Origin of the sequence: Xanthomonas euvesicatoria (assembly GCF_013112235.1) — a bacterium.
Classification (GTDB): domain Bacteria; phylum Pseudomonadota; class Gammaproteobacteria; order Xanthomonadales; family Xanthomonadaceae; genus Xanthomonas; species Xanthomonas euvesicatoria.
Map to the genome: position 1 here is coordinate 1,776,523 of NZ_JABFFS010000001.1, position 56,314 is coordinate 1,832,836.

The 56,314-nt window shown below is 61.9% G+C and carries 51 protein-coding genes and 7 pseudogenes (2 of these 58 running past the window's edge); 33 read left to right on the forward strand and 25 right to left on the reverse strand.

Going from position 1 to position 56,314, the window contains the following annotated elements:
• On the forward strand, window positions 1-659 hold the 3' portion of the coding sequence (locus tag HLH45_RS07530) for a histidine-type phosphatase (protein WP_033479319.1). 613 nt of this gene lie to the left of the window's left edge; 659 of the gene's 1,272 nt are visible here — the last part of the coding sequence; the start codon falls outside the window, past its left edge; the stop codon is at window positions 657-659.
• An 82-nt stretch (window positions 660-741) separates the two neighbouring features.
• Here HLH45_RS07530 and HLH45_RS07535 read toward each other — a convergent pair whose 3' ends face one another.
• Together HLH45_RS07535 and HLH45_RS07540 are read right to left on the reverse strand one after the other, a co-directional pair.
• Window positions 742-1,536, reverse strand: coding sequence for a siderophore-interacting protein (locus HLH45_RS07535; protein ID WP_014089241.1), 795 nt, complete (start codon window positions 1,534-1,536; stop codon window positions 742-744).
• Window positions 1,537-1,846: 310 nt separating this feature from the next.
• Window positions 1,847-2,383, reverse strand: coding sequence for a PadR family transcriptional regulator (locus HLH45_RS07540; RefSeq protein ID WP_011346229.1), 537 nt, complete (start codon window positions 2,381-2,383; stop codon window positions 1,847-1,849).
• 186 nt (window positions 2,384-2,569) lie between these two features.
• On the opposite strand from HLH45_RS07540, the gene mdcA reads away from it, so the two are divergent.
• The 9 genes from mdcA (at window position 2,570) to HLH45_RS07585 (ending at window position 11,160) form a co-directional block, all read left to right on the forward strand.
• Window positions 2,570-4,216, forward strand: a complete 1,647-nt coding sequence (gene mdcA / locus HLH45_RS07545; RefSeq protein ID WP_008577473.1) for a malonate decarboxylase subunit alpha — start codon at window positions 2,570-2,572, stop codon at window positions 4,214-4,216.
• Window positions 4,217-4,225: 9 nt separating this feature from the next.
• Entirely contained in the window at window positions 4,226-4,543 is a 318-nt protein-coding gene (gene mdcC, locus HLH45_RS07550; RefSeq protein WP_008577475.1) for a malonate decarboxylase acyl carrier protein, read from the forward strand.
• Window positions 4,544-4,664: 121 nt separating this feature from the next.
• Entirely contained in the window at window positions 4,665-5,567 is a 903-nt protein-coding gene (locus HLH45_RS07555) for a biotin-independent malonate decarboxylase subunit beta (RefSeq protein WP_029818539.1), read from the forward strand.
• Complete coding sequence (mdcE, locus tag HLH45_RS07560; RefSeq protein ID WP_008577480.1) at window positions 5,558-6,262, forward strand: biotin-independent malonate decarboxylase subunit gamma; 705 nt, start codon at window positions 5,558-5,560, stop codon at window positions 6,260-6,262. The genes HLH45_RS07555 and mdcE overlap by 10 nt, the downstream gene beginning before the upstream one ends.
• 2 nt (window positions 6,263-6,264) lie before the next feature.
• Window positions 6,265-6,906, forward strand: coding sequence for a malonate decarboxylase holo-[acyl-carrier-protein] synthase (mdcG, locus tag HLH45_RS07565; RefSeq protein ID WP_046932224.1), 642 nt, complete (start codon window positions 6,265-6,267; stop codon window positions 6,904-6,906).
• Window positions 6,903-7,772 (forward strand): triphosphoribosyl-dephospho-CoA synthase MdcB, encoded by an 870-nt coding sequence (gene mdcB / locus HLH45_RS07570; RefSeq protein ID WP_008576603.1) that lies wholly within the window; start codon window positions 6,903-6,905, stop codon window positions 7,770-7,772. Before mdcG ends, mdcB begins: the two co-directional genes overlap by 4 nt.
• Window positions 7,773-7,998: 226 nt before the next feature.
• Window positions 7,999-8,919 carry a malonate decarboxylase subunit epsilon gene (gene mdcH, locus HLH45_RS07575; protein WP_008576605.1) on the forward strand — a complete coding sequence of 307 codons (921 nt, stop codon included), beginning with the start codon at window positions 7,999-8,001 and terminating at the stop codon, window positions 8,917-8,919.
• A gap of 87 nt (window positions 8,920-9,006) precedes the next feature.
• The gene (locus HLH45_RS07580) at window positions 9,007-10,362 is read left to right on the forward strand and encodes an SLC13 family permease (RefSeq protein ID WP_008576606.1); all 1,356 of its coding nucleotides are present in this window, start codon (window positions 9,007-9,009) and stop codon (window positions 10,360-10,362) included.
• A 78-nt stretch (window positions 10,363-10,440) separates the two neighbouring features.
• Window positions 10,441-11,160, forward strand: a complete 720-nt coding sequence (locus HLH45_RS07585) for a GntR family transcriptional regulator (protein ID WP_008576608.1) — start codon at window positions 10,441-10,443, stop codon at window positions 11,158-11,160.
• A 147-nt stretch (window positions 11,161-11,307) separates the two neighbouring features.
• Here HLH45_RS07585 and HLH45_RS07590 read toward each other — a convergent pair whose 3' ends face one another.
• The 4 genes from HLH45_RS07590 to HLH45_RS07605 form a co-directional block, all read right to left on the reverse strand.
• Entirely contained in the window at window positions 11,308-11,931 is a 624-nt protein-coding gene (locus tag HLH45_RS07590; protein WP_008576610.1) for an HAD hydrolase-like protein, read from the reverse strand.
• Window positions 11,932-12,152: 221 nt separating this feature from the next.
• On the reverse strand, window positions 12,153-12,572 hold the full coding sequence (locus HLH45_RS07595; RefSeq protein ID WP_008576612.1) for an STAS domain-containing protein: 420 nt from the start codon (window positions 12,570-12,572) through the stop codon (window positions 12,153-12,155).
• On the reverse strand, window positions 12,569-13,000 hold the full coding sequence (locus HLH45_RS07600) for an ATP-binding protein (RefSeq protein ID WP_007969522.1): 432 nt from the start codon (window positions 12,998-13,000) through the stop codon (window positions 12,569-12,571). Before HLH45_RS07600 ends, HLH45_RS07595 begins: the two co-directional genes overlap by 4 nt.
• Complete coding sequence (locus HLH45_RS07605; protein ID WP_033479142.1) at window positions 12,997-15,105, reverse strand: SpoIIE family protein phosphatase; 2,109 nt, start codon at window positions 15,103-15,105, stop codon at window positions 12,997-12,999. Before HLH45_RS07605 ends, HLH45_RS07600 begins: the two co-directional genes overlap by 4 nt.
• Before the next feature lie 137 nt (window positions 15,106-15,242).
• On the opposite strand from HLH45_RS07605, the gene HLH45_RS07610 reads away from it, so the two are divergent.
• The 8 genes and pseudogenes from HLH45_RS07610 to HLH45_RS21625 all read left to right on the forward strand — a co-directional run bounded on the left by HLH45_RS07610 (window position 15,243) and on the right by HLH45_RS21625 (window position 25,010).
• On the forward strand, window positions 15,243-15,842 hold the full coding sequence (locus tag HLH45_RS07610; RefSeq protein ID WP_033479144.1) for a hypothetical protein: 600 nt from the start codon (window positions 15,243-15,245) through the stop codon (window positions 15,840-15,842).
• Complete coding sequence (locus tag HLH45_RS07615) at window positions 15,839-17,164, forward strand: XVIPCD domain-containing protein (RefSeq protein ID WP_008576618.1); 1,326 nt, start codon at window positions 15,839-15,841, stop codon at window positions 17,162-17,164. Before HLH45_RS07610 ends, HLH45_RS07615 begins: the two co-directional genes overlap by 4 nt.
• Window positions 17,165-17,574: 410 nt before the next feature.
• A pseudogene (locus tag HLH45_RS07620) lies at window positions 17,575-18,574 on the forward strand (arabinogalactan endo-1,4-beta-galactosidase).
• A gap of 402 nt (window positions 18,575-18,976) precedes the next feature.
• Window positions 18,977-21,664 carry a pyruvate dehydrogenase (acetyl-transferring), homodimeric type gene (gene aceE / locus HLH45_RS07625; protein ID WP_008576621.1) on the forward strand — a complete coding sequence of 896 codons (2,688 nt, stop codon included), beginning with the start codon at window positions 18,977-18,979 and terminating at the stop codon, window positions 21,662-21,664.
• 76 nt (window positions 21,665-21,740) lie between these two features.
• Entirely contained in the window at window positions 21,741-22,592 is an 852-nt protein-coding gene (locus HLH45_RS07630; RefSeq protein ID WP_127170428.1) for a sce7726 family protein, read from the forward strand.
• 18 nt (window positions 22,593-22,610) lie between these two features.
• Window positions 22,611-23,543, forward strand: coding sequence for a sce7725 family protein (locus HLH45_RS07635; RefSeq protein WP_074053250.1), 933 nt, complete (start codon window positions 22,611-22,613; stop codon window positions 23,541-23,543).
• A 64-nt stretch (window positions 23,544-23,607) separates the two neighbouring features.
• Window positions 23,608-24,201: an SIR2 family protein gene (locus tag HLH45_RS21620; RefSeq protein ID WP_128698080.1), complete on the forward strand. Its 594-nt coding sequence runs from the start codon at window positions 23,608-23,610 to the stop codon at window positions 24,199-24,201.
• Complete coding sequence (locus HLH45_RS21625; RefSeq protein WP_008576634.1) at window positions 24,198-25,010, forward strand: SIR2 family protein; 813 nt, start codon at window positions 24,198-24,200, stop codon at window positions 25,008-25,010. The genes HLH45_RS21620 and HLH45_RS21625 overlap by 4 nt, the downstream gene beginning before the upstream one ends.
• A 451-nt stretch (window positions 25,011-25,461) precedes the next feature.
• Here HLH45_RS21625 and HLH45_RS07645 read toward each other — a convergent pair whose 3' ends face one another.
• From HLH45_RS07645 to HLH45_RS07670, 5 genes are all read right to left on the reverse strand, one after another.
• Window positions 25,462-25,980 carry a transposase gene (locus HLH45_RS07645; protein WP_229017154.1) on the reverse strand — a complete coding sequence of 173 codons (519 nt, stop codon included), beginning with the start codon at window positions 25,978-25,980 and terminating at the stop codon, window positions 25,462-25,464.
• 89 nt (window positions 25,981-26,069) lie between these two features.
• Window positions 26,070-26,309, reverse strand: a complete 240-nt coding sequence (locus HLH45_RS07650) for a hypothetical protein (RefSeq protein WP_074053249.1) — start codon at window positions 26,307-26,309, stop codon at window positions 26,070-26,072.
• Window positions 26,310-26,792: 483 nt separating this feature from the next.
• Window positions 26,793-27,907, reverse strand: a protein-coding gene (locus HLH45_RS07660) for an IS3 family transposase (protein ID WP_409350108.1) whose coding sequence is annotated in 2 segments (ribosomal slippage) — window positions 26,793-27,650 and window positions 27,653-27,907 — 1,113 coding nt in all. Because the reading frame shifts where the segments join, the coding sequence is not laid out codon by codon here.
• Between the two features lie 260 nt (window positions 27,908-28,167).
• A complete protein-coding gene (locus HLH45_RS07665) occupies window positions 28,168-28,848 on the reverse strand; it encodes a hypothetical protein (protein ID WP_228996783.1) in 681 nt (226 codons plus the stop codon).
• 29 nt (window positions 28,849-28,877) lie between these two features.
• Window positions 28,878-29,255, reverse strand: coding sequence for a transposase (locus HLH45_RS07670; RefSeq protein WP_074053248.1), 378 nt, complete (start codon window positions 29,253-29,255; stop codon window positions 28,878-28,880).
• A 390-nt stretch (window positions 29,256-29,645) separates the two neighbouring features.
• On the opposite strand from HLH45_RS07670, the gene HLH45_RS07675 reads away from it, so the two are divergent.
• Window positions 29,646-30,599, forward strand: coding sequence for a trypsin-like serine protease (locus HLH45_RS07675; RefSeq protein WP_046932882.1), 954 nt, complete (start codon window positions 29,646-29,648; stop codon window positions 30,597-30,599).
• A gap of 479 nt (window positions 30,600-31,078) precedes the next feature.
• Here HLH45_RS07675 and HLH45_RS07685 read toward each other — a convergent pair whose 3' ends face one another.
• From HLH45_RS07685 to HLH45_RS07705, 5 genes are all read right to left on the reverse strand, one after another.
• Window positions 31,079-31,777, reverse strand: a complete 699-nt coding sequence (locus tag HLH45_RS07685) for a transposase (protein ID WP_046932880.1) — start codon at window positions 31,775-31,777, stop codon at window positions 31,079-31,081.
• Window positions 31,778-32,524: 747 nt separating this feature from the next.
• The gene (locus HLH45_RS07690) at window positions 32,525-32,917 is read right to left on the reverse strand and encodes a hypothetical protein (RefSeq protein ID WP_228735347.1); all 393 of its coding nucleotides are present in this window, start codon (window positions 32,915-32,917) and stop codon (window positions 32,525-32,527) included.
• Between the two features lie 156 nt (window positions 32,918-33,073).
• Window positions 33,074-34,261, reverse strand: coding sequence for an XVIPCD domain-containing protein (locus tag HLH45_RS07695; protein WP_008576638.1), 1,188 nt, complete (start codon window positions 34,259-34,261; stop codon window positions 33,074-33,076).
• Between the two features lie 3 nt (window positions 34,262-34,264).
• Window positions 34,265-34,681: a hypothetical protein gene (locus tag HLH45_RS07700; RefSeq protein ID WP_108702759.1), complete on the reverse strand. Its 417-nt coding sequence runs from the start codon at window positions 34,679-34,681 to the stop codon at window positions 34,265-34,267.
• 130 nt (window positions 34,682-34,811) lie between these two features.
• On the reverse strand, window positions 34,812-35,510 hold the full coding sequence (locus tag HLH45_RS07705; protein ID WP_223866300.1) for a hypothetical protein: 699 nt from the start codon (window positions 35,508-35,510) through the stop codon (window positions 34,812-34,814).
• Between the two features lie 285 nt (window positions 35,511-35,795).
• Between HLH45_RS07705 and HLH45_RS21985 the strand changes: the two are divergent.
• Window positions 35,796-36,065, forward strand: a pseudogene (locus HLH45_RS21985) (hypothetical protein); the annotation flags it as partial.
• A gap of 18 nt (window positions 36,066-36,083) precedes the next feature.
• On the opposite strand, the gene HLH45_RS07710 reads toward HLH45_RS21985, so the two are convergent.
• A protein-coding gene (locus HLH45_RS07710; RefSeq protein ID WP_087944180.1) for an IS3-like element ISXca2 family transposase occupies window positions 36,084-37,192 on the reverse strand; the annotation gives its coding sequence in 2 pieces (ribosomal slippage) (window positions 36,084-36,940 and window positions 36,940-37,192; 1,110 coding nt in all).
• 246 nt (window positions 37,193-37,438) lie between these two features.
• On the opposite strand from HLH45_RS07710, the gene HLH45_RS07715 reads away from it, so the two are divergent.
• The 4 genes and pseudogenes from HLH45_RS07715 to xopAF all read left to right on the forward strand — a co-directional run bounded on the left by HLH45_RS07715 (window position 37,439) and on the right by xopAF (window position 40,757).
• Window positions 37,439-37,834 (forward strand): SymE family type I addiction module toxin, encoded by a 396-nt coding sequence (locus tag HLH45_RS07715; protein WP_029818555.1) that lies wholly within the window; start codon window positions 37,439-37,441, stop codon window positions 37,832-37,834.
• 856 nt (window positions 37,835-38,690) lie between these two features.
• A pseudogene (locus HLH45_RS21755) lies at window positions 38,691-38,933 on the forward strand (XVIPCD domain-containing protein); the annotation flags it as partial.
• Window positions 38,934-39,250: 317 nt separating this feature from the next.
• A pseudogene (locus HLH45_RS21760) lies at window positions 39,251-39,454 on the forward strand (XVIPCD domain-containing protein); the annotation flags it as partial.
• Between the two features lie 646 nt (window positions 39,455-40,100).
• Window positions 40,101-40,757, forward strand: a complete 657-nt coding sequence (gene xopAF / locus HLH45_RS21765; protein WP_008577605.1) for a XopAF/AvrXv3 family type III secretion system effector — start codon at window positions 40,101-40,103, stop codon at window positions 40,755-40,757.
• A 484-nt stretch (window positions 40,758-41,241) separates the two neighbouring features.
• On the opposite strand, the pseudogene HLH45_RS07735 reads toward xopAF, so the two are convergent.
• Window positions 41,242-41,400, reverse strand: a pseudogene (locus HLH45_RS07735) (oxidoreductase); the annotation flags it as partial.
• 366 nt (window positions 41,401-41,766) lie between these two features.
• Between HLH45_RS07735 and HLH45_RS07745 the strand changes: the two are divergent.
• Window positions 41,767-42,534: a DJ-1/PfpI family protein gene (locus HLH45_RS07745; RefSeq protein WP_031420893.1), complete on the forward strand. Its 768-nt coding sequence runs from the start codon at window positions 41,767-41,769 to the stop codon at window positions 42,532-42,534.
• 164 nt (window positions 42,535-42,698) lie between these two features.
• The gene (locus tag HLH45_RS07750) at window positions 42,699-43,112 is read left to right on the forward strand and encodes a hypothetical protein (protein ID WP_008577597.1); all 414 of its coding nucleotides are present in this window, start codon (window positions 42,699-42,701) and stop codon (window positions 43,110-43,112) included.
• Window positions 43,113-43,170: 58 nt separating this feature from the next.
• Here HLH45_RS07750 and HLH45_RS07755 read toward each other — a convergent pair whose 3' ends face one another.
• Both HLH45_RS07755 and HLH45_RS07760 read right to left on the reverse strand, forming a co-directional pair.
• Window positions 43,171-43,515 (reverse strand): hypothetical protein, encoded by a 345-nt coding sequence (locus HLH45_RS07755; RefSeq protein ID WP_033479349.1) that lies wholly within the window; start codon window positions 43,513-43,515, stop codon window positions 43,171-43,173.
• Window positions 43,516-43,557: 42 nt separating this feature from the next.
• A pseudogene (locus HLH45_RS07760) lies at window positions 43,558-44,667 on the reverse strand (hypothetical protein); the annotation flags it as partial.
• 302 nt (window positions 44,668-44,969) lie between these two features.
• On the opposite strand from HLH45_RS07760, the gene HLH45_RS07765 reads away from it, so the two are divergent.
• Together HLH45_RS07765 and HLH45_RS07770 are read left to right on the forward strand one after the other, a co-directional pair.
• Window positions 44,970-45,281, forward strand: a complete 312-nt coding sequence (locus HLH45_RS07765; RefSeq protein WP_008577593.1) for a hypothetical protein — start codon at window positions 44,970-44,972, stop codon at window positions 45,279-45,281.
• Between the two features lie 428 nt (window positions 45,282-45,709).
• The gene (locus HLH45_RS07770) at window positions 45,710-46,297 is read left to right on the forward strand and encodes a hypothetical protein (protein ID WP_031420895.1); all 588 of its coding nucleotides are present in this window, start codon (window positions 45,710-45,712) and stop codon (window positions 46,295-46,297) included.
• Window positions 46,298-46,634: 337 nt separating this feature from the next.
• On the opposite strand, the gene HLH45_RS07775 is transcribed toward HLH45_RS07770, so the two are convergent.
• On the reverse strand, window positions 46,635-48,221 hold the full coding sequence (locus tag HLH45_RS07775) for an SDR family NAD(P)-dependent oxidoreductase (RefSeq protein WP_033479339.1): 1,587 nt from the start codon (window positions 48,219-48,221) through the stop codon (window positions 46,635-46,637).
• 360 nt (window positions 48,222-48,581) lie between these two features.
• On the opposite strand from HLH45_RS07775, the gene HLH45_RS07780 reads away from it, so the two are divergent.
• From HLH45_RS07780 to HLH45_RS07790, 3 genes are all read left to right on the forward strand, one after another.
• Window positions 48,582-49,361 carry an SPFH domain-containing protein gene (locus HLH45_RS07780; protein ID WP_014089266.1) on the forward strand — a complete coding sequence of 260 codons (780 nt, stop codon included), beginning with the start codon at window positions 48,582-48,584 and terminating at the stop codon, window positions 49,359-49,361.
• A gap of 162 nt (window positions 49,362-49,523) precedes the next feature.
• Window positions 49,524-50,498: a glutathione S-transferase family protein gene (locus tag HLH45_RS07785; protein ID WP_008577584.1), complete on the forward strand. Its 975-nt coding sequence runs from the start codon at window positions 49,524-49,526 to the stop codon at window positions 50,496-50,498.
• 72 nt (window positions 50,499-50,570) lie between these two features.
• On the forward strand, window positions 50,571-50,966 hold the full coding sequence (locus tag HLH45_RS07790) for a VOC family protein (protein WP_008577582.1): 396 nt from the start codon (window positions 50,571-50,573) through the stop codon (window positions 50,964-50,966).
• Window positions 50,967-51,098: 132 nt separating this feature from the next.
• On the opposite strand, the gene HLH45_RS07795 is transcribed toward HLH45_RS07790, so the two are convergent.
• The 3 genes from HLH45_RS07795 to HLH45_RS07805 all read right to left on the reverse strand — a co-directional run bounded on the left by HLH45_RS07795 (window position 51,099) and on the right by HLH45_RS07805 (window position 53,460).
• A complete protein-coding gene (locus HLH45_RS07795; RefSeq protein ID WP_008577580.1) occupies window positions 51,099-51,560 on the reverse strand; it encodes a membrane protein in 462 nt (153 codons plus the stop codon).
• A gap of 255 nt (window positions 51,561-51,815) precedes the next feature.
• The gene (locus tag HLH45_RS07800) at window positions 51,816-52,754 is read right to left on the reverse strand and encodes an alpha/beta hydrolase (protein ID WP_033479343.1); all 939 of its coding nucleotides are present in this window, start codon (window positions 52,752-52,754) and stop codon (window positions 51,816-51,818) included.
• A gap of 85 nt (window positions 52,755-52,839) precedes the next feature.
• Window positions 52,840-53,460 carry a YiiX/YebB-like N1pC/P60 family cysteine hydrolase gene (locus HLH45_RS07805; protein ID WP_014089271.1) on the reverse strand — a complete coding sequence of 207 codons (621 nt, stop codon included), beginning with the start codon at window positions 53,458-53,460 and terminating at the stop codon, window positions 52,840-52,842.
• 228 nt (window positions 53,461-53,688) lie between these two features.
• Between HLH45_RS07805 and HLH45_RS07810 the strand changes: the two genes are divergently transcribed.
• Both HLH45_RS07810 and HLH45_RS07815 read left to right on the forward strand, forming a co-directional pair.
• A complete protein-coding gene (locus HLH45_RS07810; protein WP_008577573.1) occupies window positions 53,689-54,024 on the forward strand; it encodes a DUF3817 domain-containing protein in 336 nt (111 codons plus the stop codon).
• A gap of 38 nt (window positions 54,025-54,062) precedes the next feature.
• Window positions 54,063-54,367, forward strand: a pseudogene (locus tag HLH45_RS07815) (alpha/beta hydrolase family protein).
• A 46-nt stretch (window positions 54,368-54,413) separates the two neighbouring features.
• Here the strand turns inward: HLH45_RS07815 and HLH45_RS07820 are convergent.
• Window positions 54,414-56,314, reverse strand: partial view of a S9 family peptidase gene (locus HLH45_RS07820; protein WP_008577571.1) — the 3' portion only. 427 nt of this gene lie beyond the right edge of the window; 1,901 of the gene's 2,328 nt are visible here — the last part of the coding sequence; the start codon falls outside the window, past its right edge; its stop codon occupies window positions 54,414-54,416.

Consider the following 56,314-nt stretch of genomic DNA (forward strand, 5'->3'; position numbering starts at 1 on the left):
GCGATGGCTCGCCGGCCGCGGCCAGCACCCTGAAGCTGGCCGGCGGACTGGCCGAGAACCTGATGCTGGAAGACATCGAAGGCTTCGATGCGGCGCAGCTGGGCTGGGGCCGGGTGGATCGCGCCGCAGTGGCGCAATTGATTGCCCTGCACAACACCTCGTTCGCCCAGAGCAAGCGTCCGTTGCCGGTTGCCACGGCGGCGGCATCCAACCTGCTCGCGCATCTTCTGGCCACCGTGCAGGCCGCGGTCGGGCAGACGCCGTCGGTAGCGGCATTGGCGCCGCCTTCCACGCGGCTGCTGGTGCTGGTGGGACACGACACTACCTTGGCCACGCTCGGTGGACTGCTCGGCGTGCAGTGGCATCGCAGCGATCGTCCCGACGACTATCCGCCCGGCGGTGCGCTGGTGCTGGATGTGTTCGAACGCGACGGCATGCCGTTGCTGCGCGTGCGGACCTTGATGCCCAGCCTGGCGGCGTTGCGCAGCGGGCGCTTCGACGGCGATGCGCTGGCCTCGTCCACCCTGGTATTGCCCGGTTGCCACGGTCAGGCCTTGTGTCCATTGCCGGTTGCGTTGGCCTGGCTGCGCACGCGCATCGATCCGGCCCAGGTGCAAGTGGCGTTGCCGGCCATGCAGTCCTGGCCGGCGTCACCGTAGCGCATGTCATGCACGGCGAGTGCGCAAGAAGCGGCTTAGTGACGCGTTGAGAGCCGACGCGCCTTGCGTGCACGCAGGGCAATCACTCCTCGCCGTGCTCGCCGCGCGCCTTCCAATAGCCTTTTGCGCGCACCCATTCCTTGTCCACACCCAGGTGGTCTTCGAGGAATTTGCGCATGGCGCGCGCGCGCATCGATTCGGCGCCGATCCAGTAGAACGTGTCGCCATCCTCTGGCTCGTAGTCGCGCAGGCTGTCTTCCAGCAGGGTGCTGCTGACGGCATCGAAGCCATTGCGCTCCAGCCAGTTCACCCGCACCTCGGCCGCGCTGAGCAGTTCCTGCCGCTCGGCGGCATCGGCGATCTCGATGAATACTTGCGCGTGCATGTCGGCGGGCATCGCTTCGAGCCAGCGGCCGATCGCCGGCAGCGCGGTTTCGTCGCCGATCAACACGTAGTGGTCGTAGTCATCGGCAACCAGGAACGAGCCGCGCGGGCCGCCCAGTTTCAGTGGATCGCCGGGCTGTGCGCGCGCGGCCCAACCGGACGCCACGCCCTCGCCGTGCAACACGAAGTCGATGCTCAACTCGCCGCTCTGCGGATCGAAATCGCGCGGCGTGTAGTCGCGCGCCGGCGAAGGCAGCGCGCCTTCTTCGTAGCGCGGGCCTTCCGGCGTCATGGTCGGCAGGACGAAGGCGCCGTCGGCGTTGGGAAAGAACAGTTTGACGTGATCGTCCGGCGCATCGCTTTGAAAGCCGGCCAGGTCGCTGCCGCCGAACACGATACGGCGCATGTGCGGGGTGATCGCTTCGCAACGCAGCACCTGCACGGAACGCAGGCGTGGGTCGCGACGGAGTTGGGTATTGGTGTGTGCAGCCATGGGATGCAATTCCTGGAGTGCCGCACGGATGCGCGGCGGTGCGGGGGAAGAGGGAGCGTTACGAAATCAATGCGTGATCAGTCAATGACGTGGTGAGTGGCGATCGGCCATGCTGGTGTGCTGTCATCCAGCGCAACGGCGTGGTCTTCAGCTCTGCAGGAGAAGTGCCCGCAGGGGCAGATGAGGGGGCGTGTGAAGCTGCATGCAATTGCATCGCTTCACCTCGAATCGGGGCAGCGGGGGCGTTGTATCGCCCTGCGCGGTTCGCAGATCGCTGTCGGGCCGAGCCCAGGCGTTACCGCACACCCGCTCAGTCGTCGTCGCGCTCCATGCCGTCGGCGGCGGCGTTGAGTAATGCAGCAATTCGCGCGGTTTCTGTCTCGCTCCATTGCCCATGGCGCGCGAACAAGCCATGTTTGATGCGATGAATCGCCTCGCGAATCGGGGCCGGCGTTTGCGACTTGATCAGCTCACGCGCGCGTCGATGGGTGCGGGCCAGTGCGGCATCGAGCGCATCGCGTTGCTGTGCAACGTAGTCGCTGCCAGCGGCAGTGACCTGATAGCGCTTGCGGCCGGCATCCAGATCGGTGTGCACCCAGCCGGCGGCCTCCAGCTGCGCCAGCGCCGGATAAATCGCCCCGGCGCTGGGCGTGTACAGCCCTTTGAAGAGGGCGGCGATCTGCCGCATCAGCTCATAGCCATGGCACGGGCGCTCGGCAATCAGCGCCAGCAGCAGCAGGCGCAGATCGCCGTGCTCCAGCGGGCGCACACGTGCGCCGGCACCGCGCGTGCGGGCAGGTGCCGCATCGAGATCGGCCGTTGGCCTGACGGGCGGGCGCTGTTTCATTCGATATATCGAATCATGGAGAAACGATATATCGAAGTGTGTTGACGCGCAAGCGCTCGGCTTGCTGGCGGCTGACGCCTGCCCAGTGGCAAACCCGGATGCTGCAACGCGTCTAGACACCCGTAAATTTCATAATTACGATGTAATTACTTTGACATTACGGGCTCGCCCCGGCGAGGCAGAGGCATGAGTCGACAGTGGGACACCCAGGCCGAAAGCCGGCGTCAGCGTCTGCAGCGGGCCGCCGCGCTGGCGCCGCAGGGTCGCGTGGTGGCTGCCGAGGATGTCGTGGCGTTGCTGGAAGCGGTCATCGAGCCCGGCGACCGTGTGTGCCTGGAGGGCAACAACCAGAAGCAGGCCGATTTCCTGGCGCGGTGCCTTACCGAGGTGGATCCGGCGCGCGTGCATGACCTGCACATGGTGCAATCGGTGTTGTCGCTTGCCGCGCATCTGGACGTATTCGAACGCGGCATCGCCAAGCGCCTGGATTTTTCGTTCTCCGGCCCGCAGGCCGCGCGTCTGGCCGGGCTGGTGAGCGAAGGTCGCATCGAGATCGGCGCCATCCACACCTATCTGGAATTGTTCGGCCGCTACTTCATCGACCTGACCCCGCGCATCGCACTGGTCACCGCGCAGGCGGCCGATCGTCACGGCAATCTCTATACCGGCCCGAATACCGAAGACACGCCGGTGCTCGTGGAGGCCACCGCGTTCAAGGGCGGCATCGTGATTGCGCAGGTCAACGAAATTCTCGACACCCTGCCGCGCGTGGATATTCCCGCCGATTGGGTGGATTTCGTGACCCAGGCGCCCAAGCCCAATTACATCGAACCGTTGTTCACCCGCGACCCGGCGCAGATTTCCGAGATCCAGGTGTTGATGGCGATGATGGCCATCAAGGGCATCTATGCCGAATACGGTGTGGACCGGCTCAATCACGGCATCGGTTTCGACACCGCCGCGATCGAACTGTTGCTGCCCACCTACGCCCAATCGCTGGGGCTGAAGGGCAAGATCTGCCGCCATTGGGCGCTCAATCCGCATCCGGCGCTGATCCCGGCCATCGAATCGGGCTTCGTGCAATCGGTGCATTCGTTCGGCTCCGAGCTGGGCATGGAGAACTACATCGCCGCGCGTCCGGATATCTTCTTTACCGGCGCCGACGGCAGCATGCGCTCCAACCGCGCGCTGTCGCAGACCGCCGGGCTGTATGCCTGCGACATGTTCATCGGCTCCACCTTGCAGATCGATCTGCAGGGCAACAGCTCCACCGCCACGCGTGATCGCATCGCCGGTTTCGGCGGCGCGCCCAACATGGGCTCGGATGCGCGCGGTCGCCGGCATGCCAGTGCTGCCTGGCTCAAGGCCGGGCGCGAAGCGGCAACGCCGGGCGAGATGCCGCGCGGGCGCAAGCTGGTGGTGCAGATGGTGGAGACCTTCCGCGAACACATGGCGCCGGCATTCGTCGACAAACTCGACGCCTGGGAACTGGCCGAGCGCGCCAACATGCCGCTGCCGCCGGTGATGATCTACGGCGACGATGTCAGCCACGTATTGACCGAAGAAGGCATCGCCAACCTGCTGTTGTGTCGCACGCCGGAAGAACGCGAACAGGCAATCCGCGGCGTGTCCGGCTATACCGCGGTGGGCCTGGGGCGCGACAAGCGCATGGTCGAAAACCTGCGCGACCGCGGCGTCATCAAGCGGCCGGACGATTTGGGCATTCGCCCGCGCGATGCCACGCGCGACCTGCTTGCAGCGCGCACGGTCAAGGACCTGGTGCGCTGGTCCGGCGGCTTGTACGACCCGCCGAAACGTTTTCGCAATTGGTGAGGGCACAGCATGGAAACCCTGCGATATCGCTTTGATGGACAGCGCGGTGCACGCGCCGGGCTGGAACACGCGCTGGTCGGTGTCGTGGCCTCCGGCAATCTGGAAGTGCTGGTCGAGCGCGTGCCGCTCGAGGGCGCCATGGAGATCGAGATCCTCACCGCCGCACGCGGCTTTGGCGCAATCTGGCAGGCAGTGCTAGACGATTTCGCTGCACGCCATCCACTGCGCGATGTACGCATCAGCATCAACGACGTGGGCGCCACGCCGGCGGTGGTGAGCCTGCGCCTGGAACAAGCGCTGGAAGTGCTGCAGGGAGCTGACGCATGAGCCGCCCCCTCCACTGCGTAGGAGCGCACCCGGGCGCGACGGGCATTGCCGGTAATACCCCGGTCGCGCCCAGGTGCGCTCCTACGCAAGTCATCGGGAGTCGCACATGAGCACCGTTCCCATGGCCCAGCGCAGCTACTACGAAGCCGATGCCCGCGAACGTATCGAGGGTCTGCTGGATGCCGGCAGCTTTCGCGAATTCGTTGGTCCGCGGCGTCGCTTGATCAGCCCGCACCTGGCGCAACTGGACACACCCGGCGCCTTCGACGACGGCATCGTGGTGGGCGAAGGCACCTTGCGCGGCCGCAACGTGTTGATCGCGGCGCAGCAAGGCGCCTTCATGGGCGGCGGCGTGGGCGAAGTGCATGGCGCCAAGCTCACCGGCCTGCTGGAGCGCGCCGCAACCATGCAGCCGGCAGCGGTGCTATTGCTGCTGGACACCGGCGGCGTGCGTCTGCACGAAGCCAATGCAGGGCTCATCGCCATTTCCGAAATCATGCGTGCCACCTTGAGCGCGCGTGCCGCCGGTGTGCCGGTGCTGGCCTTGATCGGCAGCGGCAACGGTGCGTTCGGCGGCATGGGCATCGTGGCGCGCTGCTGCAGCGCGGTGATCATGTCCGAAGAAGGCCGCCTGTCGTTGTCCGGCCCGGACGTGATCGAAACCGTGCGCGGGGTGGAAGAGTTCGACGCGCGCGACCGTGCGCTGGTGTGGCGCATCACCGGCGGCAAACACCGCTACCTGCTTGGCGAAGCCCACACGTTGGTGGCCGATCGCATCGATGCCTTCGCCGATGCAGCGCTGGCCACGCTCGATGCGCTTACCGAAGCGACGGGTGAGGCCGCATTGCAGGCGCTGGAGCATGCGCAGCAGCAGTTGACAGCGCGCATCGAAGCCTACGGCGATTGCCGCGACGGGCTGGAGATCTGGAAGCGCCAAGGCATCGTCGATGCGCAGCGCCTGCCGCTGCTCGATACCGAGGCCTTTCTTGCCGCGACCGCAGACCGGAGCCTTCCATGGACCTGAGTCACTTGCTCGATCAGCTGTTTCCGCTCGGTCACGCCATCGCGCGCAACGACGATGTGCTGACCGGCAGCGCAACCACCGCCGCCGGCGATGTCACCGTGATCGGTACCGCCAACAAGCTCGAAGTCGGTGTCGATCACGCCTTGGCCCTGGCTGCCACTGTCTTGGCGAGTACCCGCGCATACCCGCAGCGCCCGATCGTGATGCTGGCCGACACCGCTGGGCAGCGGCTGGCACGGCGCGACGAACTGCTCGGCATCAACGGGTATTTCGCGCACCTGGCGCGTGCGCTGGAGTTGGCACGTACGCGCGGTGCGCGGCTGGTCACGCTGGTTTATGGCGAATCGGTCAGCGGTGGATTCCTGTCGTTCGGGCTGATGGCCGACCATATCCATGCATTGCCCGATGCGCAGATCCGGGTCATGGATCTGCGTGCGATGGCACGCGTGACCAAGCAATCGGTCGACACCTTGCAGGCATTGAGCAAGAGCTCGCCGGTGTTTGCGCCGGGCGTGGAAAATTACGTGCGCATGGGCGCGGTGGAATCGCTGTGGGAAGGCGATCTGGCGCAGGCGCTGCTCGACGCACTGGCCGCGCCGGTCGACGGCGACCAGCGCCGTGCACGCGGCGCGCAACGTGGGGGCCGCACGCTGGCGCGCGATGTCGCCAGCGCCGTGGCTGCGGGCGAGGCCTGAGCATGGCCGGCCGCCACGCTCTGGTGTGGTTGCGCGAAGATGCGCAGTGGCAGGCCGTCACGCCTGGCGCGCAGCCACGGCTGCGGCAGTGGTTCGCGGCGGGCCTGCCAGCGGTGGTGGCGCGTGGCGACGGCAGTCAGGCACCCGGCAGCGTTCGGCTCGGCGTGCCACTGCCGCCCAGCGAAGGCAAGCAGCGTCTGGCCCTGCAGGCGCACGTGGCCGATATCGCACGCTGCACTGCCCCGCTGACACTGGATGCGGTGACGCCACAGGCGCCTGTCACGGTGCAGCCGGCACTGCAGGCCCTGCTCGCTCAAGCGCACGCGCATGCGTTGCACCCGCACGTCTTCGGCAGCTTTGCCTGGCAAGCCCTGACCGGCCTGACGTATGTGCACGCGCAATCGGATCTGGATCTGCTGTGGCCCATCGAAACGCCAGAGCAAGCGTGCGCGCTGGTCACGCTGCTGCAGCGCTGGGAGCAGCAGCACGGGCTGCGTGCCGATGGCGAACTGCTGTTGCCCGAAGACAACGCGGTGAACTGGCGCGAGTACGCCGGTACTGCGCAACAGGTGTTGGTGAAATCCAACCAGGACTGCCGGTTGTTGCCGCGTGCTGCGCTGTTTCCGATCCGGAGTGCGGCATGAGCGCACAGCTGCAGCAAACCTGGGCTGCCGGTGCGCCTGCACCGCCGCGCGATGCTGCCTACCAGCTCGCACGTCTGGCGGTTGGCGCCCTGCATGCAGAGCTGGCCTGCGCGCCCAAGCCGGGCTTGGTGACGCCGTTCGACAGCGGCAGCCACACCGACATGGATGCCGCCACCTTCATGCGTAGCCTGTTCGCCTTGCGTGGCTATTTTGTCGCCATTGCCCAGGCCGGCATCGACCATGCGCCATTCGAGCGGCTCCGCGACCTGGGTATCGGGGCCGAGTCCGCGATGTTGCGCGCCACCTGTGGCATCAATACGCATCGCGGCGCGGTTTTCAGCCTTGGCCTGCTCACTGCGCAGGCTGCACGCCTGTGGGTTGCGCAGCGGCGGCGACCCACTGCAGAACAGGTCTGCAATGGCGTACGCGCCTGGCGCGATGCATTGCAGGCTGCACCGTTGGATCCGCACAGCCACGGCCAACGGGTGCGTGCGCAGTACCGCATCAGTGGCGTGCGCGAACACGCCGCGGCAGGGTATCCGGTGCTGCGCGAGATCGCCCTGCCTGCGTTGCGTACTGCGCTTGCGGGGGGCGCCACGCGTGAAGCGGCGCTGGCGCAGACCTTGATGCAGCTCATCGCCCAGGTGGACGATCTCAATCTTTTGCATCGTGGCGGGGCGGAGGGCCTGGCATTCGCCAAGGCGCAGGCGGCAGCCTTCCTTGCCGACGGCGGCGTTGCGCACCCGCAGTGGCGCGTGCAGTTGCATGCCATCGGCCAGCAGTTTGTCGCGCGTCGCCTGAGCCCTGGCGGCAGCGCGGATCTGCTGGCCTGTGCATGGTTCCTGCATCGGCAGGAGCTGGCATGAGCCGCGTTTGCTCGCTGGCTGCAGAACATGTGGTGCATGCGCAGGCGCACTGCCGCGGCGTTCTGCTCAGCGGCGCAACGCCGGCTGGCCTGCCCGCCGTCGCAACACACCTCGCACATTGCTCCTCAGTCGACCTTCGCATCCAGGTGTCTCGCCACATTGCTTGCAATACGGAACACGGCAGCGTGCGCGCAAGGCATTTCTGCGAACACGGTCAGGCTACCGCATGAGCCTGGCCGTGCTCTGCCCGGGCCAAGGCGGCCAACATGCCGAGATGTTCGCGCGTGTGGGCGATGCGCCTGCGGCAGCCGCCGTCCTCGCCAGCGCACAGCGCGTGCTTGGCGCCGCACCACGAACACTGGCCGCAGATCCGGGCCGCTACGCCAATGCCATCGCACAGCCACTGGTCTGCGCCGGTACGCTGGCGCACTGGCAGGTGCTGCATGCGCAACTTCCCACGCCGCTGATGGTGCTCGGCTATAGCGTTGGCGAGCTTGCCGCCCATGCGGTGGCCGGCAGCATGTCCATCGACACCTGCCTGCAGCTGGCAGCGACGCGCGCCCGGTTGATGGATGCGGCCAGCCCGCAGCAGGCAGGGCTGATGGCGGTAGTCGGTGTGCCCTTGCGCGGCCTGGAAACGCTGTGTCAGACGCACGGCGCAGCGCTCGCCATCATCAACGGCGACGATCATGCCGTACTCGGCGGCCCGCGCACTGCATTGCAGGCGCTTGGCGAGGCTGCCAGCGCACAAGGTGCGCGCGTCACGCTGCTGCCGGTCAGCGTGCCGGCGCACACGCCGTGGTTGAGCGCGGCTGCCGAAGGCTTTGCCATTGAACTGGCAACCGCAGACCTCGTCGCGCCCAAGTTGCGCGTCTTGGCAGGCATCGATGCGCGTGCGGTCGGTACGCACGCCCTGGTGATCGACACGCTGTCCAGGCAGATCGCGCAGACCGTGCGTTGGTACGACGTGCTGGTGCAAGCCGCCGAGCGCGGCGCACGCGTGTTTCTCGAACTCGGCCCCGGCAGCGCATTGGCGCGGATGGCGCGCGAGGTGCTGCCGGCATGCGAAGCGCGCTCGGTGGACGAATTCCACAGCACTCAGGGTGTTCTCGAATGGGTCACGGCTGCGTGCGAGCGCGCGGCATGACGGTCCGGCAGGTGCTGCACACGGTGTGACCCCAGGGTGGCGGGCGGCCATCCGTGTTGTACGCGTATCAGGTGTCTGGGAGGGCGCATGACCCCGCAAATTGCAACGATTCTTGGCTTGGTGATCATGTTCATCATCGCCACCGCATTGCCCATCAACATGGGGGCGGTGGCGTTCGCGCTGGCCTTCATCATTGGCGGCGTGTGGGTGGGGCTGGAGGGCAAGGAAGTGCTGGCCGGCTTTCCCGGCGACCTGTTCCTGACCCTGGTGGGCATTACCTATCTGTTCGCCATCGCGCAGAAAAACGGCACCATCGATTTGCTGGTGCACTGGGCAGTGCGCGCGGTGCGGGGGCGCATCGTCGCCATCCCCTGGGTGATGTTCGTCATCACCGGGCTGCTGACCGCATTCGGTGCGCTGGGGCCGGCAGCGGTGGCCATCATCGGGCCGGTGGCGCTGCGCTTCGCCAAGCAGTACCGCATCAACCCGTTGATGATGGGCCTGCTGGTGATCCACGGTGCACAGGGCGGCGGCTTCTCGCCGATCAGCGTGTATGGCGGCATCACCAACAAGGTGGTCGAAAAGGCCGGGCTGGACGTCAGCGAGATGGCGGTGTTCCTCACCAGCCTGGGCTTCAACCTGATGATGGCGATCATCTGCTTCTGCGCCTTCGGTGGGTTGAAGCTGATGCGCCGGCAGGAGCTGTCGCTGGCCGATGCGCAGTACGTGGCGGTTGCCGGCGACCAGGCATCGCACCGCGGCTTCGCGATCGAAGGGCATGGCGCGCTGGTGGCGCCGGGCGGCGGCACCCTGTCCACCGACCCGCTGGCATTGGAGGCGGTGTTCATCACCCGCGACCGCGTGATCACCTTGATCGGCCTGCTGGGCCTGGGCGTTGCTGCGCTGATCTACAACCTCAACGTCGGCCTGGTCTCGATCACGGTGGCGGTGGCCCTGGCGCTGATCTCGCCCAACGCACAGAAGGGCGCGGTGGACGGCATCAGTTGGTCGACGGTGCTGCTGATCAGCGGCGTGGTGACCTATATCGCCGTGCTGGAAAAATCCGGTGCGGTGGACTACATCGGCACCGGCGTGTCGCACATCGGCATGCCGCTGCTGGGCGCACTGCTGGTCTGCTACGTCGGCGGTATCGTCTCGGCATTCGCCTCCTCGGCAGCGGTGCTGGGCGCCACCATTCCGTTGGCGGTGCCATTCCTGATGCAGGGCCAGTTGGGCGCGGCCGGGGTGATTTGCGCGCTGGCCGTGTCCTCCACCATCGTCGACGTCAGCCCGTTTTCCACCAACGGCGCGCTGGTGGTGGCCTCGGCGGCCAAGGAAGAGCGCGACGGCCTGTTCCGCCGCTTCCTGATCTACAGCGGCCTGGTGGTGTTGCTGGGGCCGCTGGCGGCGTGGCTGGTCTTCGTGGTGCCGGGCTGGCTGTGATGCGGTCCGCGCGCCACAGCGCAGCGGGGCGCCCACGTAGAATGGGTGCCCCGACCCGATGCCGACAGCCTGCCCGCCATGACCCTCGCTCCTGATTCGCGCGCCTCCAAGAAGCGCGTGCCGCTGTACGAGGAAGTGGCCGAGCGCCTGCGTCAGAAGATCTACGATTACGCGCTGCCGCCGGGCGAGTGGATCGACGAGCCGGCCCTGGCCGAAGAGCTGGGCATCAGCCGCACGCCGCTGCGCGAAAGTCTCAAGCTGCTCGCGGCCGAAGGCCTGGTGCAACTGGATGCCGGCCGCGGCAGCCGGGTCACCCGGCTGACGCTGGAAGACCTCAACCAGTTGTTTCCGGTGATGGCGATGCTGGAAGGCCGCTGCGCGCACGATGCGGTCAAGCGCATCGATGCGGCCGGCGTGCAGCGCCTGGAAGAGCTGCACGCGGCAATGGAAGCCGCATCGGCGGCCGGCGATGTGGCCGAGTATTACCGCAACAATTACCTGATCCACGAAACCGTGCAGCAGTACGCCGGCAATCCGTGGTTGATCCGGGTGACGCACGATCTGCACCGCATCTTGAAGATGCACCGCGGCCGTCAGTTGCTCACGCCCGGGCGCATGGCCCAATCGCTGGCGGAACATCGCCAACTGATGGACTGCGTGCGACGTGGCGATGCCGAAGGCGCCGAGCGCACCATGCACGGGCACCTGTTGAGCCAGGGGCAGGCCCTGGCAGCGTATGTCGCGGCCGGTGGCATGCTGAACGTACCGGCGCCGTTGCCGCGGGTAGGTGGGGTGTAGAGATTGGCACGGTCCGGGCGCAGCGCCAGGCGCCCCGAGATCCCGCCTTCCTTCCTCCCATCGCAAGAAGGTGCCCGACGGGCGGATGAGGGTATCGACACGCATCACCGGCAATGCCCAGCGCTTGCCAATGCGCAGTTCCGCCGCCTAATCCCCGCTCAACGCAAGCAAGTCTTCCACGCGTTCGATCAACCGCGTTCCGGCCAACCCGGCGAACACGTCCGGATGCGCATAGCCCCAGGCCACTGCGGCAAACGGCAGACCCACGAGCTGTGCGGCTTCCCAGTCGGCGACCTGGTCGCCCACGTAGACCGCTTGCGACGCAGTGTGCCCGGTGGCACGCAGCACACGACGCAAGGCGCGTTGTTTGCCCAGCAGATGCGCGCCGCCTTCGATGACGGCAAATGTGGCGCTCAGCTCTGCGCCTAGCGCGCGTTGCACGTTCTCCACGGAGTTGGACGACACCACGGCCAGCCGGCTGCCGCCGGCATGCAACGCGCCCACGGTGTGGGCAATGCCGGGAAACAACGCCACCGGTGGCGCGGCGCGCATGAGCCGGATGAAGTCGGCCGCCACCCATGGCACGCGCCACGCGCTCAGGCCCGATGCCTTGAGCAATTCGCGCGTGCTTAGGCGACGTGCATCGTCGACTTCATGCGCTTGCGCGGCGCGAAAGCCATGCCGTTCGGCCAGCAGCCGCTGGGTGCTCAGGAAAAAACCAAACGAATCGGCAAGCGTGCCGTCGAAATCGAAGATGATCAGTGCGGGCATGGCAACGCGCAGGGCAGGGCGTCATAGCCTAACCAAGGTGGTGCCGGCACCCACGCGCACAGGTCCCCACATGTGCGCGCAGGCGACGTCGGCGGCGACATCGATGTGGCGCGCAGTCGTCAGCCCCGATGGAAAGCCCGCAGCGACCGCACGGCGCGCGTACAAGCCGCAACGTGCCTTGCCGCGCCCGGCGGTGGGCCCCGTCGGTAGTACAGCTGCGCTCAGGCTTCGGCGAAGTGCGGCACGATCGGCGTATCGCTTTGCGCGCTCTGTTCGATCACCTTGCGCTGCATCGCCGCCAGGTACGCGTCCAGCTCTTCGGTGGAGGCGAACACGTCGCTCAACGGCACCGCCTTGACCATGTCGAAGACCTTGCGGATCTGCGGTTGCGGGTTGCTCACCAGCACCTTGCCCTGGCGCGTGGCCAGCGCCTTGCGCGCCTTGAAGATGCAGCGGATGCCGGCGCTGGAAATGTATTCCAGTGCGCTCAGGTCGAGCACCAGCGTGGTGATGCGGGTGCCCAGCAACGGCGACAGTGCCGCGTCCAGGTCCTGGTAGGTGTGGGTGTCCAGCCGCCCGGTCAGAGTGACGCGTTGACGGGTGTCTTGCGGCGGGTCGATCTGAATGGCGAGCGTGGTCATGACAGGGCCTCGGGGACAGGGGCGTACGGGTGCAGCAGGGTGACGCGCACGACGTTATATGCACCATCGCGGCGGTAGTCGATGTGATCGGCGAACTGATGGACCAGAAACAACCCCAGCCCGCCGATGGCGCGGTCGTCGAGCTCGTCGGTCACCTCGGGCATGGGCGCGGCGCAGGGGTCGAAAGCGCTGCCTGCATCGTGCATTTCCAATACCAGCGCCTGCGCGTCCAGCTGCAGCTGCAAACGCAGCGGCTGTGCCGCGCACTGGCCGTGGGTCAGCGCATTGCAGCCGAGCTCTTCCACGATCAGCCGTACCTGGCCGATGCGCTCGGCGTGCAGGCCCTCGAGCGTGAGCGATTGTTCCAGCGCATCGTTGGCGCCCGCCAGCTGGGCCAGCGATGGCGCGATGGCCAAATCGAGCTTCATGCAGTCGTTGCCTTTCCGGGCGCGTCCCGGCCAGCGTGTGCGACCCGCCCAGCATGCTCCTGGCGCAGCCGGATCGCCAGCAGCGTGATGTCGTCGTACGGATCGGCCGTGCCGGTGAAACGAGCGATATTGGCGATCACCGCCTTGCACTGCGCCGCCGCGCTGCGGCGCGGGTGCAGCGCCGTCAGCAACCGCTCCAGTCCGTAGCTGGCGCCGCGCTCGTCCATCGCCTCGGTTACGCCATCGGTGTAGCCCAGCAAGGTCTGCCCTGCGCTCATGCGGCCCTGCAGCACCGGGTAGGATTCCTGCGGCTCGATCCCCAGCGGTGCACCGGTTTCCAGCGGCAACGGGCGCGCCTTGCCATCGATATCGATCAACAAGGGCGGCTCGTGCCCGGCGCTGGCCAGCCAGTAGTCGCCGCTGACCACGTTGATCAGGCCGCACAGCACGGTGGCGAACATGCAGGTCTCGTTGTTTTCGGCCAACCGCGTGGAGGCGGCAATCAAAATCGCGTCCGGGCGCGTGTACCGCCGTGCGGCAATCTCCAGCACGCTCACCGCGCGCGCCATGAACAAGGCCGCCGGCACGCCCTTGTCGGAGACATCGCCCACCACGAACCACAGCAGGCCCGGTTCGGTTTCCACGAAGTGGTAGAAATCTCCGCCCACCGCCTTGGCCGGCTCCAGCCATGCGCAGGTTTCCAGATGCGAACTGGCGCGGTCGAAGGTGCGCCCGGAAGGCAGCATCGCCTGCTGGATCTCGCGCGCAATCTGCAGCTCGCTGTGCATGCGTTCGCGCGCGGCGGTCATCTCGCCGATCTCGGCGATGTGATGGCGGATCGCATCGCGTGCGCTGTCGAAGGCGCGTGCCATCACGCCTACCTCGTCGTCGCGTTCGATGTGCTGCAACGGGTATTCGAATTCGCCGCGCCGGAAGTGCTCGGCGGTGTCTGTCAGTTCTTCGATCGGCCGCGTCAACTTGCGCGTGATCCGCCGCATCAACCACCACCACACCAACGCGCCCAGCAGCGCGGCCAGCGCCACCCACGCCGCCAGCCAGTTCAGGCCGGCCAGCACGTAGCCTTCGGAGGCCGACAGCACGAAGGTCCAGCCGCTGCGCCCCACCGCCGCGCTGTGGGTCAGAAAGCGCTCGCCATCGGGCGCGGTATGCGAAAACGAGATCGGCTGGCCGGCAGCGACGGCGCGCTGCAATGGCCGCAGATCCGGGCGCGACCGGGCCACGTAGGCCGTGAGCGAATGGCGCAGATTCAGTGCCGGGTCGGGGCTGAAGACCAGCAGGCCTTCCGGCGACAGCAGCATCGTCTGGATGCCGATATCGCGCGGCAGCTGATCGATGATCTCGCGCAGATGCTGCAGCGGCAGATCCACGCTCACCATGCCGACCGGCGCCGTATCCGGTGCATCGCCAGGCCGGCGCAGCGGCAGGTTGTAGCTGGTGTACAGGCCGCCGCCGTTGGCATCCAGGTAGGGCTCGGACCACCATGCGCGGCCCTCGCGCTGGGTGCGCAGATACCAGGGCATCGCGCGATAGTCATAACCCAGTTCCAGCGCGGATTTTTCTGCGATGCGCGTGCCGCTGCGGTGCACGTACCACACAAACCCGCTGTCGCCGGCCTTTTGCGTACGCGGTGCGATGATCAGGCGCGCCGCCCCGATATCCGGGTCGCCGGTGAGCGTGGCCAGCAGCAACGCACGCAGATTGAACGGCTGCAGCCCCACGCCGCTACTGCTGGCGGCCAGCGTGCGCCCGCTCACCTGCACCGAATCGAGCAAGGCCGCCAGGCTGCGCGCGGTCTGTTCGGTCAGGCCATCCACCTCGGTACGCGCCGCCTCCACCAGCTCGGCGCGCGCGCCCAGGTAGAACACCGTGCCCAGCACCGTCAGCAACGCCACCAGCACCGCGGTAGCCGCCAGCAACACACGCATGCGCAAGCTGCGGCGCCAGGGCATGCGCGCGGCGACCGATGTCTGGGGTGGCAGTGATCGCGGGCGGTTGCGCATGGCGCATTCTTCGTGGCAGCAGCTGCGCTGGATCATGGCAGCTTTGCTGCCACGCACAACTCTCCCTGGCAGCCTCATCCTCACGAGGTTTCGATTGACCGGCCGAACGCGAGCGGACTAGATTGGCCGCCCACCTGCCACGGAGGCCGGCCTTGCGCCAGATGTTGACCCCAAGCCTGCTGGCCCTTTTGCTTACGGCCTGTCACCCCCCGGAGACCAGCATGACCCAGACCCATTCCCCCGACACCGAGGCAACTGCAGCAGCCGACGTTAAGGCCGGCGGCCGCGGTCTTGCCAAGGTGAATCCGAGCCCGCGTCAGGCCTATGCGCTGACGCTCACCTTGGACAAGGCGCCTGGTCCGTTTGCGGCGGTGAATGGGTATGCACAGTACGACGTCAGCAACGACAGCGAATGCGGACAGATTCATCCTCAAACAGGCGTTGGACAACGCATCACAAGCAGCGAGCCGGTTGTACTGAAAAAAGTCTCCGAGCAGGAATATCAAGGAGTCATCTACCTTGATCTCATGCTCGATGAAGATTATTACGGACGTGGGGTCTGTCACTGGGGCATGACGGGAGCACGGGTGTCCCTGAAGGCCACAGGTAAAAAAGAGGAGACCGCATTTCTGCCATTCATCGAGACCAAGGATGTCATTGCAGGCAAGCCGGTTACTCTGTACTTCTGGAAGGGCGGGTATCCCAAGGAAGACATTGCAGACTATGCCGATAACGGCTTGCCCTCGGCGGCGGATTTCAAGCCGGAATTGCGCGACCAGTTATTCTCGATAACCCTTGCCGCCAAAGAGGTCTCGCCGTGAAGCCTACCTCGCAGCAATACGCCATTCTTTCTAACGAGGGTTACGTCGATCACAAGGTCGGTAAGCGCGGCCCTGGTGACCGTGAGCGAGTGGATGTTGGCGGCGAGAGCTACGAAATCCTAGAGCACGTCAATAATCCAAAGACGGGCTATCAGGGAACAATCTATCAACGCGTCGGCGGCGGCGATATCGTCGTCGCCCACCGGGGTACCGAGGAAATCCTGCGTGATGCGATACAGGCAGATGGCTCCATGGTGCTTCAGCGCATCAATCCGCAAGCGGAAGATGCGATCGCCCTGACGAAAAGTGCACTTGGCTATGCAGCCAAGCAGGAGCAGCGCACCGGGCACGCTCCCGAGGTGACCGTGACTGGCCATTCGCTCGGCGGAGCGCTTGCCCAGGTCAGCGCCCACCACTTCGATCTGAAAGGCGAAACCTTCAACGCTTACGGTGCAGCGAGCTTGGCGTATCGCATCCCGGAAGGGGGCAACAGCGTGATCAACCATGTCATGGCCGCTGATCCGGTGAGCGCAGCATCTCCGCATTACGGAGAAGTGCGTGTGTATGCCAGGCCCAACGAGATCGCGACGCTCAGTGCGATGGGCTACAGCAACAGCAGGTTGAATTTCCTGATTCCCGATTCACCTGTGACATCTGCGGTCAGTTCGCTCGGCTCGCACACCATCAAAAACTTCCTGGATGAGCGCTCTCCGCTCAACAACCCGCAGGCGCGTGAACTCGCGGATCAAAACAAGCGAATGATCAACGAGTACCGATCCGATCTGGACGAGATCCGGGCTGGGATCACCTTGTTGAGCCGGGGGCCGAAGGGCCTCGGCCAGGATGCCATCGATGCCATCCGCGGCCCGCTCGCGCCGGGCGAGCCGGCCAAACGCGACGCACGCGAGCATGGCAACGGCCATACCTCCCTGCGGATCGATCAACCCGGGCACGTGGGCAATGGCCTGTTCCAGGATGCCCAGCGCGGCGTGCATGCGCAGGACGCACGTGCCGGGCGCACGCCCGACCAGCACAGCGCGCAGTTATCCGGTTCGCTCGCATCGGAAATGCACGCCGCCGGTGGCCAGCGCATCGATGCGGTGATGATGAGCCCGGATGCCGCACGCACCTTTGCCGTGCAGGGACGTGTCGACGACCCGGCACAGCTGCGCGTGAGCGTGGACACCATGACGGCAATGAATACCCCGCTGGAACAGAGCAGCCAACGCGTCGCCGAAAACGCGGCGCGTCAGTCGGTGGCATTGGAGCAGCAACAGTCCCAGACCCAGCAACAGCAGCAGGGCGCACGCGCCATGGGCTGAGGGGCGTTTGGCGCTGCAGCGTTTGGGTGTGAAGTGACACATCACGCTGCGGCCCATGCCGCACGCCGGCCGGACTTCACATCGCCACCATCGAACATTGCATCAAGACGCCGGGCCTGCCCGGCGTTTTTGCGTTCATTCGCGCAGTCATGCGCACCGCTGCTGCTGCATCTGCACAACAACCGGCCCGCGCGACGTGTGCAAATGCAAGGTTTTCCTGCATCGAGCTATGCCACAACTCCCCGCACCTATAGCGGCCTCAACCGGGCTGTACGGCCGTGCTTGAATCGCCACGGATTTGCAGCAATGCACGGCCAGGCACATGCCACGCCGCGCACACGCACCAGGCAAGACAGGGGATCAAGCAAGGCGCCAACCGGCGCGACATCCATCGATCGAGGGAGCGTTTCATGACCATCTTTTGCAGGCACTACCACCGTGTATGGCTCATCGTGCTGCTGTGTCTGTGCAGCGCCGGCGTCAGCGCGCAAGGCATCGCCAAAGGCGCGGACGTCAGCTGGCTCAATCAACAGGCCGCCAACAATCCGCCGCAGGTCTTTCGCGATGCAGCCGGCAACACCACCGACTTCATCAAGCTGTTCAAGGATGTCGGCGGCAACGCCATTCGCCTGCGCGTCTGGGTCAACCCGTCCGGCGGCTGGAACGATGGCCGCGACACCCTGGACAAGGCCAAGCGCGCCGCCGCGCAAGGCATGCGCATCATGATCGACTTCCACTACAGCGACAGCTGGGCCGACCCGGGCAAGCAGACCAAGCCTGCGGCATGGGCCGGCCACTCCGTTGCCCAGCTCAACACCGATGTGTACAGCCACACCCAGGGCATCCTCAAATACCTCAAGGACAACGGCATCACCGTCAGCTGGGTGCAGGTGGGCAACGAGATCAACAGCGGCATGCTGTGGAACGAGGGCAAGACGCCCAACTTCGCCACCCTGGGCCAGTTCATCAACAGCGGATACACCGCCACCAAGGCGGTGTATCCCAACGCCAAGGTCGTCTTGCATCTGGCCAATGGCTACGACAACGCCAACTTCCGCTGGTTCTTCGACAACCTGCGCTCGGCCGGCGGCAAGTGGGACGTGATCGGCATGTCGCATTACCCGCCCGTCGGCAGCTGGCAGGATTACAACAGCCGCCTGGACACCAACATGCGCGACATGATTGCGCGCTACGGCAGCGATGTGGTGATTTCCGAGGTCGGCATGGATTGGCAGCAGGCGGCCACCACCCGCGCCATGCTCAGCAACCTGCTCAGCCGCAGCAGCAGCATCGGCGCGCGTCCTCGGCGTGTTCTATTGGGAGCCCAACGCCTACCCGGGCTGGCAGGGCTACACCATGGGCGCAGTCAACAACAACGGCCAACTGACCGAAGCGCTGCAAGCATTCTGACCAGCACGCTGCCACGGGGCGGCGCCCGCCGCGGGGCGATGTCCTGCGCAAACCCAAAGACCACGCCATCGCGTAGGAGCGCCCCCGGGCGCGACGGGCTTCACCGAGAAAGCCTCTCGCGCCCAGGTGCTCCTACGGGCGGGCATGCACAGCGGCCCACTCGATACGGCAGCGCCCGGCCATCGCCTGCCGCTGGCCCTCATCCTTTGGTCGTACACCGGCCGCGCCCGCTGCGCCGCATCGGCGTTCCAACAGGCACCGAGGCTCCACGCAGCGCACAACAGCGTCCCATTCCATACGCACCCGTAGCGAGGAATGGCAACAGGTGCGTGCGGTACACTTGGGGGTTCACGAATTCACGATGTCGACACACCCGCGGGGTGTGTCCCCCCGGGAGCGCTAATGAACTGGTTGAACGAAGTGCTGCACAACGATCCGAACCCGCTCGAGACCCAGGAGTGGCTCGAATCGATCAAGGCCGTCATCGACGTCGAAGGCCCGGAGCGCGCCCATCAGCTGCTGGAAGGCATGGTCGAACAGACCCGCCGCGCCGGCGCTTACCTGCCGTTCTCGCCCACCACCGAGTACGTCAACACCATCTCCCCGGCCAACGAGGCCAAGCACCCCGGCGACTCCGCGCTGGAGTGGAAAATCCGCTCGATCATCCGCTGGAACGCCATGGCCACGGTCGTGCGCGCAAACCGCAAGCCGGGCGACCTGGGCGGCCACATCGCCTCGTTCGCCTCCAGCGCCACGCTGTACGACGTGGGCTTCAACCACTTCTGGCGTGCGCCTTCGGACAACCATCCGGGCGATCTGCTGTTCATCCAGGGCCACAGCGCCCCGGGGATCTACGCCCGCGCCTTCCTCGAAGGCCGCATCAGCCAGTCCCAGCTGGACAACTTCCGCATGGAAGTGGACGGCCAGGGCATCTCCTCCTACCCGCACCCGTGGCTGATGCCCGAGTTCTGGCAGACCCCCACCGTGTCGATGGGCCTGGGCCCGCTGGCCGCCATCTACCAGGCGCAGTTCATGCGCTACCTGGAAAACCGCGGCCTCATCGAGAAGTCCGACCGCAAGGTGTGGTGCTTCATCGGCGACGGCGAATCGGACGAACCCGAAACCCTCGGCGCCATCGCGCTGGCCGGCCGCGAAGGCCTGGACAACCTCATCTTCGTGGTCAACTGCAACCTGCAGCGCCTGGACGGCCCGGTGCGCGGCAACGGCAAGATCATCCAGGAGCTGGAAGGCGTGTTCCGTGGCGGCGGCTGGAACGTCATCAAGCTGCTCTGGGGCGGCTACTGGGACGCCCTGCTGGCCAAGGACACCGACGGTGTGCTGCGCAAGCTGATGATGGAAACCGTCGACGGCGAATACCAGAACTGCAAGGCCTTCGGCGGCGCCTACACCCGCGCCAACTTCTTCGGCAAGTACCCGGAGACTGCGGCCATGGTCGCCGGCCTGTCCGACGACGACATCTGGCGCCTGAACCGTGGCGGCCACGACCCGCACAAGGTGTATGCCGCCTACCACCAGGCCGTGAACACCACCGGCATGCCCACCGTGATCCTGGCCAAGACGGTCAAGGGCTACGGCATGGGCTCGGCCGGTGAGGCGCTCAACCCCACCCACCAGACCAAGAAGCTGGACGACGCGGCGGTCAAGCACTTCCGCGACCGCTTCAACATTCCGGTCACCGATGCCCAGCTGGAAGACGGCCAGGTGCCGTTCTACCACCCCGGCGAAGATTCCCCGGAAGTGCAGTACCTCAAGGAGCGCCGCAGCGTGCTCGGCGGCTTCCTGCCCTCGCGCCGTCCCAAGGCCAGCAAGTCGTTCGTCGCGCCCACGCTCGACAAGTTCGAGCGCCTGCTCAAGGACAGCGGCGAGCGCACGTATTCCACCACCATGTCCTTCGTGCAGAGCCTCAACATCGCCCTGCGCGACAAGGAACTGGGCCCGCGCATCGTGCCGATCGTGGCCGATGAGGCGCGCACCTTCGGCATGGAAGGCATGTTCCGCCAGATCGGCATCTATGCCCCGTTCGGCCAGAAGTACAAGCCGGTCGATGCCGACCAGCTGATGTACTACCGCGAAGACCAGACCGGCCAGGTGCTGCAGCAGGGCATCAGCGAGCCCGGCGCCATCGCCTCGTGGATGGCCGCCGGCACCAGCTACTCGGTGTCGGATGTGCCGATGCTGCCGTTCTACATCTACTACTCCATGTTCGGCTTCCAGCGCGTGGGCGACATCGCCTGGCAGGCAGCGGACATGCGCACGCGTGGCTTCCTGCTCGGTGGTACTGCCGGCCGCACCACGCTCAACGGCGAAGGCCTGCAGCACGAAGACGGCTTCAGCCAGGTCATCGCCGGCTCCATCCCGAACGTGCGTAGCTACGACCCGACCTTCGGTTTCGAAGTCACCGTCATCATGCAGCACGGCATGAAGGCGATGATGGAAGACCAGATCGACGAGTACTACTACATCACCTTGATGAACGAGAACTACGCCCACCCCGGCATGCCGGAAGGCGCAGCCGAAGGCATCATCAAGGGCATGTACCTGCTCAAGGACGCCGGCAAGCCCAAGAAGGGCGAGCTGCGCGTGCAGCTGCTGGGCAGCGGCACCATCCTGCGCGAGGCCATTGCCGCGGCCGAGCTGCTGGACAAGGACTTCGGCGTCACCGCCGACATCTGGTCCTGCCCCAGCCTCAACGAAGTGCGCCGCGACGGCTACGCCGTGGAGCGCTGGAACCGCCTGCACCCGGAAGCCGAACAGCGCAAGCCCTACGTCACCCAGCTGCTGGAAGGCCGCCAGGGCCCGGCCATCGCCGCCACCGACTACGTGCGCGCCTTCGCCGACCAGATCCGCGCCTTCGTCCCGATGACCTACACCGTGCTCGGAACGGATGGGTTCGGTCGTTCGGATACGCGTGCCAACCTGCGCCGCTTCTTCGAGGTCGACCGGTACTACATCGCGCATGCGGCAATTGCCGCGCTGGCGAAGGATGGCAAGATGACGGGCAAGGATGTGGCCCGGGCGATCAAGCAGTACAAGATTGATCCTGAGAAGGCGAATCCTGTTGGGGTTTGAAGCATGAGATTGAGAGCCCGTTAAGGGCTCTCAATCTGTTGTGCAATTCCGCGTGCTAATAGGCTGTTCTACGGCTATGAACCTAGCTGGTATCGATGGCTGCCTGCTTCGCAGATTATTCTCTACGCGAGTCCTGAAGGACATTGCTAGCGGAAACTATCCTGCAGAAGTAGCCAATGTGCGTGAGCACATCGAGCGTATAGAGGCAGGTCAAGCAAATGCGGCTCTTAGAGATATCTACGAGGCCGCATTTCGCCACTGTCGTGGGAGCGCTAGAGGAGAGCATGTATACAAAAATGCTTTGGTTGAAAAGATTGTCATTGGGCGTCATTCCCTGACGACATCCTCTGTCCATTTTGAAGTGCGTATGCGGAGCGCAAAGCTAGATGTGTTGATTGCACGCCAATTTTTGTCTGCCTACGAGATAAAAACTGAGTTGGACGAACTGTCCCGCCTTGGCGCTCAAATTGAAGAATACCGAAAGTTTTGTCAGGAAGTCTGGGTGTTTACCTGCGACAAACACCTCTCCGCCTGTGAGCGCCAGCTTCCCGATACAGTCGGCCTTGCGGTGCTCACCAAAAGGTACCAAATTCGGGTGGCCAGGCCAGCTACTAGCTGCGTTGACGCGCTTGAGACTGACTCCATGCTTCGTCTCCTTCGGAAGCAAGAACAAGTAGACCTGCTGAAGTATTTGGGGATTGATGTCTTAGGTATCCCCAACACCATGCTAGCGAGCCAGCTAAAAGAAGCTGCGGGCAGGTGTAGCGTTCTCGAAATTCAAGCCAAGGTCGCTGAGGCTTTGCGAGCGCGAGGCACTAATCAAGCCAAAATGGCGCGCTACATGCCTAAATCACTTATCGCCTCAGTGTTGGCGCAGGACTTGACAATTCCCCAACAATTAAGACTAATTGAGGCATTCAAGGAGTAGGCCACAGGGGGCTGAAGAATGGGATATCACCCGTATTTTCGAGGGAAAAGTAACGAGCTCATCTGCATCAAGGAACAAGCAGTCCTAATCGCCGGCGCACGGATGACTCCTATCATTGAGCCGGTGAGGGCTGACTTACGGCCTCTGAAGCGCTGCCTCGACGCGCTAGCGGCAGCTGGCTCAAGGGCGATGGTTATAGCGAATCCTGGGTGTGGTCCTCTCGTTGCTGGCTTGCCACCACCGATAAAAAAATATATCGATGGATTAGTCGCACAGAACATAGGTATCTCTTGGCTCATTCGGCAAGGCTCAGCGGCAGGCCATGCAGCTCCAATTCCCCAAATTCAGGGAGATGCATTCCTTCATGATCGGGTGCTTGATCCAAGCGCCGTGGTTGCTGCTGAGGTTCAAAGAGGTCGTAGATTCGCTCCACATGTATTCTTGGATTCGAAAGATGCAGGCGTCGCCTATCGAGCGAATTTTAATGGTTATCCGCGCATTTTGCTCAGGGATGGCTTCAAGAAAAAGAAGAATGCCGAATACGTGGCGCCTGTTATTGAGCATTTCTCGGACTTGCATCTGACCTACGCTGCTGTTGGCTTCCAAGGCTATGGAGACTTTCTTTCCATAGGTGAAGAGTTTTCGGATAAAGGTGGACCCGCTTATGCGGTTGCAATTCATCTGACATTCGTTGACCCGACGCAAGGGGGTGCTGTTTTTATTCGTCACTACGTCTCTGACACTAACGATACTGCGGACGATCCTGCACTTAAGTTCAAAGAGGCACTGTCAAAGCTTGTTAAGGATGTGCAAGCAGTAGGGTCGCTTATCCCCAGAACAAACGCTGTTAATGAATTTATGTCATTGTACCGGCGGCGGCATTATCCGGGCTTAGGTTATGTTAAAAAATTGACTATGCAGCATCATATCGAGCTGATGGCTACTATTTAGTTCAATCGATTAAGTCTTCGTAATATTTAGAGCATGGCGTGCGTGGAGAGTTACTCGAATGGCAATGGACTATAGTACGTATCAACAAGAAGTTCGCGCTGACATAGAAGGAGTGTTGCACGATTATTCGTGCCAGCCAATCGTGTTCGTGGGTTCAGGCCTATCCCGGCGGTACGCTAATGCTCCAAATTGGGAGGAGCTCCTTAGGTTACTTGCTGACCAGTGTCCGGCCATCGAGATGGACTTTGCTTACTACAAGCAGACCTATGGCAGTAATTTCATAAAAATCGGCAGTGTTTTCGCAGATTTTTATCATCAGTGGGCTTGGGGGGCGGGTAGAGATAAATTTCCAGACGAATATTACTCGGAAAATTTCCCTCGAGAGATATTTATAAAGCATTCTGCAAGTGAGTTGCTTCGGTCGCTTGCGCCTGGATCAGTCGGGAAGCTTTCTCCTGAATTGATTGCCGAGATAGCGGCACTGAAAGCGATGAGTCCCCACTCAATAATCACGACAAACTACGATCAATTGCTGGAACCTCTTTTTGATGGATATGAGCCAGTTGTGGGTCAGCAAATCATCAAGAAAGGTTATCTCTCGATTGGTGAATCTTTAAGATTCACGGATGTATTTCCGATCCTCTGTCTCTTGTATTGACCGAGGACGATTATACGAGGTTTGCAAGTGATCACAAATATTTGAGCGCGAAGCTCTTAACATATTTTATTGAGCATCCGCTGCTTTTTGTCGGATATAACGCGGAAGATCCAAATGTCAAGATGGTCTTGTATGACGTTCATAGGATGCTCAAGGATAATTTTGAATTGGTTCCCAATATGTATCTGCTAGAGTGGGATCCTCTTATATCAGAGTCATCTTATCCTGTTCGCGACAAAGTTCTGTCGGTCGCGGATGGCGTGAATATTCGGATAAAGAGTATTTCTGCATCTTCTTTCGGGTGGGTATTCAAGGCCTTTGGAGTTGCTGGAAATCTAGAAAAGGTGGATACCAAGCTCCTTCGCGCGTTAATGGCTAGGGCGGTCGGTCTAATTAGGTCGGATGCTCCAAAGCGCACCGTGGAGATTGATTTTCAGACGCTTGAGCATGCTGTGGAATCCGGTGAAAGTTTTGCAAAATTATTTGGTCTTACAACGATATCTGATCCATCTCAAGTAAATTTGAACTATCGCTACACGTTAACAGGTGTTGCGGAACAGCTCGGGTATGGCTATTGGAGTCGAGCACATGATCTGGTTAGGGAATTGAGTAAGCAGACCGGGTTTGATATGAAGGCGACCGACAATGTTTATCATATTACTATGAAGACGGGAAACGCAGCCGGGAGCAAAACCAATAAGTATTCGCAGAAGGCAGTGGATTTGTTGCGGAAGCTTCGAGATGGTGAGCCTTACGAGCTGGAAACGATGACGGTTAATATTCCAAAAATTCCCTCTCCTCTGGTCTGATTGATATTTATTTGGTGGGCGATGCAGGCGCTATTGGATATAACGCTTTCCTTCAGCTCAAAATCCAGCCAGCTGGAGGGTACCTCTGCATATTTTGAAAATAGTGTGGGGACGGAAGACAGAAAGACAAAAAGACAAAAGGGCGGGAGGTACTTAAACGAGCCGGTCGTAAGGGCCGCGCGGCGATGTCTGATAGCGGGGCAGTGTCGCTGCCGTAACGCTGAGGTCTTCTTCTTGCAAATAACGGGGTCAGGTTAACTTATCGGTCTACGGTGTTCGGTTTGCGTGGCCGATGAGCTGGCCTTACGCCCGCAAAGCGGTTCGTCTTGGCTTCGACCATTGTGCGGAAGGCGTCGTGGCCCAGGGCTCGCTGCTGCTGTAGATGAAGGCGGATGCTGGCGAGCAGTTCGTCGGAGAGGGCTTCATCGAGCAGGGTACGGTAGGCGTTGGATCACTGGATCGGGTTGCTGCCAAGCGCAAGCCAACAGGGATGTGGTGTCAGCGCGGAGTGCTTGCGCTGGCCTAGGTTGGCTGGGCAACTGGACCAGCGATACGCCGCCGGGTTGTCGGTCGGGCGAGCACGCACCGGATTGAGCTCAATGTAGCGATAGCAGCGAAGGACGTAGTCCGCACTGTCCACAAGACATGCCTTGTACCGACCTTCCCATAGCGTACCCGTGCGCCGGTGGCGGCCATTGAACAATGCGACGTAGTTTCGTGCAAGCCGCTGCATCAGTTGCCCGATGCGTCCCGCTGCGGGTGGCGTGACTAGCAAGTGCACATGGTTGTCCATCAAGACGTAAGCATGCAGCTGGCAGCCTGTCGCGTGCAGGGCCTCATGTATCAGGTGCAGATAGCGCAATCGATCGCCATCATCCAGAAAGCAGGGCAAGCGGTTGTTCCCGCGCTGCACGATGTGCTGCGGGATGCCGGGAAGGTCGATGTGATACGCCCAGGGTTCCGTAGACACTCAAGACCCTCATTGCGCGTAGCGCCGTTCGAACTCTACAGGCGATAGGTCGCAAATAACGGGGTAAATAACGGGGTCAGGTTAACTTATCAGTCGGCGGTGTTGGTGTTGCGTGGCCGATGCGCGGGCCTGACGCCCGCAAAGCGGTGGGTCTTGGCTTGGACCATTGCGCGGAAGGCGTCGTGGCCCAGGGCTCGCTGCTGCTGTAGATGAAGGCGAATACTGGCGAGCAGTTCGTCGGAGAGGGCTTCATCGAGCAGGGCACGGTAGGCGTTGGATCGCTCGATCGGGTCGGTGCCAAGCGCAAGCCAACAGGGATGCGGTGTCAAATAACGGGGTCAGGTTAACTTATCAGTCGGCGGTGTTGGTGTTGCGTGGCCGATGCGCGGGCCTGACGCCCGCAAAGCGGTGGGTCTTGGCTTGGACCATTGCGCGGAAGGCGCCGTGGCCCAGGGCTCGCTGCTGCTGTAGATGAAGGCGAATGCTGGCGAGCAGTTCGTCGGAGAGGGCTTCATCGAGCAGGGCGCGGTAGGCGTTGGATCGCTCGATCGGGTCGTTGCCAAGTGCAAGCCAACAGGGATGCGGTGTCAGTGCGGAGTGCCTGCGCTGGCCCGAATAACGGGGTCAGGTTAACTTATTAGTCGACGATGTTCGGTTTGCGTGGCCGATGAGCGGGCCTGACGCCGGTAAAGCGGTTGGTCTTGGCTTCGACCATCGCGCGGAAGTCGTCGTGGCCCAGAGCTCGCTGCTGCTGTAAACGAAGGCGGATGCTGGTGAGCAGTTCGTTGGACGGGGCTTCGTAAGCTCCCCCGTCAAGCAGGCACTTCAAAAGTAGAGCTTTCGGCGTACTTGTTGCGGTACTCGACCGGGGTCATTCCGCCGAGCGAATCATGGGATCTTGCTTCGTTGTAGTCGATCATCCACCAGTGGGCGGCTTCGCGCACATCGTCGAGGCAGGCGAAGAGATTCAGGTCGAGCACTTCCTCGCGGAACGTGCGATTGAAGCGCTCGATGAAGGCATTCTGATTTGGCTTTCCCGGCTGGATGTACTGTAGTGCGACGCCATTGGTCTTGAGCCAGCTGGTGAACGCTTCGCCCAGGAACTCGGGGCCGTTGTCCGAGCGCACCACCTGCGGCAAGCCATGATCGCGTTTGATCTGCTCGAACACACGCACAAGCCGTTGCGAGTTGATCGAGGTGTCAACCTCGATGTGCAGCGCCTCGCGATTGAAGTCATCCACCACGTTGAAGGTGCGAAAGCGTCGTCCGCATGCCAGCGCATCGCTCATGAAGTCGACCGACCAGACCGTGTCTGGCAGCCTCGGCACGTAGAGCGGCACCCGCTCACGCTTGGGAAGGCGACGCTTTGCAGCGCGGCGTAGGTTGAGCTTCATGGCCTTGTAAACGCGATAGATGCGTTTGGGATTCCAACCTGGTTGCTGCTTGCGAAGGTAGTCGCTGCACTTCCAGAAGCCACGACTGGGGTGCGCTTCAACGTAACGCGCGATCTCGGCAATCAGCTCGGCATCGCGCACCGTCCAGTCCAGAGGCGGTGCATACCAAGCGGCACGCGACAGCCCGACGCATGCACAGGACCGGCGCAACGGCCGCGCGTGGACCTCGATAAGGAACCGCACCGCCTCGCGTTTACGCGCCGGCCCTAGAGTTTTTTTGCGATCAGGTCCTTCATTGCCGCGTTGTCGAGCGCCAACTCGGCATACATCCGTTTGAGCTTGGCGTTCTCGGACTCGAGCTCCTTGACCCGCCGCAGCTCGGACGCCTCCAAGCCGCCGTACTTGCTCTTCCACTGGTAATAGGTCGCCGTGCTGATGCCGACTTGGCGACAGATGTCTTTGACTGGAACGCCTGCGTCGGCCTGCTTGAGCGTGGCGATGATCTGTGTCTCGGTGAACTTCGATGTGCGCATGGAACCTCCTGACTTGGGAACGATGCCAGAAAGATCTACTTATGCGGTGTCTGCGGATCGGGGGAGCTTACGGCTTCATCGAGCAGGGCGCGGTAGGCGTTGGATCGCTCGATCGGGTCGCTGCCAAGCGCAGGCCAACAGGGATATGGCGTCAGTGCGGAGTGCCCGCGCTGGCCAAGATTGGCTGGACAACCGGACTAGCGATACGTCGCCGGGGCGTCGGGCGGGCGAGTACGCATTGGGCTGCTCCAAGAAGTTGGCTAAACCATTCGGGGACTAACAGCTTGAGCATCGGGTTCCATCGAAGGCTGCGCAGCAGCTTGCTGGGCAAGCGCTGTACTGGAATGTTCGATGGTGGGAGGTTGCTCGCCTGCAAGTACCGATGCGCGGAATCCAGGAGTCGTGCCGACGACGAACACGTCGCCTTCCCGCTCAATGACCCGGCCCACCTTCGACATGTCATTGATTCCGGCCTCGTGCGCGCGCTGAGCGGCGAAAGCGACCCGCTCATCGGAGATGTGCAGAGGCAATCCTTCGCGTAGCCCAGCGAAAAGGCGATTGCCAGCGTGCTCTGGATCAGTCATTGCCCTAGTCGAAGGACTGTTACGTTCTTCCGATGGCTCGACCTTCCCAAGTGAGTTGTTTGATCGTCCTTCGCGCGCAGGTTCATTCACTTCAGGCTTGGTTGGAGACGTCGGCTGTCGAGACTCCCGCTCACGAATGGTGTCGATCAACGCGTTGGGCGTCTCTACGGTGGGCAACCATGTGCCTGCATCAATCTGCTTTCCGGTGACGCGAGACACCGTCTCGCTAGCCCACGACGAACAGTTGTTATTTAGTTCCCAGGTGACATTCTCACGAAGCGTCTGGTCGAGGGCTTTGGTTTGAGCTGGTGAGAGTTCGTAGTAGCGGTCGGCATCAGAACGCTGTCCCTTTTCCATTCCCCAAATAACGGGGTCAGGTTAACTTATCAGTCGGCGGTGTTGGTGTTGCGTGGCCGATGCGCGGGCCTGACGCCCGCAAAGCGGTGGGTCTTGGCTTGGACCATTGCGCGGAAGGCGTCGTGGCCCAGGGCTCGCTGCTGCTGTAGATGAAGGCGAATACTGGCGAGCAGTTCGTCGGAGAGGGCTTCATCGAGCAGGGCACGGTAGGCGTTGGATCGCTCGATCGGGTCGTTGCCAAGTGCAAGCCAACAGGGATGCGGTGTCAGTGCGGAGTGCCTGCGCTGGCCTAGGTTGGCAGGGCAACTAGACCAGCGATACGCCGCAGGGTTGTCGGTCAGGCGAGCACGCGCGGGATTGAGCTTAATGTAGCGATAGCAGCGAAGGGCGTAGTCCGCACTGTCCACAAGACATGCTTTGTACCGCGCTTTCCATAGCGTACCGGCGCACCGGTGGCGGCCATTGAAAAATGGTACGTAGTTTCGCCCAAGCCGTTGCGGCGATGATGCGGTCGATTCAACCGCTTCCGTCGCCCGGTTCCAGAATGCGCCACTCTCTTTACGGTGAGACCATGCTTCGTGTTTCAGGCCGAGCCGATTCCTTGAAATTCGTTTTTCGACAACTTGTAATGCTCTTTTGTCAGATAATCACAGGGAAATGATTCAAGGTGACGTTTCAATGACTGATTAAGGTCACTTTCTACCACGCCAATATCATCGATCTATAAAGGCGCGAACGTGCCAGGAAAATCAGTACTTTGAGTCATCCCGAAAACCCCTGATAGGATCCGATTCTTGATGAAAAATCTACAGATGCAAAAGCGCGTGGCATGCCTCGCAATAGTCATCAGCACCTCCTTTGCATGCTCGGCTGCCATGGCGCAGGTGGTCCCTCCTCGCAATCCCGACCGCGACGTCCTGCCGCTCATTTCTGGCTCGAAAGTCGGCGTGAATACAGGATCCTGCACCGTCGGGGCGGTGGTGGTGCCCAGCAACATCCTCTATCGACTGACGCCGTACCAAAATGCCACACGATGGCTCGTGCTTGCCAAGCACTGCTCCCTACCGGGCGGGACGGTCTATTTGGGTGACCAGAACGAGCCAATTGGCACTGTCGTGTGGCAGTCCGCAGCCTCGGACCTCGAGCTTGTGAAGGTACCGCCCGAGCCCAATCCGTCCTATGTGTGGTGCCAGGCACATCACAATAGCGGCGCTGCCATCTGCAATCCGTACTTGCAATATCGGCCCCGCGCGAGCAATCAGGTCTTCATGCCGCGCGGCGGGCGGGAAGCACGTCTTCCTGTGAGCGGGTGGTCCAACGCGCCAGATGAGACATTCTGCACAAGCGGTTGGCGCACCGGTGTCCGGTGCGTTTGGCACGGCATGACACTCGCGCCAGGAATTTGGCGGCCGAATTATGATCACCTCGGTGCCGCGGACTCGTCCGAGTTCGCCAGCCTTGACGGCGGCGACTCCGGCGGACCGGTCGTCACCTACGACCGGCATCTGGTCGGGGTCATCTCGTCCAGTGACGATCGCACCCGTTCCATCCTTTTCTACACGCCAATGGCGCAGGTGCTGCAAGAGCTCTACAGCTACACCCTTGCCCCAAGCAACTTCCCCGCCGCTGACGGCGAGAGCAATCCGCTCTCCCCCGCCGGTGAAAAAACTCTTTGGGAGCTTGCTCCGACGGATGACGACACGGGAGCTACTCAGGCGCAGTCCATGGGCGGACAAAAACAAGCGGGCTGATGTTCATTACGTGGACCTGTGCTGTCAGCATCTCGCGTGAGTCGCGGGAATAGCTTTTCAGTCAACAAAGCGCCGCCTCCGTGCGGCGCTTTGTCATGTGCTCGCGTTGCACCGGGAAAACAGGACGGAGTTAATTGACGGAGGTAATTAAGCGAACCGGGCGTACAATCCCGCGCGGTGATGTCCGATAGCAGGGCTGTGTCGCTACCTTGAAAATAACGAAGCCAGGTTGACTTACCAGTCGACGGTGTTCGGTCTGCGTGACCGATAAGGGGCCTTACGCCCGCAAAACGGTGAGTCTTGGCTTGGACCATTGCGCGGAAGGCGTCGTGACCCAAGACCCGGAAAGTGGGTCAGATTTACTTCGGCGTTGACACCTGGCCCCGTTAGCTGCTGCCGTAGGCCGCGCTTGTGGCTGATCGCTATCTGCCTGGCCGGGTGCGCGAATCTCCCGGTAATAACGGGGTCAGGTTAACTTATCAGTCGGTGGTGTTGGGGTTGCGTGGCCGATGAGCGGGCCTGACGCCTGCAAAGCGGTTGGTCTTGGCTTGGACCATTGCGCGGAAGGCGTCGTGGCCCAGGGCTCGCTGCTGCTGTAGATGAAGGCGAATACTGGCGAGCAGTTCGTCGGAGAGGGCTTCATTGAGCAGAGCACGGTACGCGTTGGATCGCTGGATCGGGTCGCTGCCAAGCGCAAGCCAACAGGGATGTGGTGTCAGCACGGAGTGCTTGCGTTGGCCTAGGTTGGCTGGGCAACTGGACCAGCGATACGTCGCCGGGTTGTCGGTCAGGCGAGCACGCACCGGATTGAGCTCAATGTAGCGATAGCAGCGAAGGACGTAGTCCGCACTGTCCACAAGACATGCCTTGTACCGGCCTTCCCACAGCGTGCCCGTGCGCCCGTGGCGGCCATTGAACAATGCGACGTAGTTTCGCCCAAGCCGTTGCATCAATTGTCCGATGCGTCCCGCTGCAGGTGGCGTGACTAGCAAGTGCACATGGTTGTCCATCAAGACGTAAGCGTGCAGCTGGCAGCCTGTGGCGTGCAGGGCCTCATGCATCAGGTGCAGATAGCGCAATCGATCGCCATCATCCAGAAAGCACGGCAAGCGGTTGTTTCCGCGCTGCACGATGTGCTGCGGGATGCCGGGAAGGTCGATGCGTGGAAGTCTGGCCATGGCACAAGACTCGCAGCCAGGCATTGGTGCTGATAGCGAGGAAGCCCTGTCGAAAGTTGAGGCTGTAGCCTGAAATTTGCGTAGGAAGTGAACCTGACCCCGTTAGCGCCCGAAATTTGCGTAGGAAGTGAACCTGACCCCGTTAGCGCCACCCCGTTAGCGCCCGATACCTTGATCGCTGCGTTGCCGGCGTCGACGACATACCTACCAGTCGTCTATCGGGTGGGAGCATGGGGCTGCGGTAAGAATAGGCAAGGGTTGGGGGCGCTATGTAGTAGCTTTGTAGCGGCAAGGCCGGCAGAGATTCCAAGAGCAATCATGAGCACTGCAGCGTACTGGCGACGCGATCCAGGACTCACTGACGCGGGTGCCTCGTTGTGTTGCGTCCTCCTGGTAAGCATGTCGAGCTGTCGGGCTGCACTGTCCCAATCATTGCAATGAACTAAAACCTGATGCACTTCATCGGCGTCATTTATCTGCACTCTGTACAAGCGCTTGCTAGTCTCGTGATCGATTCGAGATTCAGTGAGCATCAAAGTTAGCGAGTCGCAGAGTATCTTGTCCGTACCCGAGTAGAGGATTTCCATGGAGTGAACGCTCCCATTGGGCCGTGCAGAAAAAAACGCTGGGGGCTTGAGTGAATAGTGAGATAGGTAGCTGCATGACCGACTGAATATTGCAGTCACGAATTTTATTGCTAAGACTAACGCGGTCAGGTTGACCTGACCCGCTAGAACAGACTTAAAACTAAGGTGCAAATTTTTCTTCTGTATCCACGTAAACCACCAATACCTCTTCGCCCGCATAGGGCACGGTGACTTTCGGCATCCAAAGCTCAGCTGGTGGTATGACAGCTTTCGCCATCGCATCGCACCTAGCACTAATGCCACATCTGCGGATGGCAATGCGCAAGACGCCGCGGTCACTTAAAAAATCAACGCCGGGAGAATAAAATTGGCTTTCCGCCGGCATGCGATAGGTGATTTGGAGCGAGTTGGATCCCACCTTTGCAACTTTGACCGGCTGCACATCACTCTTCCTATAATCAGATCGCAGACTTACTTCTGCAGAAGCAGTCGAGATTGATAGCGAAAGTAATGCTGTCCCAAAAATGAGCCTAATTTTCATATCTAAGTTCATGCCAAGGTCTGGGATCCGTCTAGAAACGTTAGCACCTGCCATCTCGGTAAGCCAAAGCTAACCTCAAACGCCGGAAGCGAGCTACTTGCAAAGTGTTTCAATACTTACGTGTTGTCTCTGCTTGGCTGGTCGAAAGGCTGCTATGACCCAGGTCAATCAGACTTGCAACCTTGGTGCATCTTGCTTTTGACTCTGTTCCTGAATTTCAGCACTCATCGCGAGTGCACGTGTCTGTTCGGCAGACTGCACGCGCGCTTGGCTTTGCTCAACCGAACTCTCCACCGCATCTGCCGTGCGCATTTGCTCACGGTGGTACACGGAGGTGGAAGGATCTCCCTGGACCAGGAAAACGTACTCGCCGGCGGCTGCCCGGGTGCCTGCTTGGCCAAGCACTACGCTGTCTACACGTTCCAGTCCCTGCTCTTTGGCAAGGGCATACAGGCTCCAGGTCATACGGTCACTTGCCGCATCGGGAGCACGATTCAGCGAATGATCGATCCGATGTACGCCATCCTGGATTTGAGCAAACATGGGATCGCTAGGCGATGGAGCCTGCGCGCTGAGCTTGAAACCATCGGATGATCCACGCGACGGCGCGGCCGGATCCTGTGGTATCAATGGCTGCCCACTCGTAGGAGGCGCGATTCTACGATCGTCCGCATCGAACCACTGCTTGCCGTCAAACCTGTATCCGCTGCGTACCGATGCCGCGCCGACGTCTTGATAAAGGTCTTCCCCAAAATCCGGGGCGTTGACTGTCTCACCTTGTGCGTTCTTCGGCAGAACAGGTTGAACGCCGCTGGCTTTTAGCAAGTTGCTGACAACGCCGTTGCTGTTGTTGTGCAGCGGGGAATATTCCAGTTGTGCGTGATTGATCTGATCCCCAGCCTTCAGGGCAGACTCAAGTTTTGTGGATAATTCCTGGTCAGAACCGCTCCAGGCAACGATGCGCTCGTGGCGTTCGCCCGGTGCGGGCCAGTCTGGTGCGGTGACTGTCGCTTTCACGATGTTGCCCTTGGCATCCCTCGCAAGAGCCGGCTCGGAGGGATCCAACTGGTTCAAAGGCACTGGCTCGTAGTTGCCGTCTTGTTTGAGCCGGTACCCAATTTCATAAGGGGCAATGTAAGGGGCTGTTTCAACTCGAATGTGCCCAAATTTCTCCGAGCCAAGAACTGTGCTCTCGGCAAAGTTCGCCAAGTCATTTCCCTCGGCTCTAGTGTCGGGTCCTCCACGTACTACGGTCTGGCTGCCATCCGATTTCTGAAAGAGCAGGTAAAGATGGCGGCGGTCACCAGCAACCTCGCTTGCCCCCACCAAAATTGTCGCCTTCCTCTGCTCATCCATGACTTATTCCTCAATATCTTGCGGTGCTCGATTCACTACCAGTTTGCTCAAGTAGATCCCGTCAGCAGAATGAAAGCCCACCATCCAGGTAACCGGCACAGCTGGCGCTGTCACCGATGGCTGCGCCTCTTTCACGGCAGGGGAAAGCGTGCACATTATTGACGCTTTGTAACCTGCGCCAGGAGAGCTCAACGCTTGGCAGTGAAATCCTAGATCCTCAAGGTTTTTCTGCGCGGCCATAATGGGCGAGCCTACCGGGTTGGCGGCTTGAAGCTGCTGCCTTGCTTTCGCGGCAGACTGCTGAGTATTAAAACCGGGCCGTGAGTCTTGCTGCATGGCAGAGCACCCTGATATGAAGAAGAGACTAGCAGCTGCTAGCAATGCTAAAGAGCTAAGGTTGGCGTGAGGATTCGTTTGCATGACTGACAGCTCCAACGCAATCACACAGATGGTCATCCATGCGTAGTTCGGTTGCAAGTATGCGCCCCAAGAGATAGCGGAGCTATGAAGTTACAGTGGCGGGCTGACCTGACCTAGCCTGGCCCCAATCTTATGCGTCAGCTGCTGCTGCGCCTTTCTCTTTGCCCTTTAGCGCCATGTCGAGCAAGTATTCATAGGTCTGCAGTTTACCCCTGGCCGACGTGGCAACCCAGCAGATCATCCAGAAGAACAGCAGGAAAATCCCCACTATTGCTGTTAATGGAGACATCGCTAGAGGATTGCCACCAGCGCGCAGAACCAGGAAGAGCGACGCCGCAACCGGCAGAAGGCCTAGCTTGTCGATGCTTCCGGCCAATAGCGCAATGCGGCCCGCACGGCGTGTATGGCTGTAGCGAGCGTGATCCAGCATGATCTGCAGGGTTGCTGCCGGATACTTCTTCAGCCAACTCACCTCCTGCATAAATTGCTCTAGCTGATGATCAGTGCGCATTGCTTGATCTACTGTCCATCGACGTAGATCACTGACTATCCCATAGATGCTAATTATCATCAGGATGCCTAGCGCTATCAACGCAACCCAGAAGCCAGCCGTTGCTGCCTTCTTTAGCAACTGGGGAGGAACATTGGTAAAGCTTAAGAACGAAGCAACGAGGGTCAGGGCGATTCCTAATGCCATAACGATGGCGGCGCCGCGCACGAGGCGGCTTGGGCTGGCAGTGTCGGCAGGAAACTCTGGTAGCGCGCGCAGGCGTTCTTCTAATGCCTTGAAGGTCAAGGGCACGATCGGTCCCACATCGCTACTTTCCATGACACCTACCATCGTTGGGTGATACGGCAAGATTAAAGGTGTCAGGTCTACACAGCCAGGTAGAAGTGATGGGACGGCGCGAAATTTCTTTCGTAGTGCATCCGGTGCAAGCGTAGCGGGCCTGTGACCTCAAATATCTGATCACACAGATCGTGTGTCGCTACTTTTCGGATCTGCCTTCTGAGCACAGATGGCCTCGGTTGACATCGCGATTGGTGCGTTGCAATCTCCAGCCTAAGGAGCGTCGAAACTCCTCACACAGCGGTACCCACCTCCGTCAAACCGGTGGGTTTTTTGTGCCTGCATCCTGCAGGTACAAGCCGACGCGATGCCTGCGTCGGGAGGGCGGCTAATACAACACCCGCAAGGGAAATACGCCCGCCGGCTGTGTGCGGTTTCGAACCTCCCGACATCCCGTCGCCGTTGGCGGCGGTTCTTGGGTTGTTCCAGGAGGGCGTTGCCATGTCTACCGCACCATCCATGCCGGCATCTGTGCCGGTTGATCTATTGCCAGCTTCCGCTCACCGCCTGCTGTTAGATGTAGCCGAGGTGCTACTGTCGACTCCCCGCAATTCAATGCCAGCTAAAACTAGAGGTCTGCGGTTGATGTTGATCACGGAACTCAGCGGGCGTTAGTCCGCCCAGGCTGTCGTGCGGGATCTGTTGGTTGTAGTCGGCAAGCCAGTGTTCGGTCTGTTCGCGGACCTCGCTCAGCGTGCGGAAGAGATGCATGTCCAGCACGCCGCGCCTGTAGCTGCCGTTGAAGCGTTCGATAAAACCGTTCTGCATCGGACGCCCCGGTTCAATGAAGTCCAAGGCGATGCCCTTACGCTCGGCCCACTCGGACAAGGCCAGCGCGACAAATTCCGGCCCGTTGTCCAAACGTAGCTTGTTCGGATAGCCGCGCCAAGCTGCGATGCGTTCCAACGTGCGGATGACGCGGGCGGCCGGAAGATTCAGGTCCACTTCGATCGCCAAGGCTTCCCGACTGAAATCGTCGATGACATTGAACGTGCGAAAACGCCGACCGTCCCATAACGCATCGGACATGAAGTCGATCGACCATCCAGCATTGGGGCGATCACCGCAGGCCAGCGGCTGTGGATGACGCGTCGGTACCCGGCGCCTGCTGCGACGACGTTGATTGAGCTTCATCAGGCAATACACGCGCCAGACCCTCTTGTGGTTCCACACATGTCCGCGACGGCGGATGATTTGAAAAAGTTTTCCAAATCCACGCTCAGGAAAACGCTCGGCCAACTCGGACAACAGCGCGATAACCTCATCATCCCGATCGGGACGACGCTGATAGCGCATCGTCGAGCGCGCCACGCCAACCACCGAACAGGCCCGGCGCTCGCTCCAGCCATGCTGCTCGATGAGCCAGGCCAGAAGCGGGCGCTTGTGCGCCGGGTCTACAGTTTTTTTGCGATGACATCCTTCAATGCATGGTTTTCCATCGCCAGCTCGGCGTACATGCGTTTGAGCTTGTTGTGCTCGGTCTCCAGGTCGCGAAGGCGCTGCACATCAGCGGCCTCCATGCCGCCGTACTTGGATTTCCAGACGTAGTACGTCGCATCGGAAATCCCTAGCTCACGACACACATCCTTGACTTGGCGGCCACCCTCGACCTGCTTCAGCGTGGCGACGATCTGGCTATCGGTGAACTTGCTCTTGCGCATTGGTGGTCTCCTTGATGGCTAGTGTGCCCGGAGACCTCTAGTTATGGCTGGATCAAGTTTACGGGGAGTCGACACTACGCCGGCTCGTCGCACGCGCAGCTGTTGAGCAGGCGAGCATCCATCCCGCGCATCCGCTGAGTCGCCAGCTTGGTGCGCTGCTGCACACCTTGCGCCGCCGGGTCGCGCGCAGTGCTGGGGGGTGCAGCAGCGCGTTGCCGCATCCACCAACCACCAGCCGGAGGTGCCATGACACGCCGCCGCCCACCCACGGCATCTGCCAGCGCACGGCCCACCCGCACGCGTGCGCGCCCCACGCCGCCCAAGCGCGTGCAGTGGGTCGTGGTGGAACCCGACCGCACCAAGCTGCCACCGATGCTGCCGCCCGACCCGGACGTCTCTCCGCAAGGCCCCGGCACGCTACGCGCAGCCCGCCGTGCCCGCCGCCCGCGCCAATGCACCGTCAGCTACACCCATTACCCCGGCGCCCACGACCACGCCGGCGACCAGCACGTACCGCACGTCCGCCTCAGCGGCCTATGGCTGGAACAACTGGGCTTTGCCATCGGCACCAAGCTGCGTATCACCGCCAGCGCGGGGCAGCTGTTGATGGAGGTGTTGCCACCGGTGGAGGTGCCGCTGTAGCCGCGGTGCTAGATGTTGCCCACGCAGCATGCAAGACAATCCGTCCAGAGGCATAAGACACGTGCTGCGTAATGATGTCTCTGCCTGATTAGTGCTTAGCTATAGTGGTCGCGCGCCTTCTATCAGGCTTGCGCGCCGACCATGACTACTGAGTAGAGGTAAGTATGCGGATGTTGACTGCGTTCCTTTCAGTTTCCCTTCTATTGCCTAGCTGCAGTGCGGTGTCAGCCACCAAGGCGCGGCACTCCATTGCATATCCCACAGAACTCCAGGGGATGTGGGATCTGGGGCCACAATCGTGCAAGCTACCCTTGAATCCTGATTCTGATTCACCCATACGCATCGAGAAGACCCGGCTGCGTGGGTACGAGCACGAGGAGGTTCCGGTAGCAATCAAGCTTGTTTCCACCGGCCCGCACGCCTGGGTTGTTTCCGCCAAGTCGGATATTGCGCCAGATATAAGAACTGATGACTTGTACATTTTGAAGGGCGAGCATCTAGTGATTTCCGACGGTGAATCAGTGAAGCAGTATCGTCGGTGTAAATAATTTAAAAAGTTATCGCATGATCAAGGAGAGACGTCATGGCAGGTGAAGACGGGAATGTCGTTCAACCTGCGCCGTACAGGCTGCAGCAGTTTCATAGCCCCAGGCTCGGCAATCAGCGTGTCGAAGATTTCGAAGGTTTGGTCACCCATCATCCAGGGGCAAATGCGCGTGCTCAAGTGGTGGACGGCATTCCTGTCAATGTCGAAAACCCGCGTACCCGGTCTTAGGGTGTGATTGGCGGGGAAATTCAGGAGCTGGAGACACGTAGAACTGACGGCGGATCTTCCAGCGCTCTGGGCGCGGATCAGATGCTCTTGACCAAGGATTTCTTGCTTGAAGATAGCCGGATCCCGCCAAGTGGTGCCAACGTTCGCGCCGTTGATGTGCCTTCGCCTGTTGCAGGCTATGTAGCCCGTGTTGATGCCGGCCGGTTTGGTGCCGTAGATATCTACGATCGCAAAGGCGGCGAATTGGTCGCGCGCATCTTGCATCTGGATCCAGTCGGTGTTTCGGTAGGAGACAGCGTGGAATACGGTCAGTTGCTCGGTACGCAGAGCAACAAGGGGCTCCCTAACGCCGGCAAGCATGTCCATATGGAGATGGACAAGCGTTACTACCAGCAATCCGAAGACTACATGGAAGACCCGCGAGCGGGCGTCTATCGGTTGATGCCCAGACACGGAGTGGTGGCATCGAGCCAAGGCCAATTGTGGACGATGGCACCATCCGCATTGGCGAATCGTCTGACATCGTGCGGCATGTGCAGCGCACATAGAATGCTGAGGGATTCCGAGGCGCAGATAACCAGCCGCTTCAGGAGGATGGCGTGTACCGTCTGTCGATGCAGCCGGCTGTCATCAACTACCAGCAAGTCTTCATTGTCCAAGGTGCCATCAACGACCCGGCACACCAGCGCGCACACATGCCGACCGTGGAAGCCGTGCAGACGCCAGAGATCCAGTCATTTGATCGCCTGCAGGCAATCAACCAGACCCAGGCGCGCGAACAACAGCAGGCGCTGGAGCAATCGCAGCAACCCGTCAGCCAAACCGGTCCATCAATGACGCGCTGAACGTCATGCCACGCGGCGACTTCTGGTCGTGGGCTTGCATCGCTTCCGTCGGGTTGGGAGATCGCACTTGGGTGACTGCCACTGCAGCCTTGCACGCGTCGGTTGCCGCCACGCTGGCCGATGCCGGACAGATGGATCGCCGACGACGCACTTACTCCTTGGGTTTCGATCGATACGCTGCTTAAACGGCAGGGAAGTAATTAAGCGAGCGACTCATGCAAGCCCGTGCGACGCTGTGCAATAGCGTGCCTGCTTCGCTTCCGTCACGATAATTTCTTCTTGAATGCGAGATGTTGGCGACGTCGCGTCAGCTGCGTCCGGACCTTTCCGTACCTGATGCGCGTCATCCAGCAGGGTGGGGATCGTTGTGGATCTTCTTGGCTGATGATCACCGGCATCACCAAAATGCCACGCACGATCTGGGTCACCGGGTAGGTTTGAAGGTGTGCTGGGCAGACCAAGTACATGTCGTCTGCGTGGGTGTCCTAGGGTAAGAGATTCGGGTGGTTCGATTGTCTCATCTGTTTTAACTCGCTCGTTTAATCTGCGGCGTTTTTCGGATTATTGCAGATAAGTTCGCGGCCACGTCCACTGGCGAGTGCGTATTTTGTAAGAATTTCTCTGTGGATCGATAGAGGTAATTTCCATGACAAGTAGTATCAATCGTTACTCATATAACCCAACTAATTTCCCTCAGTTTGAGCAACTGTCTGCCAGCCAGAACCAGGCCGAGCGAAGCCATCCTAGCGCTCCGCTCAAGGATCGCAGTCATGAAGAAGCGTTTCCCGTGCGCCTGGCATCTACACGGATAAAGAGATCCTCCGGAGCAGGTCGGGAGTTCGCATTGAGCCGAAATAAGCCGATCAAGGGCGTTGGCTACTCGACCCAGCCTGCTGTAACAGCTTCAACCGGGACCTCTAAGCCTGGGGTTCTCTGCATGACTGACGGGATGGACCTTTGCGTTGGGGTTGCGGTCGGGGGAGAAAAACCCTCCCAGAATGCAGGCAAGGCGCGGGTGTTCCATGTTATGCCCGAAAATCGCAGAGCGCAGTGGGAAATTAAAAGCTATATTGAGAGTCTTCGTTCGCAGGGGTATGCCGCTAAAGCAGCAATCCATGGAGGCGATAGTAGCTCTCGCTCAAGCGTCTCAAAGATTCAAGCCATTGAGGCAACCCTTGGGGCGATGGACGTACCGATTGAATTTAGCAGCACCGGTGCTGGTGCCAATAATGGCAACGGCCCGCTGGGCGCCGTCGTAGAAGAAAACGGAACTGTAAGGTTCGTAACAAATCTCGTTAAGTAGTCATCTGGCGGATTAGCTCCACGTGCACGGGCTAGTCCGCCATTCCAGAACTCTGTCTACTTATTGATCAACGGCGCGGCTTGCCGGGCCGATATGCTTTTGCTTCAGTGTCAGCGTGGACCACTGCGACCGTTCGCCCACATCCGATCAAGCGAATTTCGGCATCTGGGGATCAGCCATTGGCATGGCAGTTTTTGTCTAGGAATCGTATGTGTCACTGGCGCCACATTTGCGGGTAACGGTGCGCAAATTCCGTCTTCGTTAGAATCGATTCCTGGGAAATCAAGAAATTCGGCTGGTAGGGGTTAACGAGATGTTGCATTGCGTCCTGCTGCCCAGCTACAGCAGATCCCAGCCGACACATGTGCACGCATAGGGCGGGGACTCTGAGTATGCTTACAGCGCTGAGTGCGCCCGGTTGGCCTTCAAACCCTCAAGCGCTGCTAAAAAATGACATGCCAGCGCGTAAATGGATTGACGCCCACTACGCTTGCGACGTAGGGCGAATCACCAGGCTGCCGACCTCGACATCCTCTGGCTGATCGATCGCATCGGCGATGGCGTGCGCGATGGCCTTGGCAGGCAGGCCGCTTGCCTCGGACTGCGCCTGCAGGGTTTGCCGCAGCGTTGGGTCGCTCACGGTCGGTTACCAGTCGCCGAGCGCGTTCGGCCATGCATTCAAGCGCATGTTCGGGGCGGCACCCAGGCGCTTGGTGAGGCCGGGCGAGAGATAGCGCAGCAGCAGCCGGTTGTGGCGATCATCCGGAGCCTTGTTTGCCTGTCCTGCGGCGCTGCCTGGAGAGGCGACCGTTGAAGTGGGCCTTGCGCGTCTCAACGCATGAGCGTGGAGCATGCCTGGCGGCCGCCACGCTGATGCGGGGCGTCCTCACACCGCACTGCGCAGCGGTGCATACAGTGGCCTGCGCACCACCGCAATCGCTCGCGCTGCAGTGCGGGCTCATCCATGCGCGACGCCAACACACTGTTGGTCTCATACAGAGGAACTGCCATGTCTATCGAACGGGAGCAGACCCATGCCAACCATTCGCGCCGTCTGGTGCTACGCACCGCACTGCTGGGCAGCGCTGCGATGATCTGCGCCGGCGCAACGGCCAACGATGCGCGTCCGGCAAGCGCGCGGCGCGACAAGGTGGCCTCAGCTACAGCGCAACTGACGCTAGGCATGTTGGTGTTCGAGGGCTTCCAACTGCTGGATGTGTTCGGGCCGCTGGATATGTTCGGCAATCTGGAAGGCAAGGTGAGGATCGTGATGCTCGGCGAACGTGTCGGCGCAGTCGCCAGTAGCGCCGGCCCAACGGTTGCGGTGGAATGCGCGCTGGATTCGGCGCCTCCAGTCGACATCCTGATGGTGCCGGGCGGCATGGGCACGCGCCGCGAGGTGGACAACGCCGCGTTGGTTGCTGGCATTGCGCGCCTGGCGCACACGGCCCCGCATGTGACCAGCATCTGTACTGGCGCCGCATTGCTTGCGCGCGCCGGCCTGCTGGATGGGCGGCGCGCCACCACCAACAAGCGCGCCTTCGCCTGGGTGACGTCGCAGGGTCCGAAGGCGGAGTGGGTGAAGCGTGCGCGCTGGGTGGAGGATGGACATCTATTCACATCCTCAGGCGTGTCCGCTGGAACGGACATGGCGCTGGCGCTCATTGCGAAGATCTTCGGCCACGACGCTGCCAAGGAAGTCGCCAGCATCGCGGAGTACGTCTGGAACGAGGATGCCGGCGACGACCCGTTTGCCACCGCCCTCGCTGCCGGCTAAATGGTGGGTGCGCTGAGACTGTCTTGTTGATCCGGCTCAGCGGCAAGATGCTACCGGAGCCGCAATGCACCAGGTGGGGCCAGGCTGCGCGCTGATGAAGCGCCGTGCAGCGCTTGATCCTGGTTCCACCTGTCTACCAGCCCGCAGCAAGGAGTCGCGCCCCCATGCCATTGGCCATCTTCCGTCGTTACCTTTCGTTCGCAGCCGCCGTTGCCGTTGCCACGCTTGCAGGATGCGGCATGACCAAGCCCCCGATTTCAAAAAAGCAGTTTTCGCAGAATGTTGCGGCACTGCTTGCAGGTAAGGAATCGGCTGTTGTCGAAGCCGGGAAACTGACCGATTTTGCCTGGAGTCGGCTGTGCTTCGAGCGCGAGGACAGCTTGTTGCTCACGTTCGATCAGGGCGGTGAGACATCCGTACTGCCGTTGCCTTACGAAGAGTTCTTCGTTGAGGAAGCCCATGTAGCCAATTCGCTGGAAAATAGCTGCATCACGCCGGCCGACCGCATCCTGGTCAAGAGAAAATATTCGGGCGATCACGGGCGTATCGAGTTTCAAAAGGCGACGCAGGAGGGCTGAGCCATGGCCGAGGTCACCGATTCGAACGGTGCCAGCGCGGCCATGGCGGCGACCATGTTCAGACGGATTCACATGCGCGCAGGTGATTGAGCAGGAGGACGTGCTGCACTGGCGGCATCGGCATATCGCGCTGCCCGTGGTCCCATTGCTGCAGGAATGGGGTCAGATACGCGCGATGCCAGGCATTCAGACGCGTACGCGCGGCATGGCGTGCGCGCACGCGCTCAACCACCGCTGCCGCAGCGACGTCGTCCCCATGTTCCAGATGGTGGAACACAAACGCCAGTAATGTGCTGTCGGGACTGGCAAGCAGCACATCCTGGGCGATTGCCCCGGTGCTGTGGCCTTCCTCCATCGTGCGCATGACCATCTCGAGGTCGCGATCGAAGAATGGCCCGGACAACTGCTGCGCGATCACATCGAAGTAGTACGCGTCCAGGGCAGGGAGGGCAGCGGCCAGACGGTCGAAGGCGTTGCCCAGCTGCGCATCGCTGTGAGCCGGGTCCAGTCTTAAGCCGCCATACGTGCCGATGTCCTTGGGGTTGAGCGCATGCTTGCCAAGCAGCGGTGCGGCGCGATCGTATATGTGCAGGTCGTGCAGTTGGGTGGTTGCCGAACGTCGCTGCCAGTCCAGCAGCCGGGCGTGCTGCAGGCCTGCCTGGACAATCAACTCCCCACACGTCGCGTCGTGGGTGGCCCACAGGCACTGGCGGCTGCCGTCGCGGTCGCGGGTCCAACACCATGGATGCTCAGGTGGCGCGGCAACCGGCGACCAACCTGCCTGCTGCAGCGCGGCGCTCAGGCGCTGCTCCACCAGCATCGGGATCAGTTCCTGCACGCGTGCGAGCTGGCGCCGGGTCCTGTTGCGTGCGGCCAGCAAGGCAGTGGGCGTGCGCTTGGGCTGCAAGAAGAAGCGCAAGCCGGCGTTTTGCTCGATCTCGCCAGGCTCCTGGCTCTCGCTGAGGTGAGGCAGCGCGAGATCTTCCGATACGCCGCGCCGGCGCTTGAGTCCACGCCGCGCGGCGATGCCACGGATCGCCTGCAGGTCGTCGCAGGCGACAAGACCGTCCAGCGACGACGCCAGGCCGTCCTCGGCGGTGAATGTGGCGTCGAGCCAGCCGTTGACCAGCAGGCCATAGAGGTCGGTGAATAACTCGCCATCGTCGGCCTGATCGGCAAGCGTCAGCACGTCACGGAACAAGGCGGAGACCGGCATGGCGTGGCCGGTTCCCGTTTGCTGGTAGAGCACGGATGCGTTTTCGTCCAGGTGTAGATAGCCCGTGCCACGATCGCTCTCCAGCCAGCACGATGTCTCGGCAGCCCTCGCTTGGGCGCGCAGCGCCGCATCGTCGATGACCTCCACCGGCGTGCGCACCAGCACGCCGTGGCGCAGCAGCACCTCATGCATGCGCAGCCAGGTCAGGCCGGTGTCGTAGCGTGCCTGCAGGTGAAGCAAGGCGTGGATGAGCGCGGCCTGGTGCGCGGCGTTTTGCGTACTGCGATCGACCAGGTAGATGGCGCGTTCGATCACGTCCTCGATCGCGTGCTGTGACATGGGCAACGTCCTTGCTGGGGCAGTGACAATACGCACCATCGTAGCGGCTCCCGACAACCGATGAACGACTTCGCCGGCCTGAAGCGTTTTGCGAGTGCTTAAGTCCTTCTCTGGCGCTCATGTGACTCGTCACTGGCCCGGTGCAATGCCGCTGACAACAGGCATTGGTTTCACCTGCTGGAAATCGCGTCTTCAACGGTGTGTCGTGATGGCGTGAAGGGTGCGTGGTTGCGTGCTGTTGAACGCATCCGGGGCCTCCTGGATCACAGTGCGGCGACGGCCCAGCGCCGATCATTGCCTGCATGAATATCGGGAACCAGATCACGGCGCGCACCGTGACCGTCACCTCGGGCGACACCGGGCGCGCGCACAGTAAAGTCAGGGTGGAATTGTCGGCGCGCCCTGATCCGCGGTGGCAATCGTGCTTTCACTTCGTCGTGCAGGGCCGCGATGGCTTCTACATGGAAGGCCGCCCCATCTTCGACCAGTCAAACTTCGAAGCTGTCGTGCCAGCCGGGCAGGTAGATGCCTTTCGGCACGAATTGCCGGAGGTTTTGGCCTTGACCAACACGCTTGCGCGCGCGCAAGCCATCAAGGATGCAGATCGGCGATAGCGCAGAGCCCGGGACGATTGCAGCGTGAGTCGGCCATGCACCGCGCGGCAAAAACTGCACAAGGCGCGGGTTCATCTGCTCTGCCACTGGAAGGAAGCTTCTTCCTTCTTGCGTAGATGCCAATGCAGGCGCGCCTTGCTGTTCGGAACACCTCTGTCCCCGCTTTACATCGTCAGATGCCGCTCAACAGCGAGGGCTGTCTGGAGATGGTGCGAACATGGCCGGTTTCTGTGTCGAAGGATGCAGAGCCTTGCGGCCATATCGCGGGCAAAAGCGCATCGCTCGGCCAGGCAGATGTGATGCCTTCGGTGATATGTGCCTCACTTTGGGCGTGGCACTTGCACCGGAGTTCTAGACTTCACGCAACCTGCCGTTAATCCACGCTCACCAGAAGGTTCGATGGAACTGTGGAGGCTGTGTTGAACGTGATGATTCGATTGCTCGTTGTGTCCTTGGCGGCTGCGTGTGTCGCCCCCGTACTGGCTGCCGAACAAGCGCCTGCGCGGATCGATGGCACGGGTGCGCGCATCCGGATGTTTGGTCAGAACGGCGTGGGAATCGTGTTGTACAAGGACGCTGTGTGTACCGCCACGTATGGCGAGAAGGTGCGTGCGTCCGGTTCGTTGGGGAGCGCGTTCGGCTCGCTGATGGGATCGGTGAAGAACCAGGCGATCGGCATCCCGGAGACCCAGAACACGCGCAACCTGCACGAGCGCAAGATGATCGGTTCCAAGCCGTTCTACAAGGAATATGCGATCGAAGCTGGCAAGCCGGTGGTGGTGGAAGCCGGTGCCAGTTCGCCGGCGCATTGGACCAGCACGCCGGGCTTCAAAAGCGGTTGGACATGCGGGCCGTTGCTGGCGTCCACCTTTGTTCCGGAGGCGGGTGCCGATTACGAGGTTGCGTTGGACCTGGACTTTCGCAACTCGGTCTGCACCTTGGCGGTCAAACGGGTTGCCGTTGATGGACAGGTAACTCCTGTCGATGTGGCGCCCGTCTCCAAAGACTGCAAATAATCTCTAGCGTTGCATCAGCTCAGGATGTGGCCAGCGATGATGCAGGCCAATGACGAGACGTTGGCCTACGTGATTGCAGCACGCGGGCAAAAAAGCAGGAATGGCATCCCTGACGACAGACGTGGCTAGATGGAAGACGAGTCGTTGATGCTGTCTGCCGCCTCTGCAAGGATGTGCTGACGATATGGTCGACACGTTTCTTGCACGCACTTGCAGTCTGTGTCACTGCGCATCGCGCCAATAGCGCCGGATGCCGACAGCGTCAATCGAACACCGTTTTTGCTGGTGGTGAGGAATACGCGTGCCGGTATGGATCGCCAGGCCCCGTCATCGCGCCTCACCAATCGGTCGGCGCGTAATCCTTCAAGAACTGGCCCCACACATGTTCGCCGGTGTTGAAGCCGTGGATGATCGGGTCGACGATACGCGCGGCGCCGTCGACGATATCCAGCGGTGGGTGGAAGCGTTCCTGCTGCACCTTGAGCGCGGCGATCTCTGCCGGGTCTTCGTCGGTGACCCAGCCGGTGTCCACACTGTTCATATGGATGCCGTCGTTCTGGTAATCAGCCGCCGAGGTGCGCGTCATCATGTTCAACGCGGCCTTGGCCATGTTGGTGTGCGGGTGGCGCGTGGTCTTGAAGTTGCGATAGAACTGGCCTTCCATCGCCGAGACGTTGACGATGTGCTTGTCGCGTTCGGGCGTGCGCAGCATCAACGGCTTGAGACGCGCATTGATGATGAAGGGCGCGATGGCGTTGACCAGCTGCGTTTCCAACAGCTCCACCGACGGCACTTCGGCCATCAGCAGGCGCCAGGAATTGCGGCCGCGCAGATCGACCTGCTGCAGGTCCTGATCCAGTCGCCCATCAGGAAACAGATGCTGCTGGCCTACCAGCTCGTCGTCCAGCAACGCGATCTGCGAGAGTTCGGCGGCACGGGTGAGGCCGTCGGCGCTGTCGAGCCCACGGCCATGCACCGCGGGTAACGCGGTGGCCGAGGCATCGCGGAGCAACTCCGGGGTGCGCAGGCCTTCGTAATGACCGACAAGATTCCGCACGGTCTCCGGCAGTTCGTGCAATGCGGCGGTTTCGCCGGCCATCATGTGGGCGTAGAACTGCGGCGGGCGACGCACGGTCTGGCAGGCGTTGTTGATGATGAAGTCCAGCCGCTCGCGCGTGGCCAGCAGTTCATTGCAGAACGCTTCCACGCTGGGGGTATGGCGCAGGTCCAAGCCGAACACCTGCAGGCGATGACCCCACTGCGCGAAGTCCGGTTCCTGCGCATAGCGCGCGGCCGAATCGCGCGGGAAGCGCGTGGTGACAATCAACTCTGCCCCGGCGCGCAGCAACTTCAACCCCGCCTGGTAGCCGATCTTGACGCGCCCGCCGGTCAGCAGGGCGACGCGCCCGCGCAGGTCGGCGGTTTCGGTGCGCTTGAAGAAATTCAACTCCGCACAGGTGGGGCACATCTGGTCGTAGAAATGATGCAGCTCGGTGAACTTCTGCTTGCAGACATAGCAATGGCGCAGCTCGGGCGAATGCGTGGGCTCCGCCGCGGCAGTGGCGTTTTCGCCGTTGTGGGCATCGTGCAGGCCGGCGGCATGCGGCGGGAAATAGTTTGGCGTGCTGAATACCGGTTTGCGTCGTAGTGCGCGGATACCGCGTTGTTCCAGCAGCGCTTCGGCCTTGCGCACCTTTTCCTGATGGCGCTCGCGCTCGCGCTGCTTGAGCAACTGCCGCCGCGCCTTCGGCTCGGGGTGATAGACCTTGGCAACCACTTGATGCAGCCGCACGCGGTCGGCTTCGGGCAGGGTGTCCAGTACGCTGCGGTCGGCGTCGATGGCCTCCAGCACGTCCAGGGCCGCGCGCAGGCGGTCGGTCAGGGGCAGCTCGTCGTTGGGCACGGGTGGGACGTTGGTGTTCAAGGCAGATCCGGAATGGGCGGCTGGCAACGCAGGCACGATGGCCGGCAGCCAGCAGGCGAAGACGATGACAGGAGCAGGCGGGCAGGGCGCCGCTGCGCTTGGCCGCTGGCCGGGATGTCGGCAGGCGGACATTTTCGCCGATTGTGGGTGGCTGGCGCCAATACGGGCGGCTGAGCGGGTCAGCCAGTCTGTTGCCGCGCGCTCGGCTGGCGGCCTTGGGCGCTCCATGAGCGACGAGCTGTCGGTGAACGTCCCCCAGCTGCGGGCAGGATGCGACTGGCCGGATGTTTGGGTAATCTTCCGCCACACCGGCGCGAATTGGCGCCCGGGGCATTCAAGGGGACATCGATGAAGACTTCCATGCTGGCCATCGGGCTGGCCGGCTTGCTGTGTGCGTGCACCGTTGTGTCGCCCGATCCGGGGCAGCAGGCCGTGTTGGTGGATAAGCCCTTGTTCTTCGGCAAGGGCGGCATCCGCCTGGACGATGTGCGCGATCCCGGGCGCACTTACACCTGGCTGACCACGTCGGCCAGCTATGTGGATGTGACGCCGCAAACCGTGCAGGTGGCATTCGACGATTTTTCCTCCAGCGACAACATCCTGTTGGACTTCTCCACCCAGATCCAATACAGGATTACTGCGCCGGCGCTGCTGTTGTCCAGGTTTGGGCAGGATTGGTTCAAGAACAACGTGGCCAGCCAGTACGCGTCCATCGTGCGCGACCAGGTCAAGCGCTACGACATGACTAAGATGATGAGCGACCCGGACACCGCCAGAAAGATCGACGATTCGGTGACGCAAAACGTCAGTGCCTTGGTCAAGGAGCAAGGCCTGCCGATCCAGATCCAGAACATCACCTTGGGCCGCGCACGTCCGAATCCGGATGTGTTGCAACAGATGAATCTGACTGCCGCGCAGCAACAGCGGGTCAAGACCCTGGTGGAGGCGACCACCGCAGAACGGCAGCGCGAGCAGGAGCAAGAGGCCAAGGCCGACGCCGACAACGCGTACCGCAACCGCATGGGGCTGACGCCGGAGCAGTACCTGGCCAGCCAGATCGCCGAGCTCAATGCCGAGGCCTGCAAGAAAGCGCAGGCGTGCTACATGGTGCCATCGGGAACGGCGGTGATTGCAAGATAGGTGCGTCTTGCCGGCCGCCAGGCGCACGCACCGGGCGATGCGCCTGCCTACATTCTTCCACGGTGATCGCGTGCCACGCTCGCGCACCATCGCGCTGCTCACGCAGCCTGCAACATCGCTGGGCTACGGTCGCCAGTGAGCGTCGCGGCGGGAGAAAGCACGATGGGTCTGTTGGTCGATGGGAAATGGCAGGACAGGTGGTATGACACCAGCAAGAGCGAGGGACGGTTCGAGCGCTCGCAGTCGCAGTTTCGCAATTGGGTCACGCGCGATGGCAGCGCCGGGCCGCATGGCCAGGGCGGGTTCCAGGCGGCTTCGGGGCGTTATCACCTGTATGTGTCGCTCGCCTGCCCATGGGCGCACCGCACGCTGATCTTCCGGCGCCTGAAAGGGCTGGAGTCGATGATCGACGTGTCCATCGTGCACTGGCTGATGCGCGAAAACGGCTGGACCTTCGCCGATGGGCCAGGCGTGGTCGGCGACACCGAGAATCACGCGCGATATCTGTACGAGGTGTACCTCAAGGCCGACCCGCATTACTCGGGCCGGGTCACGGTGCCGGTGTTGTGGGACCGCGAGCGCAAGACCGTGGTCAGCAACGAGTCGGCAGACATCATCCGCATGTTCAATAGCGCCTTCGACGCGATTGGCGCTGCAGACGGTGATTTTTATCCGGAGCCGCTGCGCGCGCAGATCGATGCGGTGAACGCGCGTGTCTATGACACCGTCAACAACGGGGTCTACAAGGCGGGCTTTGCGACCACCCAGGCGGCCTATGACGAAGCGGTGGTGCCGTTGTTCGAAAGCCTGGACTGGCTGGAGGCGCGCCTGGGCGCACAACGCTATCTCTGCGGCGACCGGCTCACCGAAGCCGACTGGCGCCTGTTCACCACACTGGTGCGGTTCGATGCGGTGTACGTGGGGCACTTCAAATGCAATCTCCGGCGCATTGCCGACTACCCGCAGCTGTCTGGATTCCTGCGCGAGCTCTACCAGATGCCGGGGATTGCCGACACCGTGAACTTCCAGCACATCAAGGGGCATTACTACCAGAGCCACGACACCATCAACCCCACCGGTATCGTCCCGATGGGGCCGCTACTGGATCTGGATGCGCCTCATGGGCGTGGCGGCTGATTCGCATGGTCGCCATGGCACGGCGGGTAAGGTGGCGTATGCTGCGCACCCGCGCGATCAACAGGCGACGTCATGCTCAATCATGTCATGGTAGGAACGAACGATATCGCGCGTGCGCGAGCGTTCTACGATGCAGTGCTAGGAGGTGTCTTCGGTGCGCCTGCGTCGTTCGTCAATCAGGCAGCAAGCGGGCACACGCGCCTGTTCTACCGGCATGCAGGCAGCACTTTTTGTGTGAGCGAGCCGATCAACGACGAAGCCGCCAGCCCGGGTAACGGTGCAACGGTTGGCTTCAAGTGCGACTCGCCGGAACAAGTGCAGCACTTTCATGACAGCGCGGTCGCTGCCGGCGGCATTTCCATCGAAAGACCGCCCGGTTTGCGTGAGAGCAGCATGGGGCCGACGTGGTTGGCGTACGTGCGCGACCCTGATGGAAACAAGCTGTGTGCGATCTATCGCCCGGCGTGAGCAAGGTCTGTTACGCGGTCTGTCACAGGCATAATTTGCTGAGTTGATAGCGGCGACGGAGCGCTATGCGAGCACGGCCTGCACAACCCGTGGCAGGCCTTCAAGCATCATGCATGGATCCGTGGAGATGCGTTATCGCTTGGCCGCATCGCGCATGATCAGCGTCGCCGCGCCTACCGTGATCGCGTCTTCGACCACGCCGGTGCTGGTTTGGCCGTAACGCTCGATCGCGCGCATGCGTGCATTGAAGGTGAGATAGGCGGCGGCAACGGCCGTCGTCGCACCGAGCAGCGCGGCGATGCCGCGTTGTTCGCGCGGCGCCAATGCAGTGCCGACGATCACACCGGTGGCGATGCGCGCAATCATGCCGGGCAGCACGATGCGGTCGGGCGCGGTCTTCATCTTGTCGCCGGCCAGCTCGCCGCCAGCCAATGCCAACATGCCGGCCGATGCCAGTGGGTTGGCGAGCATTGCCGGCGCACCATTGTCGGCAGGCAGCTTGCCGGTGCGTGCAGCATTGGCGACGGCCGCCAGCGGCGTCATCGACCGCATGCCGGCGACGACGCCCATCAGGATGGAGTGGATCAAAGCCATGTGCACCTCTGCATGTGCTCGACCATCGCAGGCGGAATGCCTGCGCGTGGCACGCTGTCATCGATCTGCGCAGACTAGGGCGTGGCGTGTGTGGGAGTTGGCAAGATGTTGTGCACGCTACGCATCGGTTGTGCTCGCATGCCGGCCGCTGCCATGCGCAAACCGCTGGCGCAGCAACCGGTGGTGTCCGTGGCTGACCGCTGCGGTGCATGCCATTGCCTTGGGCACTTGAATATCCCGAGGCCATGCCTTGCGTCAGCGCTCGCTCCGATCGGCAGCCTTGCTCCCGAGCAACACCTTCAAGCCGTGGGTGATGCCGCGCGGCCCGATGCTCAGGTGGTCCTCATCGTTGAGAACCTCAAGCGTGAGATGCAACGACGGATAGCCACGCGCACGCAACGCACGCGCCATGTTCTGGGTATCGATGACCATGTCGTAGGTCTGGTGATAACGCACTTGCTCGTACTCACCGACGTACATGTACACCTGCGCCGGCAGATCGCGATGCGTGGCTGCAAAGGTCTTTTCCTGCGCCACCATGGCATGTTCGCCATACCAGTACGACGGGCTCCCGAGGATATAGCCAGAAAACATCTCCGGGCTGCTGAGCAGGATGTCCGTGCCGAGCAGGCCGCCGTACGAATGCCCCAGATACAGGCGCCGCTGTTCGTCGGTTCGGTAGTGGTTGGCCACAAACGGCAAGACCTGCTCGCGCAGGTAGCGGATATAGGCAGCGCTCTTGCCGTGGGTCGCCACCGGCGCCGCGTTAGGGCCGTCTTCCGGCGTCGGCGTATAGTCGCGCCTGCGGCTGGGCATGGGTTCCTCGCCGACGGCGTAGGACAGCCCAACCAGGATGAAATCCTCGATGGCCGGGCCTTCGCCATTCAAGCGACGTGCGATCTGTTTGACCAGCGCAAACGCGTAGTCGCCGTCGGTGGCATACAGCACCGGGTAACGCCGCTGCGGATTTTCCGCATAAGCGCGTGGCAGGTCGACGAAGACCTGATAGCGACGCCCCGAGACTGGATCCGGTACGTCCCAGACCTGCGTATCGGCCAGCTCATAAGGGTGGCCCTCGCCACGCTGGCTGCCCGGGGCATGGGCAGGCGTGCGCACTGCGACCGCTGCCTGCGGCGTTGCTGCTTTAGCCGGTGTCGGCGCTGGTGCCTTGCCGCAGCCGACCAACAGCGCGATCCCTAATCCTGCCAACATCGCATTCTTCAAAGCAGTCTCCTGCAGGGTCACCCCGGAATCGTCTGGGGACATCGGCATGCGGCGTTTAGTTCAGCCGACCCATCGAGGTCAACGCCGCCGTCGTGGCCATATCGTTCGGATTGGTGCCCGGCATGTCCTGCGGCACAGGCATGCCCTTGCTGCGGTAGAAATCGATCCAGTATGGCGAAATCTTGCCGGTCTGCAGGTTCTTGAAGTTCATCGGTTGCAGGGCGAACACGTGATGCGCGCGGAAGGCGCGCTCGATGAAATCCGAGCAGTAATAGCGGTTGTCGTCCTGCACGTAAGTGTCGTTGTAGGGCTTGCCAAGCATGCGCCATGCCTGGGCAATGGCATCGGGGATGGCAGGACGATGTTCGGGGGTGAGCCGATACACGAAGATCTGCCGCTGCTTGGCGGTGGCCTCATCGATGAATGCCTGCAGTGGCTGCTCGCGCGAACCGTATTCGTCGGCATGCAGCACCACCGCAACGTCGCCTGCATGCGCCACCAGCGCGACATGGTCGAAGCTGGGTTGCCCCTGGGTGGCAGTTGCATCGTCGATGGCGCCGCTGAGGCCAGTGTGCGCCGCAGTGACGAACAGCAGATCGCCATCGCGCACCTTCAGCGCCAGCGCCGTGGCGGGCAATAAGGCGACCAGCAGGAACAACAGCAGTGCGATGCGCATGGTGCGAGGCTTGAGGACGACGGAGCCGGCATTATCGCCGGGATGTGCGGCGGCGGTGCCAAACGCATGTGGGCACTGGGCGCGTATCACACGCATCGGTCGCAAGGCGCATGCGCTTGTCTGGCCATTTAACCTCAGCGTCGTTGAGTTGGACTGTAGACTGGCCTTGCCAGCGGGCGTCGCCGCCGCCATCGCGTCGCGGCAATCTCTGTCCGTCTGGAGTGTTGTATGCGTGTGTCTTCTGCGTTGTCGCCGATCGGCCGGCTGTTTGCGTTGGCTGCATTTTTCGAAGGACTGACCTGGGCCGGATTGCTGGTCGGCATGTTTCTGAAGTACGGGCTGCAGAGCACCGAGCTCGTGGTCTGGGTGTTCGGGCGCCTGCATGGCGCGGCGTTCCTGTTCTATGTCGCGGTCAGCGTGATTGCCGCACTGCGGCTGCGCTGGCCGTGGTGGGCATGGGCCTTGAGTCTGCTGGCGGCGTTGCCGCCGCTGGTGACGGTGCCGCTGGAGATGTGGTTCCGGCGTCTCGGCTTGCTGGGCCAGCGGCAACCTGTTTCGCACTGAGCCGCTGCGCGCGCAGCGCCCTGGCAGCACGTTCGCCGCTGACACCGGCCAATCCGATCAAGATGCCGGTGCTTCTTGTGGCCGGTGGCAAGGACGAGCGCGCCGGTCGAACACACCCACCGGATGGAGTGCGCACTCAAGGGTGCAGGCGTAATCGCTGTACTTCCCCAAGGAGGGCCACGGGTTCTTCATCGAGCCGCATCGACGCGGGTACGACACGCGCGTGCTGGCGTTTTTGAGGAAGCACTTGGGTGGCAGTACGGCCAAGCGAGTGGCCGCCGTGTCATCCGGGTCTACCCGGATGACACGTGTGGTGCGGCACCTTGGCGCGATGACGCGTTAGCTGCGGACATGGCGCAGCAGCGGCCACCGCGCCGCCTGCACGCCGCTCAATTGGCCGGCATCGGCTGCATCTGATACTGCGCCGGCGGGGTCGCACCGAGCAGGTACTGCACGAAGTAATCCCAGCGACGGCGGGTGACGTACGGGGTGAGATCGCCGTAGCCGTGCTTGGCGTTGGGCAGCATCAGCATGTCGAAGTTCTTGTTGGCCTTGATCAAGGCATCGGCCACCAGCAAGGTGAGGTACGGCGGCACGTTGTCGTCCAGGGTGCCGTGCACCAGCATCAGCCGGCCCTTGAGCTTGCTGGCGTGATTGGCGTTGGCCTGGTCGTCGTAATTGGAGGTGCCGTCGGTGTTGACGATGTGCTCGCCGTGATACTTCTCGGCCCAATCGTCTTCGTAGCCGCGATTGTCGTGGTTGCCGCTTTCCGACCAGGCCACCTTGAAGAAATCCGGATAACGCAGCATCGCGCCGGTCGAGGCGTTGCCGCCGCCGGAATGGCCCCAGATGCCGACGCGATCCAGATCGATCCAGGGATAACGTTGACCCAGCTCCTTCAAGCCGGCGACCTGATCGGGCAAGGTGTTGTCGCCCATGTCGGCGTACCAGGTGTCGTGGAAGATCTTGGAGCGCCACGGCGTGCCCATGCCATCGATGGCAATGACGATAAAGCCCAGTTCGGCCAGCGATTGATTGTCGCCATGGCCGGCGAGAAAGCTGCGCCCGCGCACCGAGCCGGTCTGCGGGCCGGGGTAGACGTAATCGATGACCGGGTACTTGCGCGTCGGGTCGAAGTTGGTGGGTTTGAACATCAAACCGTACAACGTGGTCTTGCCGTCGCGTGCCTTCACTGTGATGGGTTCCGGCGGTACCCAGCCGGCCGCCTTGAGGCGGGTGATATCGGCGGTGGCGATCGTGCTGACGGTGCGGCCGTCGCCGGCTTCGCGCAGCAACGTGACCGGCGGCGTGACCGAGGTGGAATAGGTGTCGACAAAACGTGCACCGTCGGGCGACAACGCGATGCTGTGATTGGCCGGTTCCGGCGTGAGCAACACCGGATCGCCGCCATCCAGGCTGACTTTCCACAGCTGCTGGTAGTACGGGTCCACGCCTGCGCTGCGGCCGACGCCGACAAACCATGCGGTGCGCGTGACCGGGTCCACGCGCAGCAATTCGGTGACGTTGCCTTCGCCGGTGGTGATGGCGCGCTTGGGTTTGCCGGTGGCCAGATCGTAGAGATACAGCTGGCCCCAGTCGCTGCGTTCGGAGAACCACACCGCCTCGTTGCTGGCCGGCAGATACGCCCAGTTGGCGGCGACCTGGCCGCTTTCGTAATAGGTCTTGACGGTTTCGTCGAAGGCGGTGCGCACCGCGCCGGTGCTGGCATCGGCGATACGCAACCAGGTCTGCTTGTGGAAGCGCGAGGTGGAGGCGAATGCCAGCGTCTTGCTGTCCGGTGCCCACTTCACGTCGTCCCACAGGCCAGGCGAGCAACTCACGTCGTCGCAGAGCGTGGAGCGATGTTGATCCGGCGGTGTTTTCAGGCGCAGCACGCTGCGGGTGGGCACGTCGATGATGACGCGCTCGATCATGGTCACGTCCTTGTCGCCGGCCAGCGGATATTTCCACGCCTGCAGTTCCGGATGTCCCAGCTTGGTGCTGACCAGGTACATGTCGCCGGTCTTGCGCTGGTCCTGCTGGAAGGTGGCGATCTTGCGGGAGTCCGGCGACCACGCCAAGATGGCATTGTCGGTGTGCTGCCAGCCGGCGTTATCGGTGGCGTAACCGAAGTTTTCCACGCCATCGCGGGTGAGCTGGGTTTCCTGGCCGCTGGCAAGATCGCGTATCCACAGGTTCCAGTCGCGTATGAAGGCTTCGCTGCGCTTGTCCGGCGACAGCACGCCCGGTTCCGGTTTGTCCTTGGCGTACAGCTTGCTGCAACGCGCAC

What these genes read in the sequence shown, in the direction of transcription:
- HLH45_RS07535 (WP_014089241.1), bottom strand. Translation starts at nt 1,536, where the DNA reads ATGGCTGCACACACCAATACCCAACTCCGTCGCGACCCACGCCTGCGT.
- HLH45_RS07540 (WP_011346229.1), bottom strand. Translation starts at nt 2,383, where the DNA reads ATGAAACAGCGCCCGCCCGTCAGGCCAACGGCCGATCTCGATGCGGCA.
- mdcA (WP_008577473.1), top strand. Translation starts at nt 2,570, where the DNA reads ATGAGTCGACAGTGGGACACCCAGGCCGAAAGCCGGCGTCAGCGTCTG.
- mdcC (WP_008577475.1), top strand. Translation starts at nt 4,226, where the DNA reads ATGGAAACCCTGCGATATCGCTTTGATGGACAGCGCGGTGCACGCGCC.
- HLH45_RS07555 (WP_029818539.1), top strand. Translation starts at nt 4,665, where the DNA reads ATGGCCCAGCGCAGCTACTACGAAGCCGATGCCCGCGAACGTATCGAG.
- mdcE (WP_008577480.1), top strand. Translation starts at nt 5,558, where the DNA reads ATGGACCTGAGTCACTTGCTCGATCAGCTGTTTCCGCTCGGTCACGCC.
- mdcG (WP_046932224.1), top strand. Translation starts at nt 6,265, where the DNA reads ATGGCCGGCCGCCACGCTCTGGTGTGGTTGCGCGAAGATGCGCAGTGG.
- mdcB (WP_008576603.1), top strand. Translation starts at nt 6,903, where the DNA reads ATGAGCGCACAGCTGCAGCAAACCTGGGCTGCCGGTGCGCCTGCACCG.
- mdcH (WP_008576605.1), top strand. Translation starts at nt 7,999, where the DNA reads ATGAGCCTGGCCGTGCTCTGCCCGGGCCAAGGCGGCCAACATGCCGAG.
- HLH45_RS07580 (WP_008576606.1), top strand. Translation starts at nt 9,007, where the DNA reads ATGACCCCGCAAATTGCAACGATTCTTGGCTTGGTGATCATGTTCATC.
- HLH45_RS07585 (WP_008576608.1), top strand. Translation starts at nt 10,441, where the DNA reads ATGACCCTCGCTCCTGATTCGCGCGCCTCCAAGAAGCGCGTGCCGCTG.
- HLH45_RS07590 (WP_008576610.1), bottom strand. Translation starts at nt 11,931, where the DNA reads ATGCCCGCACTGATCATCTTCGATTTCGACGGCACGCTTGCCGATTCG.
- HLH45_RS07595 (WP_008576612.1), bottom strand. Translation starts at nt 12,572, where the DNA reads ATGACCACGCTCGCCATTCAGATCGACCCGCCGCAAGACACCCGTCAA.
- HLH45_RS07600 (WP_007969522.1), bottom strand. Translation starts at nt 13,000, where the DNA reads ATGAAGCTCGATTTGGCCATCGCGCCATCGCTGGCCCAGCTGGCGGGC.
- HLH45_RS07610 (WP_033479144.1), top strand. Translation starts at nt 15,243, where the DNA reads ATGACCCAGACCCATTCCCCCGACACCGAGGCAACTGCAGCAGCCGAC.
- aceE (WP_008576621.1), top strand. Translation starts at nt 18,977, where the DNA reads ATGAACTGGTTGAACGAAGTGCTGCACAACGATCCGAACCCGCTCGAG.
- HLH45_RS07630 (WP_127170428.1), top strand. Translation starts at nt 21,741, where the DNA reads ATGAACCTAGCTGGTATCGATGGCTGCCTGCTTCGCAGATTATTCTCT.
- HLH45_RS07635 (WP_074053250.1), top strand. Translation starts at nt 22,611, where the DNA reads ATGGGATATCACCCGTATTTTCGAGGGAAAAGTAACGAGCTCATCTGC.
- HLH45_RS21620 (WP_128698080.1), top strand. Translation starts at nt 23,608, where the DNA reads ATGGACTATAGTACGTATCAACAAGAAGTTCGCGCTGACATAGAAGGA.
- HLH45_RS07665 (WP_228996783.1), bottom strand. Translation starts at nt 28,848, where the DNA reads ATGGAAAAGGGACAGCGTTCTGATGCCGACCGCTACTACGAACTCTCA.
- HLH45_RS07675 (WP_046932882.1), top strand. Translation starts at nt 29,646, where the DNA reads ATGAAAAATCTACAGATGCAAAAGCGCGTGGCATGCCTCGCAATAGTC.
- HLH45_RS07685 (WP_046932880.1), bottom strand. Translation starts at nt 31,777, where the DNA reads ATGGCCAGACTTCCACGCATCGACCTTCCCGGCATCCCGCAGCACATC.
- HLH45_RS07690 (WP_228735347.1), bottom strand. Translation starts at nt 32,917, where the DNA reads ATGAACTTAGATATGAAAATTAGGCTCATTTTTGGGACAGCATTACTT.
- HLH45_RS07695 (WP_008576638.1), bottom strand. Translation starts at nt 34,261, where the DNA reads ATGGATGAGCAGAGGAAGGCGACAATTTTGGTGGGGGCAAGCGAGGTT.
- HLH45_RS07700 (WP_108702759.1), bottom strand. Translation starts at nt 34,681, where the DNA reads ATGCAAACGAATCCTCACGCCAACCTTAGCTCTTTAGCATTGCTAGCA.
- HLH45_RS07705 (WP_223866300.1), bottom strand. Translation starts at nt 35,510, where the DNA reads ATGGAAAGTAGCGATGTGGGACCGATCGTGCCCTTGACCTTCAAGGCA.
- HLH45_RS07715 (WP_029818555.1), top strand. Translation starts at nt 37,439, where the DNA reads ATGACACGCCGCCGCCCACCCACGGCATCTGCCAGCGCACGGCCCACC.
- xopAF (WP_008577605.1), top strand. Translation starts at nt 40,101, where the DNA reads ATGACAAGTAGTATCAATCGTTACTCATATAACCCAACTAATTTCCCT.
- HLH45_RS07745 (WP_031420893.1), top strand. Translation starts at nt 41,767, where the DNA reads ATGTCTATCGAACGGGAGCAGACCCATGCCAACCATTCGCGCCGTCTG.
- HLH45_RS07750 (WP_008577597.1), top strand. Translation starts at nt 42,699, where the DNA reads ATGCCATTGGCCATCTTCCGTCGTTACCTTTCGTTCGCAGCCGCCGTT.
- HLH45_RS07765 (WP_008577593.1), top strand. Translation starts at nt 44,970, where the DNA reads ATGAATATCGGGAACCAGATCACGGCGCGCACCGTGACCGTCACCTCG.
- HLH45_RS07770 (WP_031420895.1), top strand. Translation starts at nt 45,710, where the DNA reads ATGATTCGATTGCTCGTTGTGTCCTTGGCGGCTGCGTGTGTCGCCCCC.
- HLH45_RS07780 (WP_014089266.1), top strand. Translation starts at nt 48,582, where the DNA reads ATGCTGGCCATCGGGCTGGCCGGCTTGCTGTGTGCGTGCACCGTTGTG.
- HLH45_RS07785 (WP_008577584.1), top strand. Translation starts at nt 49,524, where the DNA reads ATGGGTCTGTTGGTCGATGGGAAATGGCAGGACAGGTGGTATGACACC.
- HLH45_RS07790 (WP_008577582.1), top strand. Translation starts at nt 50,571, where the DNA reads ATGCTCAATCATGTCATGGTAGGAACGAACGATATCGCGCGTGCGCGA.
- HLH45_RS07795 (WP_008577580.1), bottom strand. Translation starts at nt 51,560, where the DNA reads ATGGCTTTGATCCACTCCATCCTGATGGGCGTCGTCGCCGGCATGCGG.
- HLH45_RS07805 (WP_014089271.1), bottom strand. Translation starts at nt 53,460, where the DNA reads ATGCGCATCGCACTGCTGTTGTTCCTGCTGGTCGCCTTATTGCCCGCC.
- HLH45_RS07810 (WP_008577573.1), top strand. Translation starts at nt 53,689, where the DNA reads ATGCGTGTGTCTTCTGCGTTGTCGCCGATCGGCCGGCTGTTTGCGTTG.